This is a genomic window from Citreimonas salinaria (assembly GCF_900107235.1).
In the GTDB taxonomy this organism is placed as follows: Bacteria; Pseudomonadota; Alphaproteobacteria; order Rhodobacterales; family Rhodobacteraceae; genus Citreimonas; species Citreimonas salinaria.
Genome location: NZ_FNPF01000013.1, coordinates 56,930 through 112,973, shown reverse-complemented (window position 1 = coordinate 112,973; position 56,044 = coordinate 56,930). Strand labels below are relative to the sequence as shown.

Below are 56,044 nucleotides of genomic sequence, written 5' to 3'. Positions count from 1 at the left end.
CCCGCACTCAGGGCTGAAGATGCGCTCGCCACGCGACTTCATCGCAGCTCAAACCGCAACTGCCTGAGTGTCCGGCGAAACGGGGGCAAGACCACGGTGGGGCATGCAAACAATGATGACATCGGTCTGTCCGTGTATGCCAGCCGTGGCAACCTAAACGGCATGATCAGGAAAACCTTTGAGGATCTCTACTCCGAACTTGGGGGAAATTTGCAAAGTGATATCCATGTGGAACCGCGAATCCCAACAGAAACATAACGCCACGGCTTTTGCATCCTCTACCTGAAGGCTCAGACTACGCGATCGAAAGTGACGCCCCAGAAGCTTCGGCCAAATCAAACATGAGGTTCCCGTACCCGCTTGCCTTCACGGACACATAAAAACTGTAGCGGAAGACTACGCTTCGCAAAAGCAATTTGATTCGGCCAAATCCAGGCACTGCGCTGACGGAAATTTATCGTTCCGTCAATAATTTGAGCGACGCGCTAGAAGGACCCGTTGCGCAGCGCTCCTAATGAAAACAAAATGTGAGACCAAAAAAATGACATGGTGTGAATCAGTTGAGCTAGCCCTGAGGAATCTTGGAGGCAGCGCCCCGTTAAAGGACATTTACGAAGAAGTACGACGAGTTCGTGGGCGGAACGGACAGTCCACTCCCACATCACTGGAAGCTATCGTAAGGAAGGAGCTTGAGTACAATTCCGAAGAATCCAGCAATTGGAGGCAGAAGAGAGATCTGTTCTTTAGTGTAGAGGGAATCGGAAATGGAGTATGGGGCCTACGTGAATTTTTGCCGACTTTACCGAGAGCGTCGGATTTACGAGTTCCCGATGGCCATGCCACTCCAGAAGCGAGAGAAATAGCAACGCTCAGAATAATCCGCGACACAAGGATGACTCGCAAAGTTAAAGCGCTGCACCGCAACAAGTGCCAGATATGCGGCTCTTCCATCAAGTTGCCAGACGGCAGTTCGTACACAGAAGCTCATCACATTATTCCGATTGGAGCACCTCATCATGGCCCTGATCAAGCCTCAAATATCATCATCGTATGCCCCAATCATCACGCCGAGCTAGACTACGGATGCATAGCGATCCCGGCGAAAGGTTTATCTTTAGCACCCGGACACACAATTTCAGTAGCTAGCATTGCTTATCACAACCAAAAGATCTTCGGTTTACAAAGCGTCGACGTCAGTCGATGATCTCGAAGTCAAGAAAACACTGTGGAATTGTCGCAGGACAGGCTCTCAAACCTTAAAGGTCGGAACGTGCCTATATGCCGACCGAGGGTGAAATTGCCTTCATGATACGAAGTCTGGAGCTTGGCTAAATCCTGCCAATTATCGGGCACAGCTCATAGTGGCGGATTAGATCGCGACAAAACCTCTCGGTAACCGTTGCTCCAAAGGACTTGTAAATATCGCTCTTCAAAGCCTTGTGTACAGAAACGCCGCTCGTCGACAGCTCGGCCTCAAATCGATGATAATGACAGAGCATCTCGTAGTGTCCTATATGATGTCCCATCAAGTGGCGATCTATTGACTTCGCCACTGAGGACAGCAATCCCAAGTATCTTTTTAACCTATCCTGACTTAAGCTTTGGGATCTACTAACGGACAGAAATCCCGGCTGAGGAACACTTATACTGCGCCCAAAACCATGAGCAAAATCATTTCTAATCTTTCTAATTTCCTCAAGTTCGCCCTTCCTATGATGAACAATTAGAATTTTTACGCCGAAGATTCTCATTAGGAAGGATTCCCGTGAGTTCCAATCACCTTTCGTTAGGCCCTCAATCACATCCTCATAGGGAAGCTCTAGCCCACCTTTTAATAAAGAGACTCCATCAATAGCTCTTGAACTACCGTGCCGGACAAATGGATCTGAAGCCAGTGCAGTTCTTGACACATGCCCGAGGAACATTTCAAAGTTCGATGCAGCTGAAACTAAGACACTCAGTCTCAGCCAGTTTTTCAAGTCATCGTTCGCTTCGAGCCACTTTGAAACAGTTGATGGAATTCGCGGAGCGTCCGCGCCACTTGCTCGAAAGAGCCTAGATGTAGGAGCATCCTTGTGAACATTTTGATATTTCCTTGCCCGATATGCAGAATGCTCTGAAGATGCGATAAAGGACCAATAATGTTTGTTGATTTCGGTCTCGCGCAGATTGAATTCCTTCATTGCAATACTTCTAAGCGATCCTGCACTATACCTTGAGAAACGGTGTGTAGTCATCTTATCTTTCGCCGACTAGGAATTTTCCTTTCCATACTATGATCACGAGGACTCCATCAAGATTGCACAGAGCGCCGCGCCAAAACAGGATGAAGGTCATACACACGTGCAACTCGATTTCCGAAGGAAGAGGAACACCGGAAGCCGCCGGATGATCAAAGGTTGGCCAAGCTTGAGACCGTACGTTCGTGATCGCTGTTGAACTGCAACCCACAGAGCTAGCGGTGGTGAAGCCACCTGACAGGCAGCACCGCCGGAAGTCGAGGCGGGACAGAGGGCAGTTGGCGAGAACACTGCTCTCACAAAGCCAGATACAGTTGGTTTTGGCGCAACGCTGTTACTCCCGATCGTTGCGATCATACCGAACGCGAGCCCCACCAACACCGATCGACCGGAACTGCGAAGAGCGCAATAGAAGGGATGTGAAAGAGCTCAAGGGGAGTGTTCTAAGAAATCTCAGTCACGCCTCGGAAGACGCCAAACACCCACAGGCTGGAGGCTAACAGGGCATGGTGAACGGGTCGCGCGGCGCGGCGAGGGATCGCATGCTGACGCTAATGTTTCAGCAGAGCGTCCGAACATTGACCTGACGCGCAACGCATCCCAATCTTGAACCTGCACCGGCACCTAAGTCGCCGCGATCCGCTCGCAGCCAAAACAGACGCTGGGAACGTTCTGAAGCTGCCGAAGGGACCAAAGCCCAGCCTGGCTGGCAACGGTCGCGCGAGCCGCTCTTGATCTCTTCCAACGATCGGAACCTAGGGGAACTTTAGGTAGCAAGTTTGATCCTGGGCCAACACAGGACTTGAACTTCCTTTTACTTGATCCGATGCTCACTAAAAACCAACGAGGGTTGATAGTATACATGAAAACGACCCGGATCCTGCAAATTGGCGACGTCCACCTGCCAGAATGGACCGCGTCAGAAACGGACATAGACACTAAAGATGCGGAGTTTTCGCAGGAGATCATAGGCGACCTCAAACATAGCCGTCTATCCCAAATACTAAAGGGCATTAACAAAACTGCGAATTCAGGAACGATAGACGCCGTTTTCCTGATGGGTGACCTAACGAGTTACGGCAGAAACGAGTTTATAGCACCAGCAATGGATATATTTAACACCCTCCTTCAGGATGCTAGCTCCGCGACTCGCCCAGAAATATACGTAGTGCCAGGCAACCACGATGTGAATCGCAACGACGCGCAAAGATTGGGAACCCTTGGTAAATTTGCCCATTTCCGCGAAGCGGCTGAAGGGCTTGGGTGGTCCTCACCGCCGGTAGAAGGAGCTCGCTGTCTTAAACTGGGAAAAGGGAAAACTGACAGCGAACCTCTTCCACTGATCCTTATAAACTCCAGTATTGGCTCACAGTCTCTACATGCATTGGCGCCATCGATCGAAAACAGCGTTACCGAAAGCGAAAGAGGAGACGGAGCGCCAGTCAAAATATTGTCCGATAGCCTTATAAATGACGGCAGCGAAACTCCAGACTTCGGCGGAGCTACCACAACCGGACATACTCTGACTGAGCAACGCTATCGCCATTTGGATACTCCATACATATCGAAGGAGGCTATGGCGAATACAATACAAGCGGCGAGCTCTGCAAAAGGAAGCACTATACTAATGTGCGCACATCATAACCTCCTCCCTCAACGAGTTCCAAGAATCTCGCCGTACGCTGAGCTACTAAATGGTGGTCATTTCAGGTCAGCGCTACTGGACACAAACAAGAACTTTATCTATCTCCATGGACATATTCATGACGATCCAATTGAAATCATAGAGCGCCCTTCCGCGAAAATTGGCGATACGCGGAAGTGCACAATTATCACAATATCAGCGCCACCGATCTGGAAGGGGTATAACGAAATTGCACTCTTCCACGATCAGAGCGGGGATGTATTCTTAGTTCGCGTAACGTTGTATCGTTTGAACCCCTCCGGCTTTATAAGCAACTTCACTGATCAAGACACGAGGTTCATCCCTTTGGTTGGGCGAAGCGAAATGTTAGTTTCTAATTCTGCAAACAAGCTCTGGGAGTATGTCAAACAACAAACACGGTCCTTCCCCGAAATTGAAAACTCAAGCTCCGCGCCGAACGGCGACGAACTGGAAAATACCCTTATGGCACTGTTTTGCGGTGGGTTCGTAGACATAAAAAACCTAGGCCTGCCGCGCCACAGGTGGCGAATTACTGCGTTGGGAGGTTCCCATTGAGCATCAATCCATTCCAGCCCACGAAATTTGAACTTGAGAACAATCCCAAAATTTGGCTGAACCCTAGGGCGAAAAGTTTGATCTCAGCCAAGAAACCCTCATTCGTCTACGGCACAAGAGGGTGCGGTAAGACTACATTGTTGCGATCACTGCACACAAAGGAAATTCTCGGCAATACCATTCTGCGTGAACAATTTGGGCAACGGCGACTTAATTGGTTCGGGGCTTACCTCCAGTTCAACCACAACTTTCAGTTTATCACCGAAATGGTCTTGGATGTTTTGGGCGGAAAGGAACAGGATGACAAGCTCGATGAAATAAAGCGGTATAAAACTTTCTGTTCCTACTTCGAAATTAGCCTACTGGAGAGCGTTGTTTCTGATCTTCTGGCGCTTGAAGACTCCGGGGTCCTCCACTTCTCCGGCCAGAAGGAAAGGAAGGCTTGCAGCGAAATTTCTGCGCTTTTCGGAAAGATATCAACTAAGGAGGCGCAAGTCGTTTATGACTATGGGGACCTCAAGCGATTGCTTCGCTCATTGCGAGCTTCCTTTACTGCCATCTTTGACTTGGAGAAAATCGAGGCAGTTAAAAGCGTAGTTGACTCATTCATTCCAGGAACGCTGCTGCGCATCATTCGAGAGGACATACTCGGATCAGTACATTGCCGCGCCTTGGAACACGGAGCGAAATTGGGATTTGTGGTGTTACTTGACGACTGCGAATCACTATCGAAATCGCAACAGGTAGCCTTAAACACATATCTTAAGTCGAATGAGGGCGTAAGTCGCTGGATTATTGCCCACGTTCGCGGACAGTACAACACAAGCGAAACCTTTCTGCCTGAGACATATTTAAACTACGCAGACCGTGATGTCGCTGCCATAGACGAACTTACCGACAGCGAGTTTTCCAGTTTCTGCGAGAACGTTGCAACGTTGCGGATGCGGACATTCTTGGAAGATCATTCGCCGAAAGAGGCGAGAAGTGATGACCAAATGACGATGGAGATATTTGGCAAGCCATCTTACAATACGCTAATTTCCGCAGCCATAGGCGGGTATCCAAGCAAATTGGTTACCGACTTTAAAAACAACGTCGAGGCCTATAAAAACTACGCCACGAATAACATCAAAAAGGAGGATTGGCCTCGTTTCAGTATGGACGATGGAAAACTTCCCTATGTTGAGTACGTTGTAGCGAAGATTGGTAACGTTCCAATAGCTGAACTTGCGGTTGAAGCCAGCTCAATCGAAAGGCTTAAGAAGCGCATCTTTCGGAAAGAGGCGGCCGCCTACGTCTATGCGTGCCACTTATGCAATAGAACTCCGATCTACGCTGGTGGCCGTTTCGTGCTCTGGGCTTCTGATGGAAACATCCGCGATTTCCTCGACATAATGGCAGAGTTTTTCGATCAATATGCTCTTAAAAATGGAGCAACTTCACGCCCATTGAAGGCTGCGGTAAAAACAATTCGTAGGTTCTTCAACTCGAGCAGCAATCTTGACTTAGCTATTCAAAATGAAGTCTTGTTACGCGTTTCGGGTAGATCGCTTGTTAGCATAGAAGATCTCCAACATACGTCCGAAAAATATCTTTACAGGTTGATGTTCGGCCTGTCGAAGTACGTTCAGCTTCTTCAAACCGATACATCCGACAACAAGGCTATTCTTCAGCCTGAGCGCGGAGTTTTCCGGGTGTCAGGTAGTGCAGTCGACTCCCTGTCAAAACAGCCTAACTTTGAGAAAACGGTTCGCCGCTTGGAGCGCGATGGGTTCTTAGTTGTAAACAAGACAGAAGACGTTGAGAACGAGTCCTTTGTAGAGTTCCGTTTGCACAAGCGCCTTTCACCGGCGCTGGGCATTTCGCCTAAAGGAGCGTATGAGACCGTGCTTCTTCGTCCAGTCGGTATTGCCAGGCTATTAGATGATAGGTTTGCGACAGATCCCAATACGTGGGCTCGCAATGAACACGAGCATGTTTCAAGTGTCGACGCTCGCCAACAGAAGTTTGAGATGTAGTTCATGATTTTCCACGGGCAAAAGTTTGAGGAAGTGCTATTTGAAACTTCCTACATGCCAGAGATTGAAGTTGACCTGGCCGTTTTTGTTATGGGGTGGGAAAGCCGTAGCCAAGCCTTCATTCAGACCGGAGCGATCAGGGGACGGAAATGCCTAGTATTTTCCTTCGCAGACGATGGCATCTGTCAAGAGAGCCGCGAGCAGTTCTATGAACGAGCAGCCAAATGTTTTAACACGGTTGTACCAGTTAAGCTTCCTGAAGCATTGAATCGGATAGGTTGGCAAAGCGAAGTTGAAAAGATCTTCAAGACACCGGCAAACACCGTCGGGAACACCTGCTTTGTGGACTACACGTCGTTGCCCAAGGCTGTAACTCAGACTCTGTATCGCTTTCTGTTAGTTGATCAGTCATTTTGTCAGAGTCACTGGGGATACCTCGAGGGTTCATACCCGAGTGAACCATTGGGAAGTCGCTTCTCTCAAGGCTTGGCCGAACCATTTTTTCCGATCCGCCATACTCCCGGCACAGGCGGTACATCTGAAAAGCAAGCTCTGATCGTTTCTATTGGGGCAGATGAGCAGATCATCTTCGACCTACTTGAGACGCGTAGCTATGATGCCGTCGCCGTTTTGCATTCTAATTCTCAAAATTCCCCAGCCCTAGAGCAAAGCAGAAGGTCAACACTCGGAAGACTCCACCGGGAGTATGGGGTTGCAAATGAGTTTGTGTTAGAAAGCAGCGCTTCATCAGTTAACGATGCAATAGAAAACTATATTGCACTGATCAGAAAAATTCCACGAGAGTATAGTGTTGATATCTTCTGCTGCGGCACGAAGTCGCATTCTGTAGCAGCTTGCGCAGTTGCGCAGAGGTTTAAAGAAACGGTTTCTCTACTTGGGCGAATTCCAAAAAATTATAATAGGCATGACGTCGTTGCGTCCGGAAGAGGCTCCATTTCAACTATGACCGATTACACAAATCCAATGATCGCAGCCCTATTGGCCAAATAAAACGTTGACCTTCACCGTTGGTCACCGATTGGTGCATAAAGACAGGATCGGGTCTGAACCGTCTGCAATCCTCGGAGGGCCCTAAGGGACGCGAGGGCCTGTTCAAGCAACTTGTCGATGCTTTGTGCGCCTATGAGGCGCTGACGGGGCGAGGGGAGCACGCCGTCGGCGAGAAGCTATCGGAAATCGCTGGAAAGATGCACGCTGGGTTTGTCGAGGATATTAATGATAGGAGTGGGAGAACGTTGACTTCGTTATTGACTAACTTCGACCATTCCCCATGCTTATTCGTGGGCTGGGAATAGAAAGAAAAGGAAATGCGAAGATTTTTTATCGATCTCGATATTCGCGATCGTCGCTTCGGCGGCCAACGTCCACGCTGACTCTCCACTATGGGGAGACGCGTTGGACGCAATGTCATGCTCTCTGGCAGCGCGTGCTTTAGGCGATCAAGAGAGCGAATTGCTATGGTCCAGATAGCACAGGAATATACAGAATACTTATTGGACAAACCTCGGAGCCTGAACCCCATTGGGCAACTACGGAATTTCACATCGGCCGAAGAGTAGGAATCGCAGAAAGCACTGTTCGCTACCGAATAATTCCTGGGCAGGATGCCATTTACGGACACATGAGAGATATCGGATTGTCGAGCGAGAAGAACTTTGAAATGATGATGCAAAAGCTGACAGACCAAAACGCTTCCCGTGAGTACAGAATGAATTCCTGCCATACCGTTCCAGAGAGACGGTGAACTTGTCGCGCTGTTAGTGCCTCTTAGAGGCGCGTAGCGGTCCACCGGCCACCCTCGTCACCAAAGGACTGGAAGGCGCCTCAGCGAGGCGCACAGAGGCTCTCAGGCCGCTTTCAAAGCTGTAGGTGGCTAATCTTGGCCGGTGCTCATCCGGTGTGAACAACGGTGCAACGATCACGCAACATCTTTCATTGCAGGTCGAGCCAAGCCCGGTCTACCCACTATGCCTTGCAACTGGTTCGAATATTCCTTCTCCTTGTCCCTCACCTCGTAGGAGGGCCGTAGAGGCTCGGAGTTGTCTTTAGGCCACCCTCGTTCACCTCAGGCCCTAGACCGCACTCAGCGAGGCTTCCAGAGGGTCTGAGAGGGCATTAGGTGGCTTTGGGTCGCTGACTGATCCGCTACCGGGGATGTTCGCTGGGGGGATATCTTGTTCGGCACGTACCGGCGCAGACACGAGGCCAATCCCGCCTCTCTCCCCTCTAGGACCCTAGGTACACCATGTAGACCTAGAGTATCCGTATGTTCCTACCCAGGTAGTAAGTAGTAAGTAATAATAAGAAAGAGACCCTAAGTAGAACCTATAGTATAACTATAGTTCTTACGTAGTACTCTCGCTCTCGATTTCAAGACCCTTCTCGTTACCGGATCATCTTTTTCTTCTCTTTCTCTGTCGCCTCGTAGGAGCCTCGTAGAGGCTCGTAGTGGTCTCTCAGCTACCCTCGGTTACCTCAGGGCCAGGATCGCACTGAGCGAGGCTCTCCGGGGCTGTCAGAGGGCTTTGGTGGCTGTAGGGTCGCCTACTGTTCAGCCTCCAGGCAGTACGAGAGGATCAACCTCCAAGCGAAGGTATCAAGCGCTAGCCTGGAGGCTAGTCGAGCGCCGTTGGCAGATCAAGCTTGACAAAGCAGGGTCCAATCCCTCGCCCTTGTTGTGATCAGGGCACGCGAGAGGTAGGCAGATGGGGTGGCTTTCGAAGCTTTTAGGCAGGTCAAGCGATGCGGCTGCCCACGGCCCCAGCCCTGCTTCCCTCCACCAGTCTTCCCAAGGAGTACCTGCCGCCAAGCCACCGCAACCCACACGCTCGCAAAAGCGAATTGGGAAATCAGAGGCGCGAGGCCCATCTGACCATCTGCGAGTGAGCGGTTGGGTAAATTGGAATATCTGTGGTTGGGTCGAAGTCGCTGGAATTCAATTTCGCCGCGACGATGCCCTATGGGCGTTCAGGAAAGCGAAAGAAGGGGATGGTTTCGAACTCAAGCGCGACCATCAAAACCCGCACGACCCCAATGCCATCGAAGTGTGGTTCAAGGGCCGACACGTCGGCTTCATTGACCGCGACATTGCGGCGCTCGCGGCAACGAATTTTCCATCGGATATGCCGCTAAAGGCCGAATACATTAGCGGTTGGAGCGGAGGCAACGGTTTCGTTCGGTTGACCATTCAGCCGCTAATGCCGAACTCGAAGTCACGGAAAGACAACGGATGGGATATTGCGAAACGATAGCTTTCGCCGCGCCCGAGTTTTCCGAGAAAAATCTGTAGAGGCTAAACGTAGGGCGCGAACCAGGCCCTCCCCCCGTGGCCCCTAGGTAAGATCACGACGCGAACACCAGCGTTTCTAGGCGCGGATGGGAAGCTCAAATCATTGCTCATTGCACCGCAGGACCGACAGGCCGGTAGCCGGTGCGGTCAGGAATACTCACAGTGACCTACTTAATAACAGTGGGTTGGCTGACGGTCTGTCAGGGTCCTGTGTGGGTTTGCCGGTTCGTCAGCCTCGAACCGCCTCAGGTGCCCGACGCCATCAAAAAGCTGCGACATTAATGGCAAAGGCAATGATCACGCGCTGCCTCGCCTACGCCACATGGCTTCGCGGGACGCCGCAATCTGACGTCGCAAGAAACTAAATATAGTGGGTTCTATTTAGGGTGCGCGGTTGCGCATTCACCGGCTAGAGATCCTTAGAGCCTCACCGAGTGCGGCCTTGCATTTCCTTAGGCGCTCTAGCGGAGGTGGCTGATGGCGCTCCAGGACGCCTCTCAGCGGCTGTAGGGCACGTTCTTAAAACCCTTCATATTGCAGGAATAACGCTCTCCGCCGAGCGAACGACAACGGAGCTCGCGGGGAGGCACAACATGTAGTGCCTCAGGGGCAAGCCTGCTGCAAATGCGATAGCAATCCAAGGTCATCCAGACGTTCGTATCGTGAACTCACGCGTCCTTACGTTCTCTCAGACCACTACCCATCCTGCCGCCACGGCGGCCACATTTGATTCACAGAAACTATTAATACCACCATGAACAAGACCGACCGACTGTTACGACCGGAGAACCTCGATTTTCTCCGAGCCTGTTTCGACACCACCGAGATCGACAAAGGCCGCATTTACTGGAAAGAGCGCCCTCGCAATCATTTCCAGTCGGCGCTCGCCCAAATCAACTTCAATCGGAGGTATCCGGGCACACTTGTTGGAAAGAAGCCGTGCCTCAAGATGCCCCACATTATCTTGGGGGTCACCCACCCCGACCTGGGGCCGGTTCGTATAATGCTTCATCGGCTGATCTGGCTTCTCAAGTACGAGGAAGTGCCGCCGAAGCTAATCGACCACATAAACCGCATTCCCTTCGACAACCGGCCTGTCAACCTTCGAGCGGCAACGCATAGCGAGAACATGGAAAACCGAATGCAGAGCAAGGACTGTTCAAGTTACGGCAGTTACGAGAAAACAGAAGATGGCAACTATTCCGTGTCGTTCTTCTCGTCCGAAGGTGGGGCCGCGTTCAACTTCCGGTTCCCCACGGAGCTACTTGCGGTGACCTCTCTCAATTTCCTCTCGTTCCTATTCGATAATCGTTATCACGTTTCAAATCATCGGGCTAATGCGTAACCGTTCATTTTTGCCCACGACCCGAAGGCGATCAAGGAAGGATAGAGAAAGACGGGCGGTTGCCTTGGCGCTATCCAAGAAAGCGAACCGCGATCTTCCATGCGCGGTAGCGGGTTGCGCAAGAAAGCGCCATGACCTCTATCCCTACTGCTATACCCATGCACAGCGATACAGGCGCTTTGGTCATCCGACAATGAAGCTTCCGGCACCAGCGGAACTTAGGGCAGTAGAGGAAGCCGTTAAGGCTTGGCTGGAACAGGACCTGTTGACGACCAACAGTGACCGCAAGGCTTTCAGGCTGGCATGGGCAGAGGGCCAACGGAAGGTACACCACCACCCTTCCTATGCGCTACCCTTCTACCGTCTAGAGGGGGTCTCGGGGTACACTCAGCAAGCCAAAGGCTGGGTGATCCTCTCGCACTACCTGCACCGACGAGGGCATTCTCTGTCGGACGCCATGCTACGACACATGGCAATTAGGCTATGGGCTGAGTTCAAATGGACAATGCCCGAGGGGAGCCGGAAGCGGTTCACAGAGGAACGTAATCGCTTCGTAGACACGGGGGCAGGACGGTTCGTATTAGCGAACTCATGTTTCACCAAGGCGACCACCGAGGAAAAGGTTATTGCTTGGGAGCGCCCTTGGTACGTCTCGGACAATCCCGACGAGAACCTACCTCGCCCCATTACCGAAACGATAACAAAGACAAAGAGGCTCGATCTTTGGCGGTCCGCTTCTCTTGTCCGAGCCATCGGAGGCGAACTCCGCATGGCAATCCAACACGCAATGGGGAGCGATTGGCTCTCCGATTGCCGCCTTCTCAGCAAGGCTTCCGAGGCTCTCGGTCTTCCGCAAGGCGAAGACACGTCCGGCCTCAGCAGACATTTTCAGAAAGAACATTAGATGATGACCAATGCAAATGACGACGACATAGCCGTTTCGAACAAAACCGCGATGACGCCGACCGATCTCAACGCTACTCGCGCAGACCTGGAGAAACTTAACGGCCTACTGATACGCGCCCTGATCGCCAAACTTGAAAAGAATGAGGCGACAGCAACCGACATTGGGAACGCGGTCAAAGTCGTGACGTCGAACCGGGTGCAACCCGTTGAACCCGAGGGGCCTCATGTCTTCTCGGGAACCCCGGCGTATGCCGCGCTAGACTTCCCTGTTGACGTCGATGCGCTGGATGACCGGTGAGGCCCAAACTAGCAGGGCAGCGGGTAGCCGCACAGCGGCGCTGCAAGTAGGGCCACTGCCGCACCCGGCGCATACTCGTGCGGAAAAGAAGACCAACCTCAGCGACGCGCTCAGCGCCGCTGGGGGCTATCCCAATCCGATCATCCTGGGACCTGAATTCTAGAGCGAAGCTGTCCGCGCTTACTTGGGGCGCACCGACCGTCGCGCTGAAGCCGACCGCAGGGGGCACATCCTTGTCGAAGCCGATGGCGCTGTGCGCTTCATCTATCGGAACGCCAAGGCCCATGCGTGGCACCTGTTCCAAAACCTCATGCGCCTCTGCTTCCCATGCGAGAAAACAGACGCTGAAAAGCGGACGCTGGCAGAAGGCTTCAAGAGGGGTTGGGAAAGCCGAGAACTTAACTTCCTCGCCTCAGCGAGCACGGCAGAACTCGAAGCCTACAAGTCGCATCTCAGCGAGGCGCAAGGGCACTGTCCGTGAGTGTAAGGGTTGACAGGTGATTCGCCCTTACACTACCAAGCATACTCGAAGTAACTGAGGGTGAGCCTCTCAGAAGCTTAAAGGATGCGGCAGGTCATCGCGCCAAGTCATTGACACACCGGAACTTACGGTGCCGGTGGGCGACAGGCCGCAAGGTGTGGCAGGGGACTGTAACTCCCTCGCGGAGACGCACGCTAGGTTCGATTCCTAGGTCGCCCACCAAAATTGTGAACATCGGCGAACCGCAGGAGTAGGCGACCGGCCATCGCTTGATGGTCGCTCAGACTAGATGCCATTGCTATCCGAGGCGCCGTTTCACGCGCGATAGGCCAGCGCCGCGTGACTGTGCAGTGGTGTTCCCTCGATAGACGTCGCCATGTGGCGTCGCCGCACCGTCACGACAGCGCCTGCACCAGCTCGTCCCGCGACATGCGGCTGCGCCCGTCGATGTCGCGCGCCTGCGCCATACGGTAGAGCTCGTTCCTGCTCTTGCCGTCAAGGCCGCTATCGCCATCCGCAAGCACCTCGACCAGGTCGTCCTTCGACATTCCACTGCGGCCGTCGATGCCACGCTCGCGCGCCTTGTCCTGCAACTCGCCCTTGGTCATCGCATCCAGAGAGGCGCGCGATCCCGGGGCGCGACCGTTCTCGTCCGTGGCGTCATCGATCGCCCGGAGAAGCGCATGCTTGCCCATCGAGGACCGGCCCTGGATCTTCAGCTCCGAAGCGCGCTCCTCGATCATCTTCCGGGTCGGTCCGCTCTTGCGGATCTTGGCCGCCTTGCGCTTCACGTCCTCGGGCTGGCCGGAAAACTGGCCGCTCGTGCCCTTCTTGCGCTGCGTCGAGCGGTCGTATTCATCCTCGGTCAGCAGCAGCCGGACCTCCTTCGGCAGGTAACGCTCGCCCGACTCGAGCGATTCCTCGCCTGACTTGGTCCCCCATTCTTCCTCGGTCCATTCGTGAAGGTGCGTTTCCTCCTGGTCCGGCCCGTCATCGGCATAGCCGCCGCCGCGCCGCTTGTATTCCTGCACCGCCATCTGCGCCTTCCGGGCGGACCATTGCCCCTTCCGACCACCCTTCGAGGAGGCAGTAATCTCCTCCTTCACCTTCTCCCACAGCTTCGGGTCGGTCTTTTTCGCCTCGGCCATTCCACGTCCTCCGTTGTCGGCTTCAGGGCGACAACGACGCAAGGCGGTCCAGGTTCAGACGGCAGATCGCCACGGCGGGCACGGCCCCCTGCTCGCGCAGGCAGGGCGCGGCGGTACCGGCTCCGCGCGCCGCACGTCTTCTGTCGGAACTCCTTGGGGAAGCCGCCGCAGGCGGTGGAGGCTAAGCCCCCGACTCCGCTGCGATCCCGCGCATCGCGTCCAGAAAGGCCCGCACCTCGGCAAGGCTGTTGTAGTGGCACAGGGACACGCGCACGCAATCCGGCCGCCCCAGCGGCTTCAGGATCGTGCCGGAATAGTGATCGGCCCGGCGGATATGCGTGCGGATGCCGGCCTCGTTCAGCGCCTCGACGATCCGGGCCGAGTCCACATGCTCCAGCCAGAAGCAGACCAGCCCCTCGCGCGCGGCATTGTCCGCGCCGCCGACGATGCCCACGCCCGGCAGCGCGCGCAGCCCCGGCAGGTTGTCGGTGCCGTTGATCATCGCGTGGGTCAGCGCGGATTCGTGCTGGGCGATCGCGGTGCCGGCGGCCTCGATCCGCTGGCGCGGCTCGCCGGTGCCCCCGACGCGCCCGCCCAGCCAGTCGAAATAGGCCACCACGTCCGAGAAGGTCGCATAGGCGCCGGTGTCGCGGGTGCCCTGCTCCCAGTTCCGCGCAGGTCCGCCGGGCAGCGTGTCGTGGCGCAAAGCGGTGAGGCGGTCGGATGCCCATGCCACGCCATAGCCGTGGCGCGAGAACACCTTATAGGGCGAGATAACGTAGCCGTCGACATCCGCCTGCGACAAGTCGATCCGGCCGTGGCTGGCGTGCTGGATGCCGTCCACGATGATGAAGGCCTCGGGCGCGACGGCACGGATCGCGGCGGCGATCGCGGGCAGGTCGTTGGCCATGCCGGTCACCGGCGAGGTGTGCAGGATCGTCGCCACCCGCGTCTCGGGCGTGACATGCGCGGCATAGGCCTCGGCCGTCACCTGTCCGGTCGCGTCATCGTGCGGCACCTGCACGTAGGCGCGCCCCGTCTCGTCGGCCCAGCGGGTGCAGGCCCCGCGCGAGGCCGGGTGTTCGACGGTCGAGCCCAGCACGACGCCGCCCGGCGCGGCGCCGGTACAGGCATCCCGCACCAGCCGGAACAGCAGCTCGGTGCCGCTTTCGCCGACGACCACGGCGCCGCCCGTGGCGTTGAAGAACAGCCGCACGTCGTCCCGCGCCCGGTCGATCACCTCGACCAGCGCGCGCGAGGCCGGGTTGTCGCGCCCCTGGTTGTCCGGGATCGCCGCATACAGCGCCGAAGTGTCCACCACGCTGTTCAGCGTCAGCGCCCCGCCCGCGTTCTCGAAGAAGATGCGCGGGCCGCTCAGCGGGCAGGTGTCCACGTGGGCAAAGCGGGCGCGGATTTCGGCCAGAAGGGTATCGTCGAACATCAGTGGGGCTTTCTTTGCTGTTGCTCGAGGGCGCGTTCCGCCGCCTCGAGATCCTCGGGGTCGTCGGACGGAATCGCGTAGCTGCCGGTCATCCACTTCGCCAGATCGATATCGGCGCACCGCTTCGAGCAGAAGGGCCGGTACGCGGCATCTGTCTTGCGCTTGCAGACGGGGCAACTCATCGGGGGCAAATCATCGCAGGATCTCCGTCAGGGGAAGGCGGTCGCGCTTGCGCTGGATCTCGACCAGGCCCATCGCGGTCCAGCCGGCCAGCACTGATTCCGTCGTCTCGCGCTTCAGACCCGCGCGCAGCACCTGGTCCAGCTGCTTGCGTTCCTTCTTGGGGCTCGGCGCCGGGTCGGCCACGATCTGCCCGCCAAGACCGCGCAGGCGCAGCTGGCGCGGCAGGTCGCGGAACGCGGCGATGTTGGCCTTGAGGCCCGCGGCGGGCGATCCGTCGGCGCCGGTGTTGATGTCCACCGCCACCAGAGCCGAGGTCGGTTCGATCATCATCCACGCGCCACCCGACAGATCGACGCGCGGGGACAGAAGCGCCTCGAGCGCCTCGTCCACGCCGTGGCGGGCAAAGCTGCCGTCGTCCCCGTCGATCTCGGCCGGCTCGACCCAATCGCGCCAGGCCAGCGTGTGCGGCCCGTCGCCCTCGACCAGCAGTTCCGGCTCGGCGCCCGGATCCGCCAGCACCTGCGCGGCAAGGGCGGCCATCGCGGCCACGTCCTCGGCGATGTCCTCGGCCGATGCGGTTTCGCAGGACGAACGCAGGATCAGCCCCGCGGCCTCGGGCAGCGGCGCGCCCGCCAGAGCGTCATGCGCGGCGGCCAGGATTTCGTCCCGCGCATCCTCGTCGCGGATGCGGCGCGAGACGTTGGTCCCCGGCGCGCCGGGCGTGACGATGGCATATCGCGACTTGAACAGCAGCCGGTCGGTGACGGGAATGGCCTTGTCGCCCTCGGCGTATCCCGTGACCTGCACCAGCAACCGGTCGCCGGGCACCATGCCCTTGGCGCCGCGCAGGAAGGCGCTGCCGTCGGGCGTGCGCAGGAACATGCCGCCCTGCCCCTTCAGCGGCCGGTCGGCCACCGCGCGGTAGATGTGCCCGGGGCGCGGGCGGTCGGCGTCGATCAGCAGATCCTCGAGCCGCCCGTCCACCATCAGCGCCGCCGCCTCGCGGCCCTGCCAATGATCCAGCGCGATCAGCCGTCCCTTCATGCCGCCACCTCGGTCATCATCTCCAGAACCGGGTAGCCCGCTGCGCGCAGCAGGCCCGCCGTTTCGGCCAGCGGCAGTCCCACGACCGCCGGGAACGAGCCGTTGATCCACGGCACGAAGGCGCCCGCCGGCCCCTGGATGCCGTAGCCGCCGGCCTTGCCGCGCCAGTCGCCGGTGGCGATGTAGGCGGCGATCTCGGCGTCCGACAGCGGCTTCATCTTTACCTGGGTCACCACGTCGCGCTGCCACAGCCGGTCGCCCCGGCGCACGGCCACCGCCGTGACCACCCGGTGCCGTCGGCCCGCAAGCGCGCGCAGGAACGCCGCCGCCTCGTCGGCATCGACAGGCTTGCCCATGATCCGGCGGCCCATCGCGACGGTCGTGTCGGCCGACAGCACCACGTCGTCGACGTCCGCCTCGACCCCGCGGGCCTTCTCGGCCGCAAGGCGCACGCAATAGGGGCGCGGCAGTTCGGCGCGGTGCGGCGTCTCGTCGATCTCGGGCGGGCGGATCGCATCGGCGACGATTCCCAGCTGCGCCAGCAGGTCGCGCCTTCGCGGGCTGCCGGATCCGAGGATGAGCTTGGGGCGGTCGGGCATGTGAGGTCTCCGGTGTCGCGCCCGGCATATCGCGCCGGCGCGCGTGCTTCAATCGGTGGAAGGCAGGGCGGCGGTGCCGGCGCGCGGTGCAACGCAAAACGCCGGGCGCTGGCCCGGCGTCACGGATCGCAATACGGCGCGATCACTTGAAGCGGTAGTTGATCCGTCCCTTGGTCAGGTCGTAGGGCGTCATCTCGACCTGGACCTTGTCGCCGGCAAGAACCCGGATCCGGTTCTTGCGCATCTTGCCTGCCGTGTGCGCGATGATCTCATGGCCGTTCTCAAGCTCGACCCGAAATGTCGCGTTGGGCAGAAGTTCCTTCACGACACCGGGGAATTCGAGCGTGTCTTCCTTGGCCATGATCTCTCCTTGCATAGCGGTCCCGCTCACATGCGGAACGCGCTGTTATATGGGCCGGCAGCGCTTCGGATTCAAGCTGCAAATGGCCGCAGGGGTCAGCGCAGGCGCTCTGGCACGGGCGGCATGTCGCGGCCGGACTGGTCGTCCCAATGCGTGCGGTTCAGCACCACCCCGTCGTCGCGCACCTCGGCCACCGTGGCGAGGTCGACATCGGCCAGCGTCCAGCCCGGCGCGTTCATCGTGCCCTCGGCGATCACGCCCGTCGGCGGAAAGCCCGTATCCGGCGGGCCGAATACGCCGCCCGTGCCGGTGTTGGTGTCCACCGCCTCGGACCACGGGCAATCGCCGACGGTCGAGGACATGACCGTGACGCACTGGTTCTCCAGCGCACGGGCCTGCGCGCCGATGCGCACCCGGCTGTAGCCGGTCAGCGCTTCGGTGCACGAGGGCACGAGGATCAGGTCCGCATCGGCCAGCGCCCGGCCCAGCAGCGGAAACTCGGAATCGTAGCAGATCAGGATCCCGACCCGCCCAAGCGCGGTGTCGAACAGGCGCAACGGCCCCCCGGGGGCGACGCCCCATTCCTCGCGCTCGAACCGGGTCATGATCTGCTTGTCCTGCACGCCCATGCCCCCCTGCGGCGCGAACAGCCGCGCGCGGTTGACAGGCCTCTCGCCCTGCTCGGCATCGAAGCACGGGGCCGAGGCCGCAAGGATGTGCACCCCGTGCCGCGCCGCTAGGTCCGCGTGCAGCCCGTCCGCGTCCGCCAGCCGGTTCGACACCACGTGAAGCGAGCGTTCGAGGTCGCCCGCCGCCTCGGCCCCGGCCAGCGTCGCCAGCTCCATCGCGCCGTATTCGGGAAAGACCAGCAGTTCGGCGCCCTGCCCCGCGGCGTCCGTGACCCAGTCCGTCAGCTTGTCCGCGTAGGTCTTCCAGCCGGTCAGGAATTCCATCGGGTAGGCGGCGGTTGCGATCCTCATGATCTGTCCTTCCTTGATGCAGGGGTGATGCGCGGGCGGATCTCAGGTGTCATGCAGCACGCAGACCAGCGTGAACAGCCGCCGCGCGGTGGCGTCGTCGATGACCGCCTTTCCGTCCAGCCGCTCCTTCAGTATGCGCCCCCCCTCGTCGTGGATGGCCCGGCGGGCGTTGTCGATGGTCTCGATCTGGCCGGGCGGCAACGTCCGGACCGCGTCGAAGTAGCTTTTGCATATCTGGAAGTAGTCCTTCACGACCTGTCGGAAGGGCGACAGCGACAGGTGGAACGTGACCGCGGGCCGGCCGGCCTCGATGCCGACGTCGAAGACCAGCCGCTTGTCGCGGATCGACAGGTGCACCGCGTAGGGCCCCTGCTCCGCGCCCTCTTCGGACCCGGGCAGCGCAAAGCTGTTCTCCTCGAGCAGGTCGAACATGGCCACCCGGCGCTCCTGCTCGATCTCGGGGGTCGGCGGCGGCAGGTTGCTGTCATCCAGGTCGATATGCGCGATACGGGTCATCACCGCGATCCTTTGACTGATGCACCCGGATTAGCGTGCCCGGCGCCGGCGGTCCATGCGATCCCGGCCGCACATTAACGTTTGCGTAAGAATTGCCCGCTAGCGTCATGGTTGTGCGGAGCGCTGCCGGACGATGCGGGAAGACCCGATCCGTCGGCGCCGGGAATGAAGGAACGATCGCATGGATTGTGCAAAGCGGAACGGCCAGCCCTCGGACGATCGCTGCATGAGCTTCGGACAGCTTCTTGGCCTGATCGCCACGTGCTGCACGACCTGCCTGATGCTGGCACGCGCAATCGGCATGGGCTGGCTGTCCAGCATCGCCTTTGCCTATGTCGGCGGCGCGGCCCTCGTGATCGTCGGCTGCCTGATCGCCCTGCGCCTGATGGAAGGCGGCATGCTCTCGGCACGCCGCCAGCCCGAGCCCGAGGACGAATGGTCGACCGGCCGCCACATCGACAAGGCCCAGTGGTCGTTCATCCCGCGCGAGGGCGCCGCCGCATCGCCGGCCGGAACGGTCGCAAGGCGCATCAGCCCCTTCCCGACCGAAAGCGCCTTCGACCCGCACGCGCAGGGCTCGGACGCCCTCTGAAGGCGGCGCACGACGCCGCCCCACAGCCGCATCCACCTGTCGCACCGCCTGCCCGCACGTCGAGCGGGCCGGTGCACCCGCCTAGCGGTTCAGCCGATCCAGGCGCGCCGCGACGCTCAGCCCATGCGCTTCCAGGCTTTCCGACCGCGCCAGCCGCTCGGCGGCAGGGCCCACGGCGCGCAGCGCCTCGGGCGTCATCCGCGCCATCGTGGTGCGCTTGAGAAAATCCATCACCGACAGCCCCGACGAGAACCGCGCCGAGCGCGCCGTGGGCAAAACGTGGTTCGGCCCGCCGACGTAATCGCCGATCGCCTCCGGCGTCCACTGGCCTAGGAAGATGGCGCCGGCATGGGTGATCCGGTCGGCCAGCGCCTCGGGATCGGCGACGCAGAGTTCCAGGTGCTCGGGCGCGATGCGGTCCGCCAGCCGCGCGGCCTCGGCCAGATCGCGCACGGTGATGATGGCGCCGAAGTCGCGCCAGCTCGCCCCCGCGATGGCCCGGCGCTCCAGCGTCTGCAACCGCGCGTCGACCGCCTTCGCCACGGCGCGGCCGAAATCGGCATCCGGCGTGATCAGGATCGACTGGGCGGATTCGTCGTGCTCGGCCTGGCTCAGCAGGTCCAGCGCGATCCAGTCCGGATCGTTGTCCGCATCCGCGATCACGAGGATCTCGGACGGGCCCGCAATCATGTCGATGCCGACGCGGCCGAAGACGCGCCGCTTGGCAGCCGCCACGTAGGCATTGCCCGGTCCGGTGATCTTGTCCACCGGCGCCACGCTCTCGGTCCCGTAGGCCAGCGCCGCGATCGCCTGCGCGCCGCCGATGCGATAGATCTCGTCGACGCCGGCGATCTTCGCGGCCAGCATGACCAGCGGGTTCACCACCCCGTCGGGCGTCGGCACCGCGATCGCCAGCCGCCCCACCCCCGCCACCTTGGCGGGAATCGCGTTCATCAGGACCGAGGACGGATAGCTCGCCAGCCCGCCGGGCACGTAGAGACCCGCGGCAGACACCGCGCTCCACCGCCAGCCCAGCGAGGCGCCCTCGCGGTCGGTCCAGCGCGCATCCTCCGGCATCTGGCGCGCATGGTAGGCGCGGATGCGCTCGGCCGCCAGGCTCAGCGCCTCGCGGTCGGCATCGTCGACGGCGGCGCAATGCCGCTCGATCTCCTCGGCCGAAAAGCGCAGCGTCTCGGGCGTCAGGACCAGACGGTCGAAGCGTTCGGTCAGCGCGATCAGCGCCGCGTCGCCGCGCGCGCGCACATCGGCGATGATCGCCGCGACGGCGTCGTCGACCTCGGGGCTGTCCTCGCGCTTGGCGTGCAGCAAGGTTGTGAAACGGCTGTCGAAATCCGGATCGGACGCGTCGAGGTGGACGGGCATGCTGGCACTCCTTTGCGCGGGTGATAGCGGCTTGCCCGCGGGGCCTCAAGCCGCGCGGCCCTGCGGGAACCGCGCGGCATGTCGCCGCGTCACCGCGGCGCTCGCAAGCCGCGTCAGCGCAAGGCTTGCCTACAGGTCCACGCCGTGGTCGGGCACGTGGCCCGACGGCGCCAGGTAGGGTCGCGTCACGTCGCGCAGCGCCACCTCGATCGCCTCGACGCGGGCGCGGATCGCCCCGTCGCCCGCCAGCGTCACGATCACGTCGCCCGCCGGCAGGTCGCCCGGTTCGAACGCGATGGACAGGACCGACAGCACCGTGTCGGTATCGTCGCGATCGAAACCCTGGCTTGCCACGTGCTGCGCGCCCTCGATCGTCAGTACCGTGCGCACGCGCTCGACCGGGCGGCCGGCGGCGCGGGCCGCGGCCACGTCCTCGTGGCGCAGGCGGTTGAGCAGGAAGGCCAGCCGCCGCTCGCGCGGGCGCCACTGGATGTCGGCGCCCTGCAGCACCGAATCCTGCACCAGCGCCGAGATCACCTGCAGATCCTCGTCGTCGAAGGCGACCAGGCGCAGCGGCGCTTCGGAGGCGTCCTCAAACCGGGCGTCCTGGCTCATGTGCTCACCCGCTCGATCTTCGCGCCGACGGCCTGTAGCTTGGCCTCGACGTTCTCGTAGCCGCGGTCGAGGTGGTACACCCGGCTGACCAGCGTCTCGCCCTCGGCCGCCATGCCGGCCAGGATCAGCGACACCGAGGCGCGCAGGTCGGTCGCCATGACAGGGGCGCCGCGCAGCCGTTCCACGCCGTGCACCGTCGCGGTGCCGCCATGCACGTCGATCCGCGCGCCCATGCGCGTCAGTTCCGGAGCGTGCATGAACCGGTTCTCGAAGATCTTCTCCTCCAGAACCGAGGTCCCGCGCGCGGTGCACATCAGCGCCATCATCTGCGCCTGGAGGTCGGTCGGGAAACCCGGATAGGGCTCGGTCGTGACGTCCACCGCCTCGACCGAGTCGCCCTTGCGCTCGACCAGCAGCCCGCCCTCGGTCTCGGTCGCCGAGATGCCGGCGCGCTCCAGCGTGTCGACGAAGGCCTGCACCAGCGACAGCTCGCCGCCAAGGCAGGTCACCGACCCGCCGCAGATCGCCGGCACCAGCATGTAGGTCCCCAGCTCGATCCGGTCGGTCACCACGCGGTGCGTCGCCCCGCCCAGCCGCTCGACGCCCTGGATCGTGATCGTCGAGGTCCCCTCGCCGTCGATCTGTGCGCCCATTGCGCGCAGGCAGCGCGCCAGGTCGACGATCTCGGGCTCGCGCGCGGCGTTGCGCAGGATCGTGGTGCCCCTGGCCAGCGTCGCGGCCATCAGCGCGTTTTCCGTGGCGCCGACCGAAACGAGCGGGAAGGTGTAGTCGCCGCCCCGCAGCCCGCCCGCCGGCGCCTTGGCATTCACGTAGCCGTCGCGCAGGTCCATCTCGGCGCCCAGCGCCTCGAGCGCGCGCAGGTGCAGGTCGACGGGCCGCGCCCCGATCGCGCAGCCGCCGGGCAGCGAGACCTGCGCCTCGCCGTCGCGTGCCAGCAGCGGGCCCAGCACCAGGATCGAGGCGCGCATCTTGCGCACGATCTCGTAATCCGCGCGGTGGCTGGTCAGCGCGTGCGAACTCAGCGCCAGCACACGGCCCTCGGCCAGCGACGACACCTCGGCCCCGAGCGAACGCAGAAGTTCGGACATGGTGCGGATGTCCGACAGCCGCGGCGCGTTGGTCAGCGTCAGCGGATCTTCGCTCAACAGCGTCGCCGGCATCAGCGTCAGGCAGGCGTTCTTCGCCCCGGCGATGGGGATCTCGCCATTCAGGGGCCCGTTGCCCGTCACCAAGATCGAATCCATGCCTGCCTAGTCCTTGTTCTTTTCGCCGTCTTCGCGGCCATCGTCACGCGGTGCGCCCCGCGCCCGCGCCTGGGCCTTGCGCCTTGCCAGGTTGGCCTTGAGCGCCGCCTTCAGCCGGTCCTCGCGGCCGTCTCGCGATGGCGTCGGCACCGGCTTTTCGGGGGGAGCTTTCCGCGTCATGCCCCTCTGTAGCGCAGGGGGGAAAAAGCGTCCAGATTGGGGTTGCGCGGCCGGAGAATTGCGTCTAATCACCGCCCACATCGCGACCGGGCTGCTGTAGCTCAGAGGTAGAGCACTCCCTTGGTAAGGGAGAGGTCGAGAGTTCAATTCTCTCCAGCAGCACCACTAACTTCCCAGCAAAATCAAGAAACTACCCGAAATCAGCGCCCTAGCTGTGCCCGCGTGCTAGCCTTTGTGTTAGTTTTTGTGTTATGTTTGACTAACACAACAGCTACACAGAGACATTCATGAGCCAATCATTGCCCAAGGTCGCCGGAACGCAACAGCGGGGGACCACCTACCATTTCAACGTGCCCATCCCCGTCGAGATACGCCCGCTGTACGGCGACAAGGCCGCGTTCCGGGGGACAATGAAGACGGCGGACCCCAAGGTCGCGGAAGCGAAGGTACGGCGCCAGCGGACAATTTTTGACCAGCAAGTCGCGGACAAGGTCCGGAAGGAAGACCTGAAGCGGCTGCAGGACCTTCTTACCGGTGATCAACGCGCCGCTCTGGAAGCCATCGGCGGCGCCGAAGAGCTAGCCCCCCACATCGCAGAACTTCGCAAGATGGCGGCTTTCCTGACCGCTGGGATGGGCGCAGAAGAGGCCGAGGACCCGATTCAGCAGCGCGCGCAACTAGCAAGTGATCGCGCATATCGCGACTCCGTCGTTACCGAGGTTCGCGGCGCCAAGCGCATCGCATCCGCGCTGAACGTCAAGCTGCCCGACCCGGTTAAGGGTATAGACGAAGGCGTGATGGGGCTGCAGGACGTTGCGGAACGCTTCTTGGACGGCAAGGCCTACACCCTGAAGAACCGTGAAAAGGTTCTCTACACGCTTCGGCGCTGGACCGAGCTTCATGGCGATATCGCGCTCGACAAGATCAAGCGTGAACATCTGAACCAGTTCGATGAAGCGTTGAAATCTTTGCCGCCTGCTCTTGGCGAACATCGCCGCCTTTCGATCCATGACTCGATCAGGAAGGCCCGGAAGGACAACAAGGACCCGATCAGCCACAAGTCGCGGGAAACCTACATCTTCCACATGAAGGCCTTGACCGCTTACGCGGTGGATACCCTTGGCGTCATGTCAGCAGACCCGTTCGTGGGATACAAGACAAGCAAGCCCAAGGTGCGCGCCAGTGAACGCAAGAAGCTGTCGCGCCGCCCCTACAGTCCCGAGCAAATCAGCAAGATCATTAATTATACTCGAACCACCTTCGACCGTGAAACCTGTGATCATTGGATTCCATTGGTCGCCGCGTATACCGGCGCCCGGCAGGAAGAAATCGGGCAACTACTGGTAGAAGATGTTGTAATGGTCGGAAACCACCAGTGCATACGGATCACCGATCTTGATCCGGAACAGAAGGTGAAGAACTACCACAGCCTGCGGACGATCCCGATCCCCGACGTTCTCGTGCGCACGGGCTTTCTCGAACATGTCGAAGAACGCCGCAAGGCTGGCGGGCGCATGCTTTGGCTAGAAAACTACACCAACAAGCGCAAGCGAACGACGCTGCAGGAAGTGAAGACGGATGAATACGGGCGGTTCATGACCAATTACGGGCAGCGCTTTGAGCGGAAAGTGCGCGAACCTTTGGGCCTGACCGAAGACGGTATGACTTTTCATAGTTTGCGGCACAGTTGGGCTGACGCCGCACGGCGCGCGAAAATTGACCCCGAGATACGGCGGATGATCGCAGGGCGGCTGGAAGACGCGGACCCGACCGAAGCTGAATATGGCGGCGACGATCTGTTGGCTGAGAAGCTGGAAGCGCTGAACGCCGTTGCGGAGTTTGTCGCCGCCTAGGCGCCCTGCCCTATCTGCTGAAACGACAAACCCGGCGTCAGCCGGGTTCATCTTGTTTAGTGTCTTCTTCTGGGTTGCGCTTGATCGGAAAACCCCGATCATCGAGTCCGCGCTGGTGGCGGATGCGCTCGACTTTCTCCCAATACAGCCCGGTTGGGTGCGGTGGTGGTGGTGATTGATAAGCCATGGTCTCCGCCTCCTATCGCGGGTTCAAGAGCCCGCCATAGCGGCTCTGTTCATAGATTTTTTCGTCCATCATGTTCTCAAGTTGCGCTTGGATGGTCTGGGCGATGCGAAGGGCCTGATCCTGCCCGCCCTCGTCGCCGCCATCGACCGTGACGTCGATATTGAAGGTGTGCCCGGCGTGCTGGATCGACGCGCCGCCGCCGCCCATCTCGACCGGGATTTTCCGGCCCCGCGACAGGGGCACAACGGCCTCGTTGGGATGCAGGACAGCCGGGATACCGGACGTATTGGGCGTGCCTTCAGCGTAGTGGGGCGCGTTGGCAAAGGCGCTGATCGGCATGGCGTGCATGCTGGGCGCCTTGCGGTCGCTGTAGCCCCCTTCGGAGAAGCCGCCCGCCAGCATAGAGCCCACTGAAAGGACCGTACCTAGGATGTTGCCACCGCCGCTCGTGGTGCCGCCTGCCGCCGCGCCTACCGCCTGCGCGTGGCGCTGACCGCTGGCCACGATGGTTTGTCCGACCGTCTGGGCGTGCTGCTGTCCGCTGGTGGTCGTGGCTAGGCGCAGGGTGTTGGCGTTCGCCGCGCCAGCCATGCGGGCCGCGTTGGCGGCTTGGGCGCCGCCCTGCATGTGGGCCATTTGGAGACCGCGCCCGCCCTGCAGCATCGCCGCGTTGATCTGGGCCGCGACTCGCTGCCCGGCGCCTACCATGCTAGTTGCAATCGTGCTGCCCGCCTGCGCGCCGCCGTTCTGAAGGCCGGCCTTGTCGCCGCCAAGGAGCCCGTCCAGATTGACACGGTCCATGACCCAGCCCGCCGCCGCATCTGCGAAGGTCTTCCTAATGGCCTCCCCGAGCTTCTGAAGGTCAGTGGTGCCGTTCGCGAAGAGGTCGGACAGCGCGGTTTCGAGATTGCCCGACACGGACTCGGCTGCGCCCTGCATCGCCTCTACGAAGGACCCGGCTTGCTCAACGGACTCGCGCATCTGGTCGCGAAGAGCCGCCGCTGCGTCAATTTGTTGGATCATCGCCGCCGTCTGCGCGTCCACTGCCCCGCCGGACTCGACGATGGCGCGTGCCATGGCCTGCGCGCCCTCTGTGGTGGCGAACTGTTCAGAGTTGACCAGACGCAGGGCGATTGCCTCCGCCTTCAGGCCGTTCAAGGTGGACTGCAGAGACGTGTTCAGTTGTTCGCGCGCCTTCACCTCTTCGGCGATTTTCGCGGCACCGCCGCCCCCGCCCTTGCCGGTCTCTGTACGGCTTGCCTCGCGAAGCTGATCCTGCAGCCTCTGGCGGCGTTGCTCTGCCGCCTCTAGCGCCGCGATCTCGCGGCTGGCTTTTGCTACCTGATCGAACGAAATTCGTTCGCCGTTGGCGCCTGCCGCTACCATAGCTTCCAGTTGCACCCGGCGGTTTGCTGCGGCGGCGGACAAGCCTTCAGATAGCTGAATCTCTAGGCTTCTGTTGCTGGCCTCGATACTGGCCAGTTGGTCGGCAACGCTGCCCTGCAGGGCGTTGATCGCGGCCGGAACGCTGTTCAGGTTCGCCAGAAGCTGCGCGGCGGCGTCTGCAGCGGTGCCAATCTCATAGGAGAGACTTGAAGCGGCTGACGCCGCGTTGTTCGTCGCCGTTGTTGTGCCGTTCTGAGCCGCAAGAAGCTTCAAGCTAGCATCTTCTGCCCGGACAAGCTGCGTAAGAACCCCGCGCGCACTGCCCTCCGCATTGTCCAGCCCGCCAGTGGTGGACTCGACGGCCTCGCGCAGGCGGGTAACGGCTTGGGCCTGATCTTCAAACGTACGGGAGTTCCGGACGTCTTCCATAAGGCCAAGAAGCGTTCGGGCTCTGTCATTTGTCGTGTCGAAGGCACGGCGGACCGCGTCAACGTCGCCCGTGAACAAGTTGCCGTCCGAGGTCAGGGCATCGCGGATACTCGTCACCACATCGGCGTTAGCCATGGCAGCTTCAAGCGCCGCCACCTTCCGAAGCCGCTCCAAATGGGCGTCGAGGGCGCTTCCAAGCATCCCATATTCGGAACGAAGCTCACGCAAATTCCGGTTGGCTAGCGTTTCGCTTGCGCTGCGTAGTTCAGTAATTTTCGCGTTCACGTCGCCTATCGCCGTCGAGAACGTCTTGCTTTCTTCGCCTGCGGAAAAGAACCACTTCGCCACGGCTGCACCTACACCGACTGCGGCCAGCGATAGGAGCGTGAGCGGGTTAATGAGGCTTGTCACTCCCGCCAGCAGAGTGCCAAAGACGCTGCCGCCTGTCGCTCTGAGCCCTTGAAGCTGAGACGCGATTTGCGAACCTTGCTGCAACATTATGGTCCCGACGCTTTGAAAGCCCATCTGCGCGGTAATCAGGACGTCGGATAGCTGGTGGCCAACCATTACACCCTGTTGCGTGGCAGCGCCGCTGCGCGCCATGGCGCTGGTGTAGCGGTCCGCCGCCGTTGACGCGGCCATCAACCGTTGCGCCGCCTGATCGCGTGCCTGCGCCGCCATGTTGGCGGAGATTGCCCCCTCGCGTTCGGCAAGGGCGATCTCTTCCAGCGCAGACTCGTAGGTCTTGGACGCTGAATAAAGCGGGTTGTACTTGGTTCGCAGGGCGTCGAGGCGATCCGCGTGAACGTCTGCTGATCTAGCCGCGCGCTGGTGGGCTCTTTCCTGCGCCTCTAGGTCGTTGGCAAGGCGCCGCATGGAGGAAGAGGTGTCCGCGAAATTGGACCGCGCGGTGCGTACGTCGAGTCCGGACTGAGCTTGCGTCAGGTTCGATTTGAGTTGGTGAAGTTCCCGGTTCAGGCGCGCAATGGAGTCGGTATCGCCCAGATTGGCGAAACGCTCTGTCAGGCGGTGTACTTCGTTTTGGCTGGTGCGCATCGCGGCGGCGCTCGAAAGAGCCATACGGCGAAGCTGATCGGCGGTGCGATCAACTTGATTGCCCAAGGTGCGGGATTCCTGCGATGCGGCTTTAATGCCGTCTACTCTTACGCGGGGTGCGGCCTTCAACTTCTGAAATGCCCCGTCCGTGTCTCTTTCGAGGGATGCGACGGCAGATTTAACCGCATTGATCGCAGCGACAAATTCCCGACTGCCGCGTTTAGCCTGCGCTGCGTCAATTTTTAGGGCTAGAGTTGTCTCATTCATTCTTGTTGCCATTTCTTGAAAAGCGGGCGAGATGAAAAATGGAATGGCAACAAACCCTTTTTCACCTCGCCCCAGTTTGTACGAACTGTGGAGATGCCCGCATTATAGCACAGGTCAGTAGGTTCCACCTAGCGGGGGGACAAAAAGGGTCACAAAATTCGGGCGTATTTTTGTGTAACCTCTCGCCTCTCAATTTTTGAATCACATAGCGGCGTTAGCGATTCAAAGATGGGCCCCGATTCTGGCGCTGGGTCCCCTAATTGCAGTTTGGAGCCGGAAAGTTGCGCAAAGTCGCAAGGGGTTGCATGAAAATTAAGTAACGTTGCTGCAACCTATCGATTTAGTACCTGCCGCCCGTTTGCGGCAGGGGCATACCCCCGCCTTGGGTCCCTTAAAATTAATGGCTTATCGGACTTTTCGTCCCGCCCGCTGACGCGGGCCAAACCAATTCGACCGACACAATCGAGTTGTTGTCATTCGAGCCCGCCAAACCCGCCGGTTAGGCGTTCCGGAGAGGCTCTGTAGCGGCGCCTGAGGGGCTGCTGTGTGGGCGTGAATGGGGGTGGTCCGGTGCCGCGTCAGCGGCCCTTGGCGGGCTTGTACGTCCCAGCCTTGATAAGCATCTGGCGGACGCTGTTTGCCTGATATGGCTTGCCGGATGGTGCCGTGTATCCCTCGTCCGCAAGCGCTGTAGAGATCTCGCGCAGGGTGCGGCGATTGCCCTTCCGGTCGGCACGGTAAAGCGCCTTGGCGCGCGTCAGCGCGTCCTCTGAGTACTGTCGCGATCCACCTTCGACTCGACGTCCCAGCGCCTCGGAACGCAGATCGCGACCCTTCTTCAAGCGGCTAACCAGCTTCCGCTTTTCAAGCTCTGAGAATACCATGCCGATCTGCGACATGGCGCGGCGCATGTCATCTTCATCTTCGAAAAGCGGTTCGCCGTTGGCGCAAATCACCTGTACATCAAGGCTTTTCAGTAGGACTTCCCCGAAAATCGAGGCGTGCATGGTGCGCGCGAAGCGGCTGGGGTCTTCAATGATAATGGTCCGGACGCCATTGCTGGCGATGCGCTCTAGCAGCGCCTTGAAGCCGGGGCGGTTCTCAATCAGTTCGGCGCCGCTGACCGCCTCGTCATAGTACTCCGCCACGATCTCGAAGCCGTGCGCGTCAGCGCAGCGCTCGATTGCCTCGCGCTGACGCGCGCCAGACGTCTTGTCCGCGCCTGTGTTGGTGGCGGACGATGTGCGGAGATATGCGATAGCCTGCTGTTTCATATCACTTCCAGTCACTTAACGGCGATTCTGTTATGTTACCTGAGAGTCATAACACGTTCAGCGGGCGAACGCAGGCCTTTTATGCCAGAAAATTGATTCGAATCAGTGATTTAGTGATTCGTGGGCGCGTCAGCGCCGCAGCAAGAGGTATGCTTTGAGCGCATATCGGTATGCACTGTTTGCATAACGGGAATTTGCAGTGGCGCGGGCGGGCGGGTTGCTCTTGTCGATTTCAATGGCGGCTGTGGGGGCTGTTTCGCCTAAACCTACCGCTTCCCGACGAGGGATTGTAGCTTCCGCGCTAGGTCATCCTGAAGGGTTTGCCGCCCTTCACTGTTATTGTGGTAGTGAAGGTAGCGATGATGACGAAGGTCGAATGGTACATCGTCCTTGTTCTGCGTTATTGGAATGACCGGCTTACCCCACGCATGAGCGATGCCAAGCTCATAGAATACGTTTTCGTTTCGCCCTGTCAGATCACAGATCACTACGGCGGAATGGTTGATTAGCTCTAGAATGTCGTTGATCAATACCGAATGGTTCCAAACCTCGTCGGCACGCTTCGCGGGAAGCTGCGTTGTTTCGCACGCGGACTTGATTGCTTCATAGACTGGAGCAAATCCCCCGAACGGCATCATGACTCCGATGATATCGTTTCGGGGGTGTTCGAACTGGTAGCCTAGGTTTTTCTTTGCGGCGGAGAACGCGGTGGTCTGCGTGGCGGCGCGATATTCGGATGAAAACTTAGAGTCGATGTAGGATTTCAGCTTGTCGATTGATCCGTCTTGGGCTTCGTCCATTGCGGTGATTAGGTCCAACACGTTTCCGGGGTAATCTGGGTCACCCCAACTAAGACTCCGCAAGAGGCGTGGGTGACGGCGAATGTGGTTCGTCCAGCCTGTGACAACGCCGATTTCCAAAAAGTTCTCCTGATCGAATTTATCGACCATGATATCTTTAATTTGAATAAGGTTCAGGGGGTCGGGTTGCGGTGTAGCCGGAACATCTTGCTGGTTTGCACCGTATAGGGTTATTTCATCATCAAGACCGGCAATGAATGCCAGTTGCTTTACTGATTGACTAAAATCAATCCCCCTCATATCACACAAGAACTTAAAAACATCTCCTTTGGCTTGACAGCCAAAACAGTAATAGTAACCCTTTGGGTCGTCGATGTGGAAACTTGCAGATGCCTCCTTGTGGAACGGGCACGGGGCCCAGTAATCGCCGCGAGCAAAATTGCTCTTACGCGTGTCCCACGTCACCCAACGGGAAGCCAAGTCGGACAGGGCAACTTTTTCTCTGATCCTATCCAACAATACTGGTGAGAAAATCATTCGGTCCTCTCGTGGCGCTATGCGCGCCTCTGCTGCTACCTCTAGCGTCTCGCCCCAATCCGGATCGATATTGAAACCGCGTCCCCGGTTGGCTTCCACTAGTATCCCGTTGTGGCCTCCGATGGCTATGCCCGCCGTGCGAATGGCGGCTGGCAAACCCTCATGCCAATGATCCGGCTTGATGACGATGCCGTAGCAGTGTCCGAGCTTGGAATCGCAAATGATGCTTTCGACGTTCTCCGATAGGTCGCCCAACCAATCGACCATCTCGCGCATCCTCACTATGTCGCTCTTAAGATCGTAGCGGCTCTGCAGGAGCACGCCTTTGTACTCTTCGCCCATCTCGACACCCGCTAATCGTCTCCCGTCGATTCATGCAGGACCGAGTGCGGCATCGCAACAGACGGGCGGACGTACCTGCTGACGCAGGCGGTGCCGTATCGCTGTAGTCGTCTCGCGCCGTGATCTAGTGGCGCGTTGGTGCGGTGATCTGGCGGGGTGGGCGCCCGACCAACATGCGACCCTGTCGGCGCGGCGGACCGGTGTATCTCGGTCGCGGCGAGTGCCCGCGTCAGCGGGTGTGCGGGAGTTATGCGGGAGTTGCGGGAGTTATGCGGGAGTTGAACGCCAACTCCCGCATCAAATTTACCCTTATTTTACAGGGACTTCCGGCAAATATGCGGGAGTGCGGGAGTTGCGGGAGTATCCTGAGGATGATTGGAAATAATATTTTTTCGGACCCCTAATGAGCGACGCGAAAATATTATTTCTTTAGGGGCCGTGAGGCCGAAAAACTCCCGCAACTCCCGCACTCCCGCACATCGCTAATAAGGCGCTGATAAGAAACGATAATTTTTTGCGGGAGTTGCGGGAGTTGATGCGGGAGTGCGGGAGTTACTCCCGCATCCCCTCACTGGGGCGTCAGGTCCAGCCGATAACACTTCGCGTTCGCGTGGCCATCGTGTTCTTGCTCGAACCGGGCGCTGTACGCCACACCACCTAGCGTTACACGATAGGTCCGTTTCGCCGCCGCCTTGAACCGCACCCCGGCCTTGCGCGTGTTGTGGTACTCGACTTCGACACCGTCGCCTGTGAACGTCTCCCGATAGCCCCACTGGTCAAGCCGGGGCGTCTCGTCCATCGCGTGCAGAAGGTCGAAAAGGCCGAACCGTCCTTTCGCCGTTTCCTCGTCAGTTTTGGAGCCGATGAAGAGCCGCGCGCCATCGATGCCGTGCATGGCTTGGGCAACCGCCTGCACCACGTGGGCTAGCTCATCATCGCGACCGTCCGACAGGTCGGTAAGCGCCGACTGATTGCCCATGAAGCCGCCGACCCCGGACGCAGCAAGGATGCCGCCCATAATGCCCGCCCAGTTCTCGAAGCTCGCAAGCGTGTCCTCGCTGCGCGTCATGCCTTCCGCGACCCACCGCTGGATGATGGTAAGACACGCGTGCACCAGCTTGGCCCGGCTGTTCCGCGTCCATTCGCGCACGTCCCTATGACGCCAGCCGCCTTCTGGCACGTACTTCTCAGGATCAACGGCCTTGCGGTCCAGATCGATCAGGATACAGCGTCGCAGAAGCTCCGGGCTCATGGTCAACGTATTCGCTGCGAAAGCCCAAGACGTCAGCACCCGAACAAGCGCCGTCTGAGTCTTCCCGAGGATTCGGAGTTTGAACCCTGTGTGTGGCGAAGTCATCGCCGACGCGAGGTCTGGCGAGTCCATCTCGTGATTGATGTTGTCGAAGAAGATCACTGCTTCGCCGTCCATCAACACCGCACCCAGCGTCTTGGCCAGTTCGTCGGCGTTCTTCGGCATGGCAAGGGCAGGCGCAGGCGCACCGCTGCTGATCGTGGTGCAGACGTCCACCAGAAAACCGGCACCGGTACCCGGCGCGGGCTTGTTGATGACGTGCCCCGGCGTCGGGCCATGGATCATGGTTCGCGCGAAGGGTAGCAGGATGAACGCCAAGGTGTTCGCGACGGCGGGGACGCCGCTTTCCGTGAAGGTCTGGTCCATAATCTCTTGTCGAGACAGCCCGCCCAGCGGGAAGTCCGCCAAGCATTCTTCCACGATGAAGCGCGCCGCGTCCTGTGCCTCTTCCCTCGTCGGGTGCGCGCTAACGCCCGCCAGCACCAACTCACTGTCCAGAAAAATCTGCGATCCGGCGTGATACCCGTTTGACGTCACAAGCGCCCCGTCCGCTGCGAAGAACGGGGTATCCACCACGCCGCGCAGGGGCAGCGTGAAGTCCTTCAGGTCCGACGCAAACACGTCGTTCACCACGTCCCACGGCGGGTAGATGTGCTGCAGTTCGTCGCCCGTCGGCCTCAGAAACGTGGCGACCTTGCCTAGCTGGTGGCGCTTACCGTCTGGGTCCAGCGTCATCAGGCGCCCTCTACGGACGATGGTCGGTTTTTCTATGTATTCGAAGAGGAAGGGGGCGGCGTCGTTGGCGGTCTTGATGCAGTTCAACGCATACTGCGTCAGGACGGGCGCCGGTTCGGTGATGAAAATGCCTGTGGGCTGATCATCGCGCTTCTTGGCGCGCTCCGCCTTCCTCTTCTCGTCCTCCAGTTCCTTCCAGAACTTCTTAAGCTCGCGCTTACCGAGGTTCGTCACCTTGGCCAAGATCGCGGTGACGTTGGCCTGTGTAGTCAGGTCGACGCCTTCGCGGAACAGCGCCTTTATGAACTTCTCGATATCGGCTTGGCTGTGGGTCGTGTCGAAAGCTTGGGCCCGCTCTTCCGGTGTCTTCGTCTCGTCGCCGATGGCGCCGGGCAGTGGCGCGAAAGGATCGGTTTCACCGTCCGCCACTTCCAACATGAATCCTTGATCCACGTCATACAGCGCGCGTTCCTCGAACCACCCCGCCCGCAGGGCCTCTTCGAGGAACTGCAGCTTGTGCCTTCCTTGGCACGCGTCATGGTGACAGAACCACGTCCAGTACTCATTCTGACTGTCGAGGCAGTTGATCGCCATGGTGGCGGTACCGCCCTCCGAACCGTGCTCGTGCTCGAACGGGCATTCCGTGTGGACGTGTCCAGAGGCCTCGCCGCCTGAGTGCCTGATCTTGTCAGGGCACAGGGTCTCCATAAGGTCCGCCAGCATGAAGCGGTTCTTGCCGCCGTCGCTGTGCCAGTCGTTGAGCGACTTCCCGGAAGGGGTGACGCACTGCGGACGTTCGTCGCCCTGACCGCCTGCCATGGTGAAGGCGTTCAAGTCACGGTTCCCGGTGTACGCCGACTTCCGCATCGGCTTGATACCGTCGAACGACAGCGGCGCACCCTGCACGATGGCGGCGTACCATTCGGCGCCCTTGGGGTGGCGGGCGGTGTAGAACAGGCGCGACGGATCGGTGCACGACGTGTCGAAGTGCACGCCCAGCACGTTCCGCGCGAGCCCTGTGACCTTGTCTTCCCAGACCGCCAGCGCCCCGTCCTGCGTGTCTCCCAGATCGATAAGTTTGACAGGCTCCGCCAGTGGGAAGATCAGACGGAATTTGTCCAGCGGCGGCGTGTCGAGTACGATCTTTACGCCCCCAGCGGTCTGGTGTTTCTGATCTGCGATGGTCACCGCATCAACGAACGAGTCTTCATACCGGTTCTTGTCGTGGGCGCGCAGGTACTGCCGCACCTCTTCGTCCGTTGGATCGCGGGCGATCTGCAGCTTGCGAAGTACATCATCGCGCTTCAGTTCGATGCCGCGCTTACCATGATTATAGCTGCTGTAGACGAGGCAGAAGACGCCCAGTTCCTGCAGCTTCTCCAAGGTCTCGCCCAAAGACGCGCCGGAGTCGACGTCGAGGCCCATGGCGAACATCGTGTCCATGGCTTTGGCCTTCCGGGCGCCCTCTACAGAAGACCCTAGGACGATGCAGGACCCGGCTTTGTACCTGCCTATAGGGTGACGCGAGAAGCCCCATGCGGGCTTCTTCCGGTTGCCGGGCTGGCCAGCGATCCACTGCCCCCACGTCAGTTCGGTCGGGCTCCATTGGCCATCTTGCGTGTTGCGCCGGTCACGCGCGCCCCACATCTCGCCCAGAAGGAACGTGGCCTTGCGATTCAGGAATTCTTCGAACCCATCGGACTCGGTGCCGATAATCTCGGCGTCGTTCAGGGACGTCTTTGGGACGTGCGCCCGAATTTTCTCGCGGTATTCGTCCAGCGGAATGACTTCGCATTCTTTCAGATCGTGGACGTTTTCGCCCGCCCGCGTAAATGCGTTCTCGGTCAGTTTCTCAGTTGCCATTTTTGTATATCTCCAAACAGTTTGTTTATTCCATTTCCTTCTCCATTCATCGATGTTTGCGTGGGGGCTACTGCCCTCCGGACCAGTGGTCCGCCTTGGAGGAAGACAAAGAAGACTCCGAGGATTTGACCCGCCCGCCTTAGCGGAAGAGCTATTCTTATGACCGCTGACGCGGTCAGGTGCGCGCCACCGGTTCACCAGCAAGCGCCGCGATCTCCCCCACCAGAAGCGCGAACGCCGTCTTGACGTCTGCACTGCGCGGCAAAAGCGCGAGTTCGTGTAGGCGGGCCGTCTTCTGGATCAGGCATCCAGCGACCGCGTCGGATTGGTCCAGTTCGATTATATTCATGGTTCCTAACTCCTCCCGGTTGATGAAGCTATCACTAGGAGGCGACGCGAAACGAGTCAACTACTTATTTTTACAGTACTTTTTCGGCTTGAAGCTGAAATTCATGTTTCGCTTCACCGCTCAGCCGGGCTTGGAAAATACAGCTTCAAGCTGATTTACAGAGGCCGGTGGAAGTCCAGCGCGTCCTCGAAAACAGCGCGCAACGCCGCCACATCGGCAACCTTATGCAGGCCCCAGCCGTCCACCTTCGACCACGTCCACTTGCCATCACTCCGAGGCGTGAAACCAGCGGCGGTTAGCACGCGGCGCGCAAGGTCGGGGTCATCGTCCATCACGTCCACAGCCCATCGAAACGGTATCCATAGCCCAATACCGCGCCAGCGATCTCGCTGGGTGATCGCCGTCTTGATGATCGCCGATAGCTCTTCGATTAGCGCCGCGTCCGGATCGTGTCGGGGCAGTCGCCCATTTAGAAAGTTTTGCATCGTCACGCTGCCTTTTCCTGCGCATCAGGCCCGAGGCCTTCGCGTTCTAGTTGGTCCGAAATCGCGCGCTGGATTGAATGGGTGTTCGCTCTAAAGCAAGCGTCGTCATCGCAGGCCGCAGCCGCTGCTTTCCAAAGGGCGGCTCGCCGATTCATTCGGGTGATCGCTCGAACGTATTTCATCGGATCATGCATGCTGTGCCCCGCCCGTTTGCCGCGTTAGGAATTCTCGAATTTCGCGTTCAAGCCGTTCTTTCTCTGCCGCGATCATTTCGGCGGTCCATGATCGGCGCACCAGAAGGCCACGATAAGTTCGAGTGTCGCGTTCTTTCTTCCGCTTGCGTGCCGCCTTATCCAGCGGCACGCCGCCCCATTCGAAGTCTATTAGGCTGGTGCCCATCTTTACACCTCCGTCGCGGAGTCTGCGATACCGCGAAGGCGGTTCCGTTTCCGCTCCTCCGGTGAAAGTTTCGGCCCCTGACTGCCGCTCTTCATTATCTCGGTCATTTGCTCAGATGTTATGACGTCTCCGGTCGGTTTGAATTCGTATCCATTTTCCAATCTTTCGAAACGGCCGAACCATACGCCCTTGAATTCGTCGCGGACTTTCTCTTTGATCTCCTCGAAGGTCATGGCATGAGCCCATGACGACGCGCAAAATTGATGCGCTGTTGCGGGCTGAGGCTAAGACACTGTTTAAGAAGCAGATTGCGGTCAGAGACGCTGGTCGGATCAAGCTTCTTATTGAGATCGTCCACCCCCAGACGTCTAGCCGTAGCCATGCGCTCGTGCCGGGGGAGGCGTGCCAGCGCGGCCAACTCATCGTTATCACCTGCGCGTATCGCGGCGGCGCGCTGTTGTTCCGCCAGTAGGCCTTTCGTCCGATCTAGCGCCTTCATCTCTTCTAGGGCGCGGTCGAGGTCGATATCGACGCCACTCACCGCGTGAATGCGGGCTTCAGGGCATGCCTCGATATCCATCGCGTCCAGTTCTACATTTAGCGCCGATTTGGCTAGCTCAATTAGCTTTTCTGTGGCGGCGGTCATGCGTTCCGCGACTTGCGGATCAGAATTTTTGATATCTTGAAAGTCAGACATTAAGCTACTAGCTCCATTTGAAATTTTGCGTTGATGATTGCAAAGGCGGGCGCCAATCGGTCGAGGGTCGGTACCTGCCCGCCAACCAAAATGTACTTCATAGAATCCGGCTGAATCGCGATCAGGGTCCTGAGGTTTTCGAGGTCGCGGATTACCGGCCCACCGCATACGGGACTTGCCGCGATTCCAGAGATAAAGTCGGATTGAATTTCCGCCAGCCGGTCGCGCATTTCCTGCGCCGGTAGCCACTGGATGAAGCTCCGCGCGCCTTCCAGCGCGTCAGGACCAACATAGAGTCGATCCTCTGGCGGCGCTGCAGCCGCCACCAGCCTTTCCACGGCACCAGCTTCAACTTCCTTTGGCCAGAGCGTCGGCAGCGCCGCGCGTAGTTCGTAGACGCAGGCGCGCCGGTCGCCACATTGCGACGGCACTGCCTTCAGTCGTCGCGCCGCCGTCTCAATGCAGACGCCCACGGCCCGTGAGTAGTCTTTCCTCGTGATGATCATGTGTCCTGCCAATCATTTTAGTGGTTGACAAAACACTACAACAGTGGGCCAAAAATGTCAACGAATCGGACAATTCGGTCCATTTGTGTTGGGGTGGGCTTGCTTATACCTAACACAAACTACCTGAAAACAATAGCATGAGCGAAAAACGGGTCACGACGCACCCCCGGCGATTCGTGTGGCGGGACATGCTCCAAAATGGTCAGTAATCCTGTCCTGCCGGGCTTTAGATCGGCAGTTCAGCGGCGTTGGCAGGCCAGCATAGGCGGAAGTTTGCCGACAAGTGCGGGCGCGGCACAGCGGCCTGACAGCGCGGCGACATGGTGCAGGGCGGCACAGCTCGACACGCCCGGCGCCCGACGCGAAGCGGTGCACTTCAGGCGCCAATCACTTCCGAATCCTGTGTTAGTTTTTGTGTTAGCTGCCGTGACATTCCGCGCTAACACACGTCAGTGATTATCGTTTTATCTCAGTGACTTGCTTCATGGATCGCGGCGAATCTGGATTTTTCAATTCTCTCCAGCAGCACCACTTGCCCGGATGTTCCTCTTTCGAACGGCTTGGCCGCAGCATGCGATTTCCGGCGATGGTTCGCGGCTGTTCCCCGGTCTTGCCCCTTGGCGCGGCGCCCTGCCCCCGCAGGGCTGCGCATGCCACTGCCGCAGGTCCTCCGTTCCGATGGCTGCTTTGGCGCCTGCTGCCGCACCGGATACCGCCTCGGAATACCGTTTCCACCAGTGCCTCGGCTCTGGATTGACTTGAAGCACCGCCCGCACCAATGCTTCGCGATCGATTTCCGCATGGTCTTGAAGGAACCTATGACGATGACGCGCCTGGTGCTGATTTCCTGTTTCTCTGCCGTCTGCCTTTCTACGTCCGCTCTGGCCCAAGACACCTTCACGCTGGACAACAACACCGGCTACACGATCACCGCCGTCTTCGCGGCTCCCTCGGAAGACGACGATTGGGGGCCGAACATTCTCGGCGAGAGGATCGCCCATCGGGAGACCATGGAGGTAACCTTGGACACCGAAACGTCCGGCTGCATGTGGGACCTGCGCTACGAGTTTTCGGACGGAGAGTTCTTCGAGGAGTACGAGGTCGACGTCTGCCGGATCAGCGGTGAAAGCTACATCCTGGAGTGAGTGCGCAGCAGCCGTCGCCTTCCCGCGCAACGGCCATTCGCTCGGTTTGGGAAAGGGAAAGGCTGCGCCGCGGGCTGCCAGCGCGCCCGCCTCACCTGCCCCTGGTCGCCCTCCTGACAAGAAGGGCGGCCGAGACACCCGCGGCAAGGCCGGCGGCGTTGGCACCGAAATCGGCCCACTGCGTCCCGCGACCGGCCAGGGGCTGAAGGAATTCCACTAGCCCACCGGCCGCCAGCGCCACGGCGCCGAAGAGGAGCCAGCGCTCGGGGAATGCGAGGACGATCAGGAAGCTGATCATACCGAACCCGGCAGCGTGCAGACGTTGCCCGGTGCCGGGCACAAAGCTGCCGATAACCTCGCCGGGTAGAAATGCGCCGACTCCGAGAAGAAGCGAGACGAGCGCAGCAGCCGAGACGGCCAGCCATTGAAAGCGATTCATCCGCGGTTTTTGCTGCCGCAGACGGACGGGCGCAAGGCGGGAAGTCGGACGCTGCCCTCGCCGTGCGCGGCGAACAGCTTGCCACATTGGCCGCTGCAGGCGCCCGCCCCCCTCACGACACACTCTCGGCCACGCGTTTTCGTGTCGCTTTCACTTCTCCGGCAGGGGCGGAATGCGTCGTACGCAATGAAGCGTCAGCAGATCCTGTGCTGCGCGATCCTCGTCCTGACGTTGTAGAACCGCACGGGGCGCATCCCGTCGCGCGGCCTGAGGTCGAACACGCGGTCGGCCGCGAAGCTTCGGCCGGCAGGCGCAAGCCGCAGCGCCCCCGCCGCGAGATAGCAGGTATGCTGCCCGGCGATGAAACTGCGCCGGCCCAGGCGTTCAAGGATCGTCTCGGCCACCGGACGCCGCAGGCGTGGCGACATGCCCAGCCCCGCGAAGGTCATCGCCTTCGGGGACCAGAGCAGGATATCGTCCGCGTAGATCAGCGCGCCGCGCGCCGCACGGTCGGCGGTCATGACGGACTTGCCGGCCTTCTTCTCGCCGAACACGACCTGCGCGCCGGCCGGGTCCTCGAAGGCCGCGCCATGCAGCAGAACCAGGTCCGGCCGCTGTGCTTTCACGCCGTGGGCCATCGCGATCAGCAGCTCGTTCAGCAGCGCGACCGGGTCGGAATAATCCCGCGCCGGCACGTAGTGTGCCGAGCCGAGCGCGAAGCGCGGCCCGGCCGAGACGCGGATCGTCGGATCCGCGTCCGGTATCGGCGCGTCTGCCCAGCCCGAGAGTACGCAGCCCAGCAGTTTCCGCACGGCCGAGGGCGCGCGGAACGAGAGCGACACGCCAAGCTCGCATGCTTCGAGCGCGAAGCTCTCCAGAGCTTCGGCGCCCGTCGCCAGTGCGCTATCGCCAGGTTCCGCCACGGGACTTGCAATAGGTGTCCACGTGGAACTTCCCCGGCTGCTCGAACGAGACGACACGACACAGCCGGTTGTCCGACACGGCCGTCGATTCGATCGTGAAACGCTGGCCGGCCGACGTGGCGGCCTGGTAGCCGTCAGGCCGCGAATCCAAGGCGCTGACCAGCGCGGGGCTGACCTGTGGCGCAGTGGGTGCCGTGGCGCAACCGCTCAGGATCGCGGCCGCGACCAGGCCCAAAGCCGCAGCCCTCATCCCTGGAAATCCTTCAGCACCTGATCCAGGTTCCCGGCCGATACGGGTTCGAGCCCGTCGCTCCGCAGCGCGTCCTCGACCTGCGTCACGACCTGTTGCTGGCTCGTATCGTCCACGGCCGCCTCACCCTCGAGCGTGGCCTCGGCCCCGCTCGGCGACGAGGGTCCCGAGACACCCGAAGGCTGGGACGGGGTGGAAGGGGCGGATGGGCTCGACGCGGCCGAAGGCTCGGAAGCAGCGCTGGGTTCCGAGGCCGCCGAGGGTTCGGACGCCGCCGAGGCCTCAGAGGCCGCGGACGCCGTGCTGGCGCGGGCCGATCCCGGAACAAGCGCGACGCTTACCGCGGCACCTTGCAGCACCAGAAAGCCCCTGAGGAAGTGACGACGCAGCATGACATAGACTCCCGTTTAATTACACACCGGACGAAAATGCGTGCGGGAACGTGGTCGCTTCATGTCTCAAGTCGGGCAATTCGATGGCCGCTCCGCACGGCCCGGCAGGTCCGGCCCCCGCGCATCGGCCCCGCTGCACCCGTCGGGCAGACGATTTGCCCGTCGGCATCTGCGCGCCGCCGGGGCACGTTTCGGGCCGGAATCACAACGTCCTTCGGCGCTTGCCACCAATGGCACGGCAACCGCCATCCCCGGACGGCCGCCCTCGTTGCCAGGCAAATCGCGGAACCTTGGCCGTCGCCCATCGCTTCCCTGATAGAAGAGGGAGGAGCAAGAAAATGCATAAAAATCTCGCGGGATCCACCGTCATCCTCATCCAGGCGCTCTCGGCCTCGGCTGCGATGGCCCAGCACTCGGAGATGCAAGAGCACGGCCATGCCGCCTTTTGCGATGTATCCCAAGCCGAGCCGACACCGATCCTGGGTGTCGCGGACTTCGATGCTAGCGGCTCGGTCAGCGAGGCGGACCTCGAACTGCTCCAGGACCGTGTCGATGCGTCCGATTACGTCGCTTTCTTCGACCGCAACGCGGACCGGCGCCTGGACGAAGCCGATCTGGAACTCGCCCGCCAGGACATCGGCTCGCGAAGCGCTCCGCGGGATCAGCAGCTTGCCTTGGCGTACCAGCACACCGAGCCCTTCCGGGACCGCGAGACAGCCATCCGCAAGGGCTACGCCCCCTTCACGCAAACGCTGCACGGCCACGGTGCCCACTGGTCCCAGCATCCGGAAGGCGGCGGCCTTGGATACAGCTTCGTTCCGGGCAACCCGGTCGGGCTCAACTACGCGTCCGACGGAACCCTGTGGGGTGTCTTCTACTACATCGGCCCCTCGGGCAGCCGCGACGACGGCAGCATGTACCCGCCGCGCCACGCCTTCCGGCCGTTCCCGGAAGCGCCCGAAGGATTCGAGGGCGACGAGGATGCCTGGCATTGGCACGCAGGGACGTGCTTCGTCGGCCTGGACGTGAACGACCCGTCGCTCGACCCGGCCGATTACGAGTTCCTGGAGCGCCTTTCGCCGCGCGAGTGCCAGGCGCGCGCTCGGGAGGCGAGCGGTGGGCAGGTCGAGCAACCGAACTGGGTTCCGCAGTTCCACATGCTGCACGTATGGCTCTACGAACTGAACCCCTGCGGAACCTTCGCGGGCGCGCATCCCGAACTGGATGTGAACGCGGCCGATCCCGCCCAATCCATCGTGCACCCCGAACGTCACCCCGAGGCGCCGCATCCGGATTTCGATTTCGAAGGCGGGACGATGTGCGCGTGGTTGAGCGAGACGGGCACGACGCCCGAATACTGCGCGCAAGGCGCGGTGCAGTAGCGCCGGATCAGGCAGCCGTCGTGCAGAACGCGACGGCGTCCAGCAGGCGGCCCTGTCGGACGGGCTTGGCGAGCGTCACGTCGCAGATGGCCCGACGCTCGCCGTTGAATTCGTCCTGCCCTGCGGAACCGGAGATCAGAACCACGCGCGTTCCCGGGCAGAGCGTGCGAAGTTCCACCAGGTGATCGACGGCGCTCTCGACGTCGGCCGCGCACGCCAAGTCGAAGACAAGCAGATCCCACTTGCAGGGCCTCGCCCGCATGCTCGCGATAACGGCCTCGGGATTGCCGCAATGGTGAACCTCGTAGCCCAGCGCCGCCGTATCGGCGGCCAGGCGGCGGCTGTGCAGGCTGTCCGGTGCGGCCATGGCGGCCCGAAGCTGCTGCCCGGTATCGCGTCGGCTCGGGTACATCCACCAGATGTCGCCGGCCTCCGGTTCGCGGTCATCCGTGGCCGAAACCGGTTGACTGTACTCGACCTCGGGAGAGTCCGACATCAGCCCCATGGCAAGAACGCTGCAGAAGATCACGATCTGCACGCCGGACGCCATCAGAAGCGACGGACCCGCCCCGACCCCGAGGATCAGCAGGCCGATGAACAAGGGGAACGCCACCGCGACGCTTGAGACAAGTCCACCAAGCGCGATGTTGGTCTCCGCGAGAGGCGAGGGAGACTGGCGAAGCCCGGGCGCACGGGCGGATGCAGGCATCGTCGAGTCGATCTCCATTGCGAAACGCCCCGTGCCGAAAGGCTCGCCTGAGCGCTCCCGCTGAAAGTCGAACGTCCGCTGCTTCATCAGGTCACCTTCCCTATGGCCGACGGTACGGGAGACGTGGCTGCCATCCCTGAAGGCTCGATGGATGTACCCTCGGCCGTCTCCATGCGGCCCAGCAATCGGCCAGCGGTTTATCCGGGTGCCGCGACAGCGGTTCATAGGCGAATAACCCTGAGTTTATGTGACGCAAGACCCGGAAAAACCACCATCGTGCCCTCATGGGGGAGATCGAGGGACGCCCTTCAGGAGCCGCCGCTTCCCGGAACATCGCGCCTCGGCCCCGCGTTGTTTTGGAAAGCGGAGGAGCCTGTCATGCGCTGGAAGAAGACCGTCTTGGCCGGGGCATGTGCCGCGCGGGCGACGTCAGCCGCGCTGCCCCTGATCGCACACGAGGACGGCATGTCCGGCTCGGTCAGCGTCGATGCGTCCGCTTTCGGCAGCGCCGGGGACGTCCGCTTCGCACGCAACCTATGGCAGGCCCTGAGCGATGCCGGAATCGTCGGCGACGACGCGATCCAGACCCACCCCTATGCAGGAAGTTCGAAACACGGCCCGGTGGTCCAGTACATCGACGGAACCGTCACGGTCGGCGATTACAGCGGCACCTTCATCACCAAGCGGAACTATCGCGGCGAGGACATTTCCGTCGAGGAGATCTTCGCCGACCCGTCCAGCCACTTCGACTCGCTGGGCGTGATGTTCCGCCGGGAAGAGGGATACGCCCCGGACAGCGCGGACTGGTTCTGGGCCAAGTTCATGCCCGACGGTACGGTTGCCACCACACCGGATGGCATGAGCATGGCGGGGCAGGTCGCCCCGTGCATCTCCTGTCATCAGCCTGCGGACGGCGAAGACTTCGTCTGGGGGCACGACAGGTTCTCGCGGTAAGTGTCGTTCCAGCCGAGGGCGGGAGCGTCCACGGGCATACCGAACAGCCCGCCGCGGCCAGACCGCGTGCGGGATCGTTTGCCGGCACGGAGCCGGGTCTCGCACGCCAAGCCTTGACCGACCGGTTCGCGTGGCGCCGCCGCCGCTCGTCCCGCTGAGCATGGTTTTGCCACACCCGCACGGAAACCCCACGCCTCCGGCAGCACGGCTTTTCCCCGCCAGGACCGGGCGGCTTCCGCGCCTCCCACGCCCGCCTGGCGGTCCCCTTCTCCGGACGGAACCGAAACTTTCAGGAACAACCGTTTCCGCGACGGGTTGGGACCACGATTGCAGCCGGCACCGCCGGTTCCCGCCGTCCTGGCCACGCCACAACCTCGGGAGCGAAACCGTTGAAAAAGAATATCTACGTCCTTGGCATGCTCGACTGGCAGCTCGAAGAGCTGAAGACCATCCGCGACGCCGACCTGTGCCGATTCCACTCGCTCCTGACGACGGATGAGCTGATGGACCACGAGGCCGGCTTCGACGAACTGCTCCGACGCGCCCGCCGCCAGCTGAACGAGGGCGACAAGCCCGACGCGATCGTCTGCCACTGGGATTTCCCGTCCAGCTGCCTCGCGCCGATCCTGGCCGCGGAATACGGCCTGCCCGGCCCCTCGCTCGAGGCGGTGCTGCGCTGCGAGCACAAGTACTGGGCCCGGATCGAGCAGGCCCGCGTGGCGCCCGAATGCGTGCCCGACTTCGAGGCCGTCGATCCCTTCGACCCCGAGGCCGCCGACAAGATGAAGCTCGACTTCCCGATCTGGCTGAAGCCGGTCAAGGGCTTCTCGTCGCAGCTGGGCTTCAAGATCACCGACCGCGAGGGCCTAGACAAGGCGCTGGAAGAGATGCGCGAGGGCATCGGCGACCTGGGCCACATCTTCGACGAATGCCTCGACCACGCCGAGCTTCCGCCGGAGGTACAGGGCATCGGCGGCAGCCATGCCATCGCCGAAAGCATCATGAGCGGCGACCAGTTCGCGCATGAAGGCTACGTGCGCAACCACAAGGTCACGATCCACGGCGTGCTCGACATGATGCTCAGTTCGGACGGCAAGGCCGTCGCCGGCCTGCGCTATCCCGCCGACCTGCCCGACGACCTGGTCGACCGCGCCAACGACGTCGGCCGGAAGATCATGCGCCAGGTCGGCTTCAACGACGGCTGCTTCAACGTCGAGTTCCTCTACGACGAGGACACCGACAAGCTGTGGGTGATCGAGGCCAACACCCGCATCTCGCAAAGCCATTGCGAGATGTTCCGCATGGTGGACGGCCGCTCGAACCACGAGATCGCCGTGTCGGTGGCGCTGGGGGACGAACCCACCCTGCCCGACCACAAGGGCGACTTCGACACCTCCGCCAAGTTCTACATCACCAAGGACGACGACGCGAAGGTCACGCGCGAGCCCACGAAGGACGAGCTGCGCGAGATCTCGGACGAGTTCGGCGCGCTGGTGGAATTCGAGGCGCACGAGGGCGACACGCTGTCCGACCTGCCCAACCAGCCGGTCTACTGCTACAACGTGGGCTATGCCTGGCTGGGCGCGGACTCGCCGCAGGCGCTGCGCGAACGCTACCGCGAACTCGTCTCGCGGTTGCCGATGGAGTTCAGCGACGGAAATCGCCTGAGCACCGAGATGTAGCGCCGCCCGCGCAACGCCCACGACCTGACACTCCCGACCCCGGCCACAGCTTCAAGGCCGGGGCACCCACGGACAGGGACACGCATAGAATGAAGGAAGTCTCGAGTTTCCCCCACGCCGTTCAGATCACCGAACACGTCTGGATCGACCTTCCCAACGGGCGGCGACTGGCCGCCCGCCTCTGGATGCCCGAGGATGCCGGCGACAACCCGGTCCCGGCGATCCTCGAATACCTGCCCTACCGCAAGCGCGACCTGACCCGCGGGCGCGACGCGATCAACCACCCCTATCTCGCCGGCCACGGCTATGCCTGCGTGCGCGTCGACATGATCGGCAGCGGCGAATCCGACGGCGTGCTAGTCGACGAATACACCGAGGACGAGCTTGCCGACGGCGTCGCGGTGATCGAATGGATCGCCCGGCAGAAATGGTGCGACGGCAATGTCGGCATGTTCGGCATCTCGTGGGGCGGCTTCAACGGGTTGCAGATCGCGTCCCGCCAGCCCGACGCGCTCAAGGCGATCGTGTCGTGCTGCGCGTCCGACGACCTCTACGAGGACAACATGCACTACATGGGCGGCTGCCTGCTGGGCGACCAGCTGTCCGAGGCGACCGTGATGGCCGCCTTCAACAGCCAGCCGCCCGACCCCGCCATCGTCGGCGACCGCTGGCGCGACATGTGGCTGGACCGGCTCGACGGCTCGGGCCTGTGGCTCAAGAAGTGGCTCGATCACCAGCGCCGCGACACCTACTGGTCGGCCCATTCCGTGTGCGAGGATTACTCGGCCATCAAGTGCCCGGTGCTCGCCGCCGGAGGCTGGACCGACGGCTACACCAACGCCATCTTCCGCCTGCTGGAACATCTCGACGTGCCCTGCCGCGCTTTGATCGGCCCTTGGGGGCACAAGTACGCGCATATGGGCGTGCCCGGCCCTTCGACCGGCTTCCTGCAGGAGGTGCTGCGCTGGTTCGATCACTGGCTGAAGGGCATCGACACCGGCGCCGAGGAATTCTCGGAACTGCGCGCATGGATGCAGGACTCGGTGCCGCCCAGCACGTCCCACCAGGACCGCCCCGGCCGCTGGGTGCGCGAACCGCAATGGCCGTCCGACGACATCACGTCGCTGGAATACCGGCTGGGCCACCGGCGCCTGTTCCGGCACGAGGAGAACCGCCACGCCTTCGAATCCGCGTTCGAGGAAACGCTGGTCTCGCCGCTCTCGGTGGGTCTGTTCGCCGGCAAATGGTGCTCCTACGCCGCCCTGCCCGACCTGCCGCACGACCAGCGCGAGGAGGATGGCGGCTGCCTCGTCTACGACACCGAGGTGCTGGACGAGGACATCGAGATGCTCGGCACCCCCTCGGTCGAGCTGGAGATCGCCGCCGACAAGCCCGTGGCGCAGGTCGCGGTGCGGCTCTCGGACATCCTGCCCGACGGGCGCGCCACGCGGATCACCTACGGCGTGCTCAACCTGACGCACCGCGACGGCCACGACGATCCGCAACCGCTCGAGCCGGGGTGCTTCTACCGCGTGCGGGTGCCGCTCAACGGGCTGGGGACGCGGATACCGGCGGGCCACAAGCTGCGGCTGTCGATCTCGTCCACCTATTTCCCGCTGATCTGGGCCCCGCCGGAACCGGTGCAGCTGACCCTGCGCCCCGAGGGCTGCACGCTGTCGCTGCCCGAGCGCCGGCGGCGCGAAGACCCGCCGCTGCGCGAACTGGGCGAGCCCGAAGGCGCGCCGCCCATGCCGGTCGAGCGGCTGGCCCCGCCCGAAGCGTCGTGGAACGTCGTCCGCTCGATGGTCGATGACGAAGCCGCGCTGGTCGTGGTCAACGACGAGGGCAGCTATCGCATCCCCGAGATCGACATGACCGTCCGGCGCCGCACCGAGGAACGCTACAGCTTCCGCGACGCGGATCACGCTTCCCTGCGCGGCGAGACGCGGACCGAGCGCGGCTTCTCGCGCGGCGACTGGTCCGCGCACGCGACCACGCGCACGGTGCTGACCTGCGACGCGGAAAACTTCTACGTTCACGCCACGCTCGACGCCTACGAGGGCGCCAGGCGCATCTTTTCGCGCAACTGGGACGAGACCATCCCGCGCGACCTGGTGTGACCGCGATCGCTCCGAGGACGTAGCCTACGCCATGATCGCAGGCGCGGATGGCTCCGCGCCTGCCGTCAAAGGTTAACGCTTCCTGAAAACGTCGCTGGAACCCATTGATATCGTTACGGCGCCCACGTGTCCCATCGTGGGACACGCCTACGGCGCCGTCTCAGACGATCATGACCGGCCGCTGCGTGAGGCTCGCCACCTTGTGGCTGATCGAGCCGAGCATGTAGTTCTCGGCCGATCCCACGCCCCGCCCGCCCATCACGATCAGGTCGACTTCGCGGTCCTTTGCGAAGGCCACGATCCCCCGCGCGATCGCCCCGTTGCGGACGAAGGCATGCACCTCGGCCGCGCCGGCGGCCAGAGCGTGCGCCTTGGCCTTCTCGGCGATTTCCTTCGCATATTCCCGCATCACGTCGTCGAACCGACGCGGATCCTGCGGCCGCACCATCGACAGCGACGCCTCAAGCAGCGAATGGTGGCGGTAGATCGTCAGGATCGACACGACCGCGCCCGTCAGCCCCGCCAGCCCCACCGCCTTGTCGAGCGCGGCGAAGGAGTTGATCGAGCCGTCGACGGGAACGAGGATATGCTTGAACATCCCGGATCTCCTTATTTCGCGAAGGCAAGATCGCGCAGGAAAAGCGCGATCTGCGGAAACAGGATCAGCGCGACCGACACGCACAGCAGGATCAGGATGAAGGGCGGCGTGCCCTTGATGACCTCCCAGTAGGGCCGCCTGAACACCGCGATCGCCGTGAAGATGTCGCAGCCGAAGGGCGGCGTGGCAGAGCCGATCGCCACCTGCAGCGTGATGATGATGCCCACGTGCACCGGGTCCAGCCCGACCGCGTCCACCACCGGCGCGAAGATCGGCACGAAGATCAGGATCACCACGATCGGATCGACGAACATGCAGCCGATGAAGAACGCGATCGAGATCGTCGCCAGCACGCCGTATGGCCCCATCTGGTCGATGCCGATGGCGCCCAGCACCTCCTGCGGGATCTGGGCGAAGCTGATGACGTAGGAAAACGCCGCCCCCGCCCCCACCAGGATGAACACCACCGCGGTGATCAGACCCGTGGACTTGGCCGTGGCGTAAAGCTGCTTCACGTTCATCTCGCGGAAGACCACCATCTCGAGGATCAGCGCGTAGAGCACGCAGGCCGCCGCCGCCTCGGTCGGAGAGAAGATGCCGCCGTAGATGCCGCCGACGATGATCACCGGAAAGCCCAGCGGCCACAGCGCGCGCTGCACCGCGCGGCCGCGGTCGCCCCAGGTCGATTTCGGCTCGGTGGGCACATTGTGGCGCACCGCGTAGATGTAGGAATAGATCGAGAACAGCACGAGGATCAGCAGCCCCGGCCCGATGCCGGCGATGAACAGCTCGGCGATCGACGTGCCTGAAACGACGCCGTAGATGATCATGCCGATCGAGGGCGGGATCAGGAAGGCGATGTCCGACGCGTTCACGATCAGCGCCAGCACGAAGTTGTCTTTGTAGCCCGCGTTCAGCATCCGCGGCCGCAGCGGTCCGCCGACCGCCACCACCGTCGCCTGGGTCGAGCCCGAGACCGCGCCGAACAGCGTGCAGGCCGCGGCGGTAGACACGGCAAGCCCGCCCTTCAGGTGGCCCACGAAGGCCATCACCAGGTCGATCAGCCGGCTGGCGGACTGGCCGCGGGTCATGATGTCGGCCGCGAAGATGAACATCGGCACCGCGATCAGGCTGGCGGGCCGGATGCCGCCCAGGATCTGCTGCACCATCGTGCCCAGTTGGTCGATCCCGCCGAAGATCATGACGAACCCGATCAGCGACCCCGCCAGCAGCGGGATCATCATCGGAAAGCCCAGCAGAAGCAGGACGATCATCGTCCCGAAGATCATCGTGCTCATCGCTCAGACCTCTTCTTCGCGCTCGTTGTCATAGCCTTCCAGCGTGCTGGTCGACAGCCAGATGTTCTTGTGGATCAGGTTCTTGATCGCGGTCAGGGTGTATTGCAGCCCAGTCAGGAAGAAGCCCAGCGGCGCCCAGACGATGATCCACCAGACCGGGATCTGCAGCGCCGGCAGAAGCCGCCCGCGCGAGGCCTGCGTCATCACGTAGTCGAGCGAGTACCACGTCAGCAGGAACATCGCCGCGGCCGTCACCAACGCGATCAGGATCATCAGCGGCTTGCGCACCGCCGGCGGCACGGCGTCGAAGATCGCCGACATGCGGATGTGCCGGCCGTGCCGCGCGGCATACGAGATGCCCGCGAACGTGATCAGGATGATCAGCGCTTGGTTCACCTCTTCCGAAAAGAACAGCGACTGACCGAACACGTAGCGCCCGATGACGTTGGCCATCGTGTTGGCCGCCATGAGCAGCACCCCCACAGCCAGCAGGAACGCCTCGATCCGCGCGATGCCCACGTCGATGACGCCAAGAAAGCCCGGAAGCCCCGAGACATAGCTGGAATCGTCTATGTCGTCGACGGCCGAGGGGACCATAACCTCGGCCTGAAGATCGGGATCGTGCGGCCCGTGCGGGTCCTGTCGTGACGCCATTGTCGCTCTCTCTCCTGGATACCGGGACGGCCTGCCCCGCCCCCCGCGCTACCGGGCCGCGCGGTTGCGGCCCGGTTGCAGGAACGGATGCGCCGCGGTGCGATCTCAGCTTTCGCCGGACGCGGCTTCGAGATCTTCCTTCAGCTGGTTGAGGATCTCCTCGGCCTGATCGCCGCCAATTTCGAGGAACTCGGCCTCGACCTCGTCGGCGGTGTCCATGAAGGGCTGGCGCTGTTCCTCGGTCAGCGTGGTGATCGTGATCGAGGGCTTCGCCTCCTTGATCTTCGCCAGCGACTCCTCGGTCAGACCCTTCTGGTACTCGATGATATGGTCGAAGGCGACGTCGATCGCGTCCTGGACCAGCGTCTTGTCCTCCTCGGATAGCCCCTCGTAGAAGTCGAGATTGGCCATCACGGCGGTGGTGAAGTTGTTGTGCCCGGTGCGCGTGATGTGGTCGGTTACCTCGTACATCTTCGTCGACTCGATGAAGAAGGCGGGGTTTTCCTGGCCTTGAATGATGCCGGTCTGCAGCGCGCCGTAGACCTCGCCCCAAGGCAGCGGCGTCGGCGTGGCGCCGAACGCCTGGTAGCTGCCCACCAGCAGCGGGTTGGTCATCACGCGGAACTTGACCTCGTTCAGGTCCTCGGGGGACGTGACCGGCTCCTGCGTGGTCATCATCACCTCGCCCTCGGGGAACATGGTCAGCAGCTTCAGGCCCTGCTCTTCGTAAAGCGGCGGGAACAGCTCGTTGATGGCGACGGAGTTCTCGAAGAACGATGCCAGCTGGTCCTCGTCCTGCGGCAGCAGGTAGGGCACGAAGAACACCTGCGCCTCGGGGATCAGCGCGCCGGTGAAGCCGGGCGACTGGTCGACGAATTGCAGGATGCCGGATTGGGCCTGTTCCATCACGTCGGCGGATTCACCCAGCGTGCCGAACGGGAAAAGCTGGATCTCGTGGTCCGAGTTGGCCTCGATCTCTTCCTTGAACTTCTGCGCGAAAACCCCCTGCACCTCGTCCATCGCTTCTTCGAACGCGTAGCGCCAGGTGTCGGCGCCGGCCATGCCTGCGCTGGTGGCCAAGGCAAGCGCGCTTGCCGCGAGAAGGCTTTTGTAGCTCATGGTCTTTCCTCCAGAATTTCAAACGCCTTCCTGCCACGGCCGTCGGCAGGGCGCGGATTCCCGGGGCCGGAAGCCGTTTGCCACAGAAAGACCCTTCAAGGGTTTAGACCGGGGCCGCACATGTCAATGATTAACCTGCCTTAGGGGAAGCTATGCAGCGAAAGCGCCGGCATCGGGTGCATCAGCGCCGCCGCGTCGCCCCGGCCGCGCGCCCGGGCGGGGAACCGTGGGCGGCGCGGCACGGTTTTTCCAATGACAAGCCGCGGCCATTCCGCGGGGCGACAAGACGGAGCCTTCCCATGACGGATATCCTGCTAACGGGGCAACGCGCCGTGGTGACGGGCGCAAGCTCGGGCATCGGTGCCGCGACGGCGCGCGCGCTGGCCTCGGCCGGGGCGGCGGTGGTGCTGACCTACCGCTCCAAGGAAGAAGACGCCGAGGCCGTGGCCGACGAGGCCCGGCGCGAGGGCGCGACCATGCACGTGGTGCAGGCGGACATCTCGAAGCCCGAGGATTGCACGCGCCTGTTCGACGAGACCGACAGGCTGTTGGGCGGCGTGGACATCCTCGTCGCCAATGCCGGCGTGCAGAAGGACGCGGCCTTCGCCGAGCTGTCGCTGAAGGACTGGCAGACCGTGCTCGACGTGAACCTGACCGGCCAGTTCCTCTGCGCGCAGGAGGCCGTGCGCCGGTTCCTCGCGCAGGGCACGGTCGAGACCTCGGCCGCGGCGGGCAAGATCATCTTCACCAGCTCGGTCCATCAGGGCATCCCCTGGGCCGGCCACGTGAACTACGCCGCCGCCAAGGGCGGGGTGAAGCTGCTGATGCAGAGCATGGCGCAAGAGTTGTCCTGCGAGAAGATCCGGGTCAACGCCGTGGCCCCCGGTGCGATCAAGACTGACATCAACAAGGAGGCCTGGGCGGATGAGGAGGCCGAGAAGGAGCTTTTGAAGCTCATCCCCTACGGCCGCGTCGGCGTACCCGAGGACGTGGGCCGCGCGGTGGCGTGGCTGGCCTCGGATGCCTCCGACTACGTCGTGGGCACGACGCTGTTCATCGACGGCGGCATGATGCTGTACCCGGCGTTCCGCGACGACGGGTGAAGGGCGCCCGCTTCAGACCGCCCGCTCGCGCGGGACGAGACGCAGGTGGCTGCCGGTGACGCCGCCCGGCAGCGCGGCGATCCGGTCGGCGACGGCCAGCAGCCTGCCCATGTCGATCCCGGTGTCCAGCCCGCCCTCGTTGAAGGCGAACACCAGGTCCTCGGTCGCGGTGTTGCCGGTGGCGCCCGGCGCGAAGGGGCACCCGCCAAGGCCCGCCGCGGCGGTGTCGAAGTCGCTCACCCCAGCCTCCCACGCGGCCAGCGCGTTGGCGACGCCCTGCCCGAACGTGTCGTGGCCGTGGAACGCCCAGGTGTTGCGCACGGTCTCGGGCAGAGCCATCACCGCGCGGAACCGGTCGCGCACCATGAACGGGTTGGCACGGCCGGTCGTGTCGCACAGCGCGATCTCGGCCTCGGGGGCGATCCCCGCCACCCGCGAGACCGCCGCCAGCACCTGGTCCAGCGGCACGGTCCCCTCGAACGGGCAGTCGAACGCCGTGGCCACGTCCACGCGCAGGCGCACGCTTTCGGGCAGGGCGCTCGCCACGGTCTCCAGCCCGTCCAGCGACTGCGCCACGCTCTGGCGGACGTTGGCCTGGTTGTGCGCCTCGGACACCGAGAAGACGTAGCAGACCTCCCCGATCCCGGCCTCCACCGCGTTCTCGGCGCCGCGCACGTTGGGCACCAGCGCGCACAGCCGCGCGGGCAGATCCTTAACCGCCGCCGCGATCTCGGCCATGTCGGCCATCTGCGGCACCGCCTTGGGTGACACGAAGGACCCGATCTCGACCCGAGGACAACCCGCGGCGACGAGGTCGCGGATGATGGCGATCTTCTCGTCCGTGGGAAGCGGCTGCGCGATCGACTGGAAGCCGTCGCGCGGCGCCACCTCGCAGATGCGGGGCATGCGGGCCTCAGACATTCTGCAGGTCCTCGCGGTCGTTCTGGTCGCGGCCGGTGATCGCGTCCAGGATGTTCAGCGCGAAGCGCACCGCCAGCAGGCCGAAGCCGATCGGGATCATCGCGTAGGGATAGACGATCGGCGTGCCGAAGCTGGACGACACCCGCTCGCCGTATTCCCAGGCCTGGTAGGCCATCAACGCGCCGCGCCACGCCATGATCCCCGAAAACCCCAGCCCGAAGAGGCCGATCACCACGCGGTTGATCCGCTGCCCGGTGCGCCCGACCTTGTCGGCGAAGAACGAGATGCGGATGTGGCTGTCGGTGCGCTGCACGTCCGAGGCGGTCATCACCGCCACGTAGATGATCAGGAACGTGTTGATCTCCAGCGACCAAGAGGTGGGCGCCGTGAACAGGTAGCGCATGATCGCGTCGTAGCAGATCGTGACCACCATGAAGACGAGGACAAGCTCGCCACCGGCCCGGGTGATCCGTTCGAGCCATTCGAAGGCCTTCCACATGGCTTCACCTTTCCTTCCTGCCAAACGGAGCGCGGCGCGCGGGGACCTTCCCGCGCGCCGCCCGCGTCACGAGCCTTCCTGCCCCAGCGCCAGCGCGATGGCGCGTTCGCCCACGTCGCGGCCCACTTCCTCTTTCCACGCCTCGTGGACCGACTGCGAGGCCTCCTCGAGCCGCGCGAGATCCTCGTCCGAAGGCTCGACGATTTCCAGGCCGGCCTCCTCGATCAGCGGCCAGTATTCTTCCTCGTAGATGACGTCGTTGGAATAGGCGGCGCCGTTCTCCTCGAACCATGCCGCAGCCTCGAGGAACGCTTCCTTGGCGTCTTCCGGCATGCTCTCCCACCCTTGGGTGGTGACGAACAGGCCGATGCCGTAGGCCGTCATCGGCAGCTTGTAGACCACGTCCAGCTGCTCCTGCAGCGACCGCCCGATGATGGTCGAGATGTTGGCCACCGCCGCGTCGACCGTGCCCCGCTGCAGCGCGAGGTACAGTTCGGACGACGGGATGCGCACGGCGCCGGCCCCGAAATCCTCCATCAGCTGGGTCGCCTCGAAGCTGACCACGCGCACCTTCTTGCCGCTGACCTCGTCGATCGAGTGGATCGGCCCCGCGCTGGTCGACCAGATGTATTCCGGCTCGAGGATGTTGCCCATCATCGAGACCATGTAGAGGTCGTCCTCGGCCAGTTGCTCGTTCACCAGCTCGAACAGGGGGCTGCCCTTCGCGATGCGGCCTGGATTGGCGTACAGCTCCTCGACGATGCCCGGCAGGCCGGTGATCCCCAGGATCGGCAGCGACCGGGTGACGTAGCTGGTGGTGTGGAACATGAAGTCGATCGTGCCAGCACGCAGCGCGGGCAGCTGCTCGTCCGCCTTCAGCAGCTTGCCGCTGTCGTAGTAGTCGACCGTCACCGCGTCAGAGGCATCCAGCCGCTCGACGAACCCGGCCGAGCCGTAGGACAGCGCCTTGTAGCTGGGCGGCAGGTAGCTGACGCCGGTCAGCGTGGTGGCCGCCGCCGCCGGCCGCGCGAAGCCGCCCAGGCCAAGCGCGCCGCCGCCCATGATCGCGGCAGAGCTTGCCAGGAAGTTGCGTCGTGATTGGGTCATGTCTTTCTCCTCCTCTTGATGAATCGGGCAAGTGTCAAAGCAGCCCCGGCAGCCACAGGCTGAGCTCCGGGAACAGGACGAAGATCATCAGCAGCACGAACTGCACGCCCACGAACGGCACGACCGAGCGGATGATCTCCTCGACCTTCAATTGCGGGCACACGCCCTTCAGCGCGTAGAGGTTCAGCCCCACGGGAGGCGTGACCACCGCGATTTCCAGGTTCATCACCAGCACGATCCCGAACCACAGCGGATCGTAGCCCAGCGCGGTCACCAGCGGCAGCAGGATCGGCGTCGTCACCACGATCAGCGACACCGCGTCGACCAGCATCCCCAGCAGCACCAGCGCGATCATGATCAGCGTCAGGATCGCCCAGCCCGGCAAGTCCGTCGCCGTCAGCGCGGCCGAGACGTTTTCCGGCACGCGGACGAGGTTGAGGTAGTCGCCGAAGATCTTGGCGCAGCCGATGATCAGCATGATCGCGCCGGACACCTTGATCGAGCTGATGAATATCTCCCGCGTGCGCGTCCAGTCGAGGCAGCGGAACACGAAGCCCGCGATGAAAAGCGCGCCCGCCGCGCCGAAGGCCGCCGCCTCGGACGGGGTGGCGATGCCGCTGTAGATCGCGCCCAGCACGATGAAGACCAGCAGCAGCGCGTGCCAGATGCCCCCCAGCGCGCGGACCTTTTCGCCCGTCGTGGGCTTCGGCTCGGTGGCGGGCGGCGCCTCGTGCGGGTTCAGCCACACGCGGACGTAGATGTAGAGCGACAGCGCCAGCGCCAGCGCGATGCCGGGGACGATGCCGCCGATGAACAGCGCGCCCACCGACACGCCCGACACGGCGCCGTAGATGATGAACGGCACCGAGGGCGGGATCAGCATCGCCAGCGCGCCCGACGACGCCACCGACCCGGCCGCAAGGTGGCGCGAATAGCCCCGTTCCAGCATCTGCGGCACGGCGATCGAGCCCACCGCCGCCACGCCCGCGACCGACACGCCCGACACCGCGCCGAACACCGCCGAGGCGCCCACGGTCGAGATCGCCAGCCCGCCGCGCAGCCATTGCAGCCACAGCGACGCCGCGTGGAACAGGTTGCGCCCCACCGGCGTCGCGCCCAGCACGTTGCCCATCAGGATGAACAGCG

General features: G+C 61.9%; 53 protein-coding genes and 2 tRNA genes (1 of these 55 only partly in view). 19 read left to right on the top strand and 36 right to left on the bottom strand.

The genetic code is table 11. The annotated features are described in order from the left end of the window. The coding region (locus BLW27_RS21465) for a hypothetical protein (RefSeq protein WP_218141130.1) at positions 1–258 on the top strand (258 nt) is incomplete at its 5' end. Between the two features lie 256 nt (positions 259–514). Continuing rightward, positions 515–1,204, top strand: coding sequence for an HNH endonuclease (locus BLW27_RS22130; RefSeq protein ID WP_425429300.1), 690 nt, complete (start codon positions 515–517; stop codon positions 1,202–1,204). A 124-nt stretch (positions 1,205–1,328) separates the two neighbouring features. On the opposite strand, the gene BLW27_RS20825 is transcribed toward BLW27_RS22130, so the two are convergent. Next, on the bottom strand, positions 1,329–2,183 hold the full coding sequence (locus BLW27_RS20825) for a hypothetical protein (protein ID WP_143042293.1): 855 nt from the start codon (positions 2,181–2,183) through the stop codon (positions 1,329–1,331). A 919-nt stretch (positions 2,184–3,102) separates the two neighbouring features. On the opposite strand from BLW27_RS20825, the gene BLW27_RS15045 reads away from it, so the two are divergent. The 8 genes from BLW27_RS15045 to BLW27_RS21265 all read left to right on the top strand — a co-directional run bounded on the left by BLW27_RS15045 (position 3,103) and on the right by BLW27_RS21265 (position 13,041). Then, positions 3,103–4,461, top strand: coding sequence for a metallophosphoesterase family protein (locus tag BLW27_RS15045; RefSeq protein WP_218141128.1), 1,359 nt, complete (start codon positions 3,103–3,105; stop codon positions 4,459–4,461). Next, positions 4,458–6,479 (top strand): ORC-CDC6 family AAA ATPase, encoded by a 2,022-nt coding sequence (locus BLW27_RS20820; protein WP_143042291.1) that lies wholly within the window; start codon positions 4,458–4,460, stop codon positions 6,477–6,479. Before BLW27_RS15045 ends, BLW27_RS20820 begins: the two co-directional genes overlap by 4 nt. A gap of 3 nt (positions 6,480–6,482) precedes the next feature. Then, the gene (locus BLW27_RS20815; RefSeq protein WP_143042290.1) at positions 6,483–7,490 is read left to right on the top strand and encodes a hypothetical protein; all 1,008 of its coding nucleotides are present in this window, start codon (positions 6,483–6,485) and stop codon (positions 7,488–7,490) included. A 1,892-nt stretch (positions 7,491–9,382) separates the two neighbouring features. Further along, positions 9,383–9,751 carry an HIRAN domain-containing protein gene (locus BLW27_RS15040; protein ID WP_177177930.1) on the top strand — a complete coding sequence of 123 codons (369 nt, stop codon included), beginning with the start codon at positions 9,383–9,385 and terminating at the stop codon, positions 9,749–9,751. Between the two features lie 792 nt (positions 9,752–10,543). Beyond that, positions 10,544–11,134 carry an HNH endonuclease signature motif containing protein gene (locus BLW27_RS15035; protein WP_218141127.1) on the top strand — a complete coding sequence of 197 codons (591 nt, stop codon included), beginning with the start codon at positions 10,544–10,546 and terminating at the stop codon, positions 11,132–11,134. Positions 11,135–12,038: 904 nt separating this feature from the next. Then, the gene (locus BLW27_RS15025; protein ID WP_089884385.1) at positions 12,039–12,338 is read left to right on the top strand and encodes a hypothetical protein; all 300 of its coding nucleotides are present in this window, start codon (positions 12,039–12,041) and stop codon (positions 12,336–12,338) included. A gap of 184 nt (positions 12,339–12,522) precedes the next feature. Then, a complete protein-coding gene (locus tag BLW27_RS20810) occupies positions 12,523–12,819 on the top strand; it encodes a hypothetical protein (protein WP_143042289.1) in 297 nt (98 codons plus the stop codon). 138 nt (positions 12,820–12,957) lie between these two features. Then, positions 12,958–13,041 (top strand) — tRNA-Tyr (locus BLW27_RS21265). 173 nt (positions 13,042–13,214) lie between these two features. Here BLW27_RS21265 and BLW27_RS15020 read toward each other — a convergent pair. The 8 genes from BLW27_RS15020 to BLW27_RS14985 all read right to left on the bottom strand — a co-directional run bounded on the left by BLW27_RS15020 (position 13,215) and on the right by BLW27_RS14985 (position 19,091). Then, a complete protein-coding gene (locus BLW27_RS15020) occupies positions 13,215–13,967 on the bottom strand; it encodes a DUF5872 domain-containing protein (RefSeq protein ID WP_245710894.1) in 753 nt (250 codons plus the stop codon). 181 nt (positions 13,968–14,148) lie between these two features. Further along, positions 14,149–15,408, bottom strand: coding sequence for an aminotransferase class V-fold PLP-dependent enzyme (locus BLW27_RS15015; RefSeq protein ID WP_089884383.1), 1,260 nt, complete (start codon positions 15,406–15,408; stop codon positions 14,149–14,151). Next, positions 15,408–15,590 (bottom strand): DNA gyrase inhibitor YacG, encoded by a 183-nt coding sequence (locus BLW27_RS15010; protein ID WP_089884381.1) that lies wholly within the window; start codon positions 15,588–15,590, stop codon positions 15,408–15,410. Before BLW27_RS15010 ends, BLW27_RS15015 begins: the two co-directional genes overlap by 1 nt. Before the next feature lie 10 nt (positions 15,591–15,600). Beyond that, the gene (locus BLW27_RS15005; RefSeq protein ID WP_089884379.1) at positions 15,601–16,635 is read right to left on the bottom strand and encodes a ribonuclease E/G; all 1,035 of its coding nucleotides are present in this window, start codon (positions 16,633–16,635) and stop codon (positions 15,601–15,603) included. Next, a complete protein-coding gene (locus BLW27_RS15000; RefSeq protein ID WP_089884377.1) occupies positions 16,632–17,234 on the bottom strand; it encodes a Maf family protein in 603 nt (200 codons plus the stop codon). The genes BLW27_RS15005 and BLW27_RS15000 overlap by 4 nt, the downstream gene beginning before the upstream one ends. 142 nt (positions 17,235–17,376) lie before the next feature. Then, a complete protein-coding gene (infA, locus tag BLW27_RS14995) occupies positions 17,377–17,595 on the bottom strand; it encodes a translation initiation factor IF-1 (protein WP_005978431.1) in 219 nt (72 codons plus the stop codon). A gap of 95 nt (positions 17,596–17,690) precedes the next feature. Next, the gene (locus tag BLW27_RS14990) at positions 17,691–18,575 is read right to left on the bottom strand and encodes a carbon-nitrogen hydrolase family protein (RefSeq protein ID WP_089884375.1); all 885 of its coding nucleotides are present in this window, start codon (positions 18,573–18,575) and stop codon (positions 17,691–17,693) included. A 42-nt stretch (positions 18,576–18,617) separates the two neighbouring features. Further along, positions 18,618–19,091 (bottom strand): UPF0262 family protein, encoded by a 474-nt coding sequence (locus BLW27_RS14985; RefSeq protein WP_089884373.1) that lies wholly within the window; start codon positions 19,089–19,091, stop codon positions 18,618–18,620. Between the two features lie 181 nt (positions 19,092–19,272). On the opposite strand from BLW27_RS14985, the gene BLW27_RS14980 reads away from it, so the two are divergent. Further along, positions 19,273–19,683 carry a hypothetical protein gene (locus BLW27_RS14980; protein WP_089884371.1) on the top strand — a complete coding sequence of 137 codons (411 nt, stop codon included), beginning with the start codon at positions 19,273–19,275 and terminating at the stop codon, positions 19,681–19,683. Between the two features lie 81 nt (positions 19,684–19,764). Here the strand turns inward: BLW27_RS14980 and hisD are convergent, their stop codons facing one another. From hisD to murA, 3 genes are all read right to left on the bottom strand, one after another. Continuing rightward, positions 19,765–21,066, bottom strand: a complete 1,302-nt coding sequence (gene hisD, locus BLW27_RS14975; protein WP_089884369.1) for a histidinol dehydrogenase — start codon at positions 21,064–21,066, stop codon at positions 19,765–19,767. Positions 21,067–21,195: 129 nt separating this feature from the next. Then, positions 21,196–21,681 (bottom strand): DUF2948 family protein, encoded by a 486-nt coding sequence (locus tag BLW27_RS14970; RefSeq protein WP_089884367.1) that lies wholly within the window; start codon positions 21,679–21,681, stop codon positions 21,196–21,198. Then, positions 21,678–22,946 carry a UDP-N-acetylglucosamine 1-carboxyvinyltransferase gene (murA, locus tag BLW27_RS14965; protein ID WP_089884365.1) on the bottom strand — a complete coding sequence of 423 codons (1,269 nt, stop codon included), beginning with the start codon at positions 22,944–22,946 and terminating at the stop codon, positions 21,678–21,680. The genes BLW27_RS14970 and murA overlap by 4 nt, the downstream gene beginning before the upstream one ends. 270 nt (positions 22,947–23,216) lie before the next feature. Between murA and BLW27_RS14960 the strand changes: the two genes are divergently transcribed. Both BLW27_RS14960 and BLW27_RS14955 read left to right on the top strand, forming a co-directional pair. Then, positions 23,217–23,291, top strand: a tRNA-Thr gene (locus tag BLW27_RS14960). Positions 23,292–23,413: 122 nt separating this feature from the next. Continuing rightward, complete coding sequence (locus BLW27_RS14955) at positions 23,414–24,979, top strand: site-specific integrase (protein ID WP_089884363.1); 1,566 nt, start codon at positions 23,414–23,416, stop codon at positions 24,977–24,979. A 37-nt stretch (positions 24,980–25,016) separates the two neighbouring features. Here the strand turns inward: BLW27_RS14955 and BLW27_RS21255 are convergent, their stop codons facing one another. The 11 genes from BLW27_RS21255 to BLW27_RS14915 form a co-directional block, all read right to left on the bottom strand. Next, a complete protein-coding gene (locus tag BLW27_RS21255; RefSeq protein WP_177177928.1) occupies positions 25,017–25,166 on the bottom strand; it encodes a hypothetical protein in 150 nt (49 codons plus the stop codon). Between the two features lie 12 nt (positions 25,167–25,178). Continuing rightward, entirely contained in the window at positions 25,179–28,304 is a 3,126-nt protein-coding gene (locus BLW27_RS14950) for a hypothetical protein (protein WP_143042288.1), read from the bottom strand. A gap of 578 nt (positions 28,305–28,882) precedes the next feature. After that, positions 28,883–29,578 carry a recombinase family protein gene (locus tag BLW27_RS14945; protein WP_089884359.1) on the bottom strand — a complete coding sequence of 232 codons (696 nt, stop codon included), beginning with the start codon at positions 29,576–29,578 and terminating at the stop codon, positions 28,883–28,885. Between the two features lie 266 nt (positions 29,579–29,844). Next, the gene (locus BLW27_RS14940; RefSeq protein ID WP_089884357.1) at positions 29,845–31,257 is read right to left on the bottom strand and encodes a CHC2 zinc finger domain-containing protein; all 1,413 of its coding nucleotides are present in this window, start codon (positions 31,255–31,257) and stop codon (positions 29,845–29,847) included. A 568-nt stretch (positions 31,258–31,825) separates the two neighbouring features. Further along, the gene (locus tag BLW27_RS14935) at positions 31,826–35,167 is read right to left on the bottom strand and encodes a hypothetical protein (protein WP_089884355.1); all 3,342 of its coding nucleotides are present in this window, start codon (positions 35,165–35,167) and stop codon (positions 31,826–31,828) included. A 175-nt stretch (positions 35,168–35,342) separates the two neighbouring features. After that, positions 35,343–35,516 carry a hypothetical protein gene (locus tag BLW27_RS21250; protein ID WP_177177927.1) on the bottom strand — a complete coding sequence of 58 codons (174 nt, stop codon included), beginning with the start codon at positions 35,514–35,516 and terminating at the stop codon, positions 35,343–35,345. A gap of 155 nt (positions 35,517–35,671) precedes the next feature. Then, positions 35,672–36,007 (bottom strand): hypothetical protein, encoded by a 336-nt coding sequence (locus BLW27_RS14930; protein ID WP_143042287.1) that lies wholly within the window; start codon positions 36,005–36,007, stop codon positions 35,672–35,674. 180 nt (positions 36,008–36,187) lie between these two features. Next, entirely contained in the window at positions 36,188–36,400 is a 213-nt protein-coding gene (locus tag BLW27_RS20805; RefSeq protein WP_143042286.1) for a hypothetical protein, read from the bottom strand. A gap of 2 nt (positions 36,401–36,402) precedes the next feature. Next, positions 36,403–36,633: a hypothetical protein gene (locus tag BLW27_RS14925; protein ID WP_089884351.1), complete on the bottom strand. Its 231-nt coding sequence runs from the start codon at positions 36,631–36,633 to the stop codon at positions 36,403–36,405. Continuing rightward, complete coding sequence (locus tag BLW27_RS20800) at positions 36,630–37,097, bottom strand: hypothetical protein (protein ID WP_143042285.1); 468 nt, start codon at positions 37,095–37,097, stop codon at positions 36,630–36,632. The genes BLW27_RS14925 and BLW27_RS20800 overlap by 4 nt, the downstream gene beginning before the upstream one ends. Next, positions 37,097–37,603 (bottom strand): hypothetical protein, encoded by a 507-nt coding sequence (locus tag BLW27_RS14915; protein WP_089884347.1) that lies wholly within the window; start codon positions 37,601–37,603, stop codon positions 37,097–37,099. Before BLW27_RS14915 ends, BLW27_RS20800 begins: the two co-directional genes overlap by 1 nt. Positions 37,604–38,421: 818 nt before the next feature. Here BLW27_RS14915 and BLW27_RS14910 point away from each other — a divergent pair. Beyond that, a complete protein-coding gene (locus tag BLW27_RS14910; protein ID WP_089884345.1) occupies positions 38,422–38,748 on the top strand; it encodes a hypothetical protein in 327 nt (108 codons plus the stop codon). A gap of 91 nt (positions 38,749–38,839) precedes the next feature. Here BLW27_RS14910 and BLW27_RS14905 read toward each other — a convergent pair whose 3' ends face one another. The 4 genes from BLW27_RS14905 to BLW27_RS14890 form a co-directional block, all read right to left on the bottom strand. Then, the gene (locus tag BLW27_RS14905) at positions 38,840–39,187 is read right to left on the bottom strand and encodes a hypothetical protein (protein WP_089884343.1); all 348 of its coding nucleotides are present in this window, start codon (positions 39,185–39,187) and stop codon (positions 38,840–38,842) included. 194 nt (positions 39,188–39,381) lie between these two features. Beyond that, entirely contained in the window at positions 39,382–40,110 is a 729-nt protein-coding gene (locus BLW27_RS14900) for a hypothetical protein (RefSeq protein ID WP_089884341.1), read from the bottom strand. Continuing rightward, positions 40,091–40,360 (bottom strand): hypothetical protein, encoded by a 270-nt coding sequence (locus tag BLW27_RS14895; protein ID WP_143042284.1) that lies wholly within the window; start codon positions 40,358–40,360, stop codon positions 40,091–40,093. The genes BLW27_RS14900 and BLW27_RS14895 overlap by 20 nt, the downstream gene beginning before the upstream one ends. After that, a complete protein-coding gene (locus BLW27_RS14890) occupies positions 40,357–40,752 on the bottom strand; it encodes a hypothetical protein (protein ID WP_089884338.1) in 396 nt (131 codons plus the stop codon). Before BLW27_RS14890 ends, BLW27_RS14895 begins: the two co-directional genes overlap by 4 nt. A 338-nt stretch (positions 40,753–41,090) precedes the next feature. On the opposite strand from BLW27_RS14890, the gene BLW27_RS14885 reads away from it, so the two are divergent. Further along, a complete protein-coding gene (locus BLW27_RS14885; protein WP_089884336.1) occupies positions 41,091–42,134 on the top strand; it encodes a hypothetical protein in 1,044 nt (347 codons plus the stop codon). A 7-nt stretch (positions 42,135–42,141) separates the two neighbouring features. Here the strand turns inward: BLW27_RS14885 and BLW27_RS14880 are convergent, their stop codons facing one another. Continuing rightward, complete coding sequence (locus BLW27_RS14880) at positions 42,142–42,930, bottom strand: DNA-binding transcriptional response regulator (protein WP_089884335.1); 789 nt, start codon at positions 42,928–42,930, stop codon at positions 42,142–42,144. A 291-nt stretch (positions 42,931–43,221) separates the two neighbouring features. Here BLW27_RS14880 and BLW27_RS14875 point away from each other — a divergent pair, with 291 nt between their 5' ends. From BLW27_RS14875 to BLW27_RS14865, 3 genes are all read left to right on the top strand, one after another. Next, complete coding sequence (locus BLW27_RS14875) at positions 43,222–43,797, top strand: cytochrome P460 family protein (RefSeq protein ID WP_177177925.1); 576 nt, start codon at positions 43,222–43,224, stop codon at positions 43,795–43,797. A gap of 389 nt (positions 43,798–44,186) precedes the next feature. Then, entirely contained in the window at positions 44,187–45,479 is a 1,293-nt protein-coding gene (locus tag BLW27_RS14870) for an ATP-grasp domain-containing protein (protein WP_143042283.1), read from the top strand. A gap of 89 nt (positions 45,480–45,568) precedes the next feature. Further along, a complete protein-coding gene (locus BLW27_RS14865) occupies positions 45,569–47,599 on the top strand; it encodes a CocE/NonD family hydrolase (RefSeq protein WP_089884329.1) in 2,031 nt (676 codons plus the stop codon). Positions 47,600–47,759: 160 nt separating this feature from the next. Here BLW27_RS14865 and BLW27_RS14860 read toward each other — a convergent pair whose 3' ends face one another. From BLW27_RS14860 to BLW27_RS14845, 4 genes are all read right to left on the bottom strand, one after another. Further along, on the bottom strand, positions 47,760–48,197 hold the full coding sequence (locus BLW27_RS14860; RefSeq protein WP_089884327.1) for a universal stress protein: 438 nt from the start codon (positions 48,195–48,197) through the stop codon (positions 47,760–47,762). An 11-nt stretch (positions 48,198–48,208) separates the two neighbouring features. Next, entirely contained in the window at positions 48,209–49,495 is a 1,287-nt protein-coding gene (locus tag BLW27_RS14855; protein WP_089884325.1) for a TRAP transporter large permease, read from the bottom strand. A gap of 3 nt (positions 49,496–49,498) precedes the next feature. Continuing rightward, positions 49,499–50,092: a TRAP transporter small permease gene (locus tag BLW27_RS14850; protein WP_089884401.1), complete on the bottom strand. Its 594-nt coding sequence runs from the start codon at positions 50,090–50,092 to the stop codon at positions 49,499–49,501. A gap of 162 nt (positions 50,093–50,254) precedes the next feature. Continuing rightward, positions 50,255–51,268: a TRAP transporter substrate-binding protein gene (locus BLW27_RS14845; protein WP_089884323.1), complete on the bottom strand. Its 1,014-nt coding sequence runs from the start codon at positions 51,266–51,268 to the stop codon at positions 50,255–50,257. Between the two features lie 299 nt (positions 51,269–51,567). Between BLW27_RS14845 and fabG the strand changes: the two genes are divergently transcribed. Then, complete coding sequence (gene fabG / locus BLW27_RS14840; protein WP_089884321.1) at positions 51,568–52,371, top strand: 3-oxoacyl-ACP reductase FabG; 804 nt, start codon at positions 51,568–51,570, stop codon at positions 52,369–52,371. A gap of 12 nt (positions 52,372–52,383) precedes the next feature. Here the strand turns inward: fabG and BLW27_RS14835 are convergent, their stop codons facing one another. The 4 genes from BLW27_RS14835 to BLW27_RS14820 form a co-directional block, all read right to left on the bottom strand. Continuing rightward, entirely contained in the window at positions 52,384–53,292 is a 909-nt protein-coding gene (locus BLW27_RS14835; RefSeq protein WP_089884319.1) for a hydroxymethylglutaryl-CoA lyase, read from the bottom strand. Beyond that, a complete protein-coding gene (locus BLW27_RS14830; protein WP_089884317.1) occupies positions 53,285–53,791 on the bottom strand; it encodes a TRAP transporter small permease in 507 nt (168 codons plus the stop codon). The genes BLW27_RS14835 and BLW27_RS14830 overlap by 8 nt, the downstream gene beginning before the upstream one ends. 66 nt (positions 53,792–53,857) lie before the next feature. Beyond that, positions 53,858–54,898 carry a TRAP transporter substrate-binding protein gene (locus BLW27_RS14825; RefSeq protein ID WP_089884315.1) on the bottom strand — a complete coding sequence of 347 codons (1,041 nt, stop codon included), beginning with the start codon at positions 54,896–54,898 and terminating at the stop codon, positions 53,858–53,860. 34 nt (positions 54,899–54,932) lie between these two features. Beyond that, positions 54,933–56,044, bottom strand: the 3' portion of a protein-coding gene (locus tag BLW27_RS14820) for a TRAP transporter large permease (RefSeq protein WP_089884313.1). The gene runs 184 nt beyond the window's last position; only the last 1,112 of its 1,296 coding nucleotides appear in the window; the start codon falls outside the window, past its right edge — the gene reads right to left on this strand; its stop codon occupies positions 54,933–54,935.

Bases quoted from the DNA above. Each gene is read 5' to 3' on its own strand.
- hisD (WP_089884369.1), bottom strand. From the start codon at position 21,066: ATGCCCGTCCACCTCGACGCGTCCGATCCGGATTTCGACAGCCGTTTC.
- BLW27_RS14990 (WP_089884375.1), bottom strand. From the start codon at position 18,575: ATGAGGATCGCAACCGCCGCCTACCCGATGGAATTCCTGACCGGCTGG.
- BLW27_RS14940 (WP_089884357.1), bottom strand. From the start codon at position 31,257: ATGGGCGAAGAGTACAAAGGCGTGCTCCTGCAGAGCCGCTACGATCTT.
- BLW27_RS14865 (WP_089884329.1), top strand. From the start codon at position 45,569: ATGAAGGAAGTCTCGAGTTTCCCCCACGCCGTTCAGATCACCGAACAC.
- BLW27_RS15005 (WP_089884379.1), bottom strand. From the start codon at position 16,635: ATGAAGGGACGGCTGATCGCGCTGGATCATTGGCAGGGCCGCGAGGCG.
- BLW27_RS14845 (WP_089884323.1), bottom strand. From the start codon at position 51,268: ATGAGCTACAAAAGCCTTCTCGCGGCAAGCGCGCTTGCCTTGGCCACC.
- BLW27_RS21250 (WP_177177927.1), bottom strand. From the start codon at position 35,516: ATGAATATAATCGAACTGGACCAATCCGACGCGGTCGCTGGATGCCTG.
- BLW27_RS14885 (WP_089884336.1), top strand. From the start codon at position 41,091: ATGCATAAAAATCTCGCGGGATCCACCGTCATCCTCATCCAGGCGCTC.
- BLW27_RS15020 (WP_245710894.1), bottom strand. From the start codon at position 13,967: ATGGCCGAGGCGAAAAAGACCGACCCGAAGCTGTGGGAGAAGGTGAAG.
- BLW27_RS15000 (WP_089884377.1), bottom strand. From the start codon at position 17,234: ATGCCCGACCGCCCCAAGCTCATCCTCGGATCCGGCAGCCCGCGAAGG.
- BLW27_RS14830 (WP_089884317.1), bottom strand. From the start codon at position 53,791: ATGTGGAAGGCCTTCGAATGGCTCGAACGGATCACCCGGGCCGGTGGC.
- BLW27_RS14835 (WP_089884319.1), bottom strand. From the start codon at position 53,292: ATGTCTGAGGCCCGCATGCCCCGCATCTGCGAGGTGGCGCCGCGCGAC.
- BLW27_RS15025 (WP_089884385.1), top strand. From the start codon at position 12,039: ATGATGACCAATGCAAATGACGACGACATAGCCGTTTCGAACAAAACC.
- BLW27_RS20805 (WP_143042286.1), bottom strand. From the start codon at position 36,400: ATGGGCACCAGCCTAATAGACTTCGAATGGGGCGGCGTGCCGCTGGAT.
- BLW27_RS14950 (WP_143042288.1), bottom strand. From the start codon at position 28,304: ATGAATGAGACAACTCTAGCCCTAAAAATTGACGCAGCGCAGGCTAAA.
- BLW27_RS15015 (WP_089884383.1), bottom strand. From the start codon at position 15,408: ATGTTCGACGATACCCTTCTGGCCGAAATCCGCGCCCGCTTTGCCCAC.
- BLW27_RS22130 (WP_425429300.1), top strand. From the start codon at position 515: ATGAAAACAAAATGTGAGACCAAAAAAATGACATGGTGTGAATCAGTT.
- BLW27_RS20815 (WP_143042290.1), top strand. From the start codon at position 6,483: ATGATTTTCCACGGGCAAAAGTTTGAGGAAGTGCTATTTGAAACTTCC.
- BLW27_RS14855 (WP_089884325.1), bottom strand. From the start codon at position 49,495: ATGAGCACGATGATCTTCGGGACGATGATCGTCCTGCTTCTGCTGGGC.
- BLW27_RS14915 (WP_089884347.1), bottom strand. From the start codon at position 37,603: ATGATCATCACGAGGAAAGACTACTCACGGGCCGTGGGCGTCTGCATT.
- BLW27_RS21255 (WP_177177928.1), bottom strand. From the start codon at position 25,166: ATGGCTTATCAATCACCACCACCACCGCACCCAACCGGGCTGTATTGG.
- BLW27_RS14985 (WP_089884373.1), bottom strand. From the start codon at position 19,091: ATGACCCGTATCGCGCATATCGACCTGGATGACAGCAACCTGCCGCCG.
- murA (WP_089884365.1), bottom strand. From the start codon at position 22,946: ATGGATTCGATCTTGGTGACGGGCAACGGGCCCCTGAATGGCGAGATC.
- BLW27_RS14910 (WP_089884345.1), top strand. From the start codon at position 38,422: ATGACGATGACGCGCCTGGTGCTGATTTCCTGTTTCTCTGCCGTCTGC.
- BLW27_RS14825 (WP_089884315.1), bottom strand. From the start codon at position 54,898: ATGACCCAATCACGACGCAACTTCCTGGCAAGCTCTGCCGCGATCATG.
- BLW27_RS14935 (WP_089884355.1), bottom strand. From the start codon at position 35,167: ATGGCAACTGAGAAACTGACCGAGAACGCATTTACGCGGGCGGGCGAA.
- BLW27_RS14955 (WP_089884363.1), top strand. From the start codon at position 23,414: ATGAGCCAATCATTGCCCAAGGTCGCCGGAACGCAACAGCGGGGGACC.
- BLW27_RS14980 (WP_089884371.1), top strand. From the start codon at position 19,273: ATGGATTGTGCAAAGCGGAACGGCCAGCCCTCGGACGATCGCTGCATG.
- BLW27_RS14860 (WP_089884327.1), bottom strand. From the start codon at position 48,197: ATGTTCAAGCATATCCTCGTTCCCGTCGACGGCTCGATCAACTCCTTC.
- BLW27_RS15045 (WP_218141128.1), top strand. From the start codon at position 3,103: ATGAAAACGACCCGGATCCTGCAAATTGGCGACGTCCACCTGCCAGAA.
- BLW27_RS20825 (WP_143042293.1), bottom strand. From the start codon at position 2,183: ATGAAGGAATTCAATCTGCGCGAGACCGAAATCAACAAACATTATTGG.
- BLW27_RS14905 (WP_089884343.1), bottom strand. From the start codon at position 39,187: ATGAATCGCTTTCAATGGCTGGCCGTCTCGGCTGCTGCGCTCGTCTCG.
- fabG (WP_089884321.1), top strand. From the start codon at position 51,568: ATGACGGATATCCTGCTAACGGGGCAACGCGCCGTGGTGACGGGCGCA.
- BLW27_RS14970 (WP_089884367.1), bottom strand. From the start codon at position 21,681: ATGAGCCAGGACGCCCGGTTTGAGGACGCCTCCGAAGCGCCGCTGCGC.
- infA (WP_005978431.1), bottom strand. From the start codon at position 17,595: ATGGCCAAGGAAGACACGCTCGAATTCCCCGGTGTCGTGAAGGAACTT.
- BLW27_RS14880 (WP_089884335.1), bottom strand. From the start codon at position 42,930: ATGAAGCAGCGGACGTTCGACTTTCAGCGGGAGCGCTCAGGCGAGCCT.
- BLW27_RS15010 (WP_089884381.1), bottom strand. From the start codon at position 15,590: ATGAGTTGCCCCGTCTGCAAGCGCAAGACAGATGCCGCGTACCGGCCC.
- BLW27_RS14945 (WP_089884359.1), bottom strand. From the start codon at position 29,578: ATGAAACAGCAGGCTATCGCATATCTCCGCACATCGTCCGCCACCAAC.
- BLW27_RS15035 (WP_218141127.1), top strand. From the start codon at position 10,544: ATGAACAAGACCGACCGACTGTTACGACCGGAGAACCTCGATTTTCTC.
- BLW27_RS14875 (WP_177177925.1), top strand. From the start codon at position 43,222: ATGCGCTGGAAGAAGACCGTCTTGGCCGGGGCATGTGCCGCGCGGGCG.
- BLW27_RS14850 (WP_089884401.1), bottom strand. From the start codon at position 50,092: ATGGTCCCCTCGGCCGTCGACGACATAGACGATTCCAGCTATGTCTCG.
- BLW27_RS14890 (WP_089884338.1), bottom strand. From the start codon at position 40,752: ATGCTGCGTCGTCACTTCCTCAGGGGCTTTCTGGTGCTGCAAGGTGCC.
- BLW27_RS14925 (WP_089884351.1), bottom strand. From the start codon at position 36,633: ATGACCTTCGAGGAGATCAAAGAGAAAGTCCGCGACGAATTCAAGGGC.
- BLW27_RS14895 (WP_143042284.1), bottom strand. From the start codon at position 40,360: ATGAGGGCTGCGGCTTTGGGCCTGGTCGCGGCCGCGATCCTGAGCGGT.
- BLW27_RS20800 (WP_143042285.1), bottom strand. From the start codon at position 37,097: ATGTCTGACTTTCAAGATATCAAAAATTCTGATCCGCAAGTCGCGGAA.